This is a genomic window from Nodularia sp. UHCC 0506 (assembly GCF_034931045.1).
GTDB lineage: Bacteria > Cyanobacteriota > Cyanobacteriia > Cyanobacteriales > Nostocaceae > Nodularia.
Genome location: NZ_JAYGHH010000025.1, coordinates 9,028 through 66,698, shown reverse-complemented (window position 1 = coordinate 66,698; position 57,671 = coordinate 9,028). Strand labels below are relative to the sequence as shown.

Genomic DNA, 57,671 nt, shown 5'->3' with positions numbered 1-57,671 from the left:
ATAACCACCTCTATTCCAGCCTGATTTCTCAACTACACCGTCAGCAGCTGCGAAAATTGGCGTGCCAGTGGCGTTAGCAATGTCAATACCCCTGTGCATTCTTCCCCAGCGTCTACCATAGCCAGAGGTAAGTACACCTTTCGCCGGCCAGATAAAGGCTGTTGAACCTGTTGAGGGGGGAGCTGTAGTTGCATCAATTGGCTTGGGCAAGTACCGATCCACTGCTGCTAAAGGCGGTAACTGTGGCCGTAATTGTGGAGTCACACGGCTGCCGCGCAAGTTTCCTAGAGTATCGGAGATATTAGCACCACTGGGAGATGCTGCTATTCTCTGGTTAGATCCATTGATACTGGAGAAAAACTCTGGATTGACTGGCTCGTTAGCACGACGAGTCCGAGTTTGAGATTTAGCAGATTGACTACCATAGTTGGGTAAACTCAGCTGAGGAACATGAATGGGAATAGCAGCATTCCTTTGTCCCGCAGCAGATTGAGTAGCCGTGGTGTTGTTCAGTTTAACAACAGGAATTGGAATAGGAGCTTGTTCACGTTCAGTAGTGGAGGGGCTGCTGATATTCCTAGACTGTTGCTGGCGATATTGCTGGCGTAATCTCTGAATTTCTGCTTCTGGGCTGTCTGTTTGAGCAATGACAGTCGGTATGACAGCTTGTTTACGTTCAATAGTGGCTGGGCTATTTGCATTCCCAGACTGTTGGCTGCGGTATTGCTCACGTAATCTCTGAATTTCCGCTTCTGGGCTATTTGTTTGAGCCACAAGAATCGGCACAGCAGTTTGCTCTGGTTCAGTAGCAGCTGAACTGGTAGCATTTCCAGACTGTGGGCTGCGGTATTTCTCCTGTAACCTTTGAATTTCTTTGTGTAGACTGCTGGTTTGAGCAACGGGAATCGGCACGGCAGCTTTTTCTAGTTCAATAGCGGCTGGCCTGATTGCATTCCCAGACTGCTGTTTGTTGTGTTCTTCCCGTAATTTCTGGATGTCCCCACGTAAGTCGCGCAGACCTTGATGATCTTTTGTGCTTGCCGCTTGCCCAGCCAATTTTTGAGCTTGCTGTATTTCGGCAAAGATTGTTGGTACTGGTGTATCACCACCTAGACCTTGAGCATTAAGACTAGTAGGTTCTGTCTCTGTGGCTTCAAGTGTATTTACCTGTATCTGGTTATTTGTAGATACTGGTAACTGTGATGATGCTACAGGTAGATTGGGGTTGATATTAGCAGGCGTAGTATTAGCATAGGTGCTATGAGAATTCACAACCACTGGGACCTGAATAGCTCTAGAACGGTTAACCTGATTAACAGGAATAATCAGTCTTTGGCTAATCCTGAGTTGATCTGGATTGCTAAGATTATTGGCCTTAACTAATTCTGTAACTGATGTATTGTATCTATTTGCGATCGCGGCTAGTGTGTCTCCAGGCTTAACCTCATAACCTGTATGACCCGATAATGCCACAATTTGCCGTCTAGCTGGTACGGGTATTGTTACGGCTTGCGGGTTCGACTCACTGGCTGGTTTTGTTGCTCTTAATCTCGATACTAAACTTTCGGTGTTTTCATTGGTGAAAGTTGACGACTTTTCTACTGCCGTTTCACTGGCGCTGTTTTCTAGCGCTTTTTCTATAGTTTTCGGCTGTGTTAAAGCTATGCCATTTTTTGATAAAGTTTGGGTCTCCTCAGACCGCGACTCCGCCAGACTGTTTCTTAAACGGTTCGATTTTGCTTGTAAGCGATTGAGAGCAAATTCTTGCTGCGCCTTCAGTTGAGCATCAATTTCACCACTGGCATCCGTGTTTTCTGTTGCCTGTGGTTGTGACTCGCTTGTGAGGTATGCAGTTAGCTCTCCAGTTTCGTTAATAGCACTATCAGCACTGGACAGTTCTTGTACTGTCTCATTTGCCTGGATGGGAATTGACAATCCCTGTGATACTAGGGGTTGTAAATTGAAGGAAGTTTTGTTAGTTGCTATTTTGTGGGATTCTGATGTTAGCAGAGGAACTTGTTGCACAGAGATTCCACTTGCCGCAACTTGCCATTTAGCTTCAAGCCCCGGTAACTGAGAAATTGCTACTGGTTCCACAATGACAGCATTTTCTGTCACGTTGGCTGGTAAGACTGTTTGAGTCTTCAGCATTGTGGGAGCAAATCTCATTGTAGTGTCAGCAGCAGGAATTGTTGAAGCGGCCTTTTGGCTACCAACAGGGGCTGCTGCTTGGGCTTGATCGCTTTGTCGAGTCACCAAAAGGCTGGTTGCTCCCATTGAGATAGCCAAACCAATCATGGCGGCTTGCGTCCGCACCCGGCGGTTAACCTTGGGATTTACTACAATGTTTAGGTGTTCTAGGTGTTCCACTAGGGCATTATCACTGCTGGGGGTATTTTTCAGCACAGCCTGTTCTCTTTTTTTCAATGCTCGTTTCAAAGACGACCTCCTATGATCACTAGCGCTTAACTGATCTCGATTTTTCAGTCGGATACTAGTCAATGATTTAGATCACATCGAATGATAGATCAAGATCACTTTCACCAGAGATACTTACGCAAGATTAACTTGCTTCTCTGATTTAGACAAGTTCACACATGGAACGCAAAAATTAAAAATTGCTGTGCTTACTTGTCCACTTCACTCCTACACACCGTAGAACTTTTGCTTTTGACTGTTGTCTTTACCTCTGGTGCAAAGCTTGCTAGGACTGAAGAATAATTATTATATATTCACCAAGTCCATTGTGCTTGTCAGCCATATAGTTAATCCAACTTTAAAAAAAGCAATGCCCTCTGTTGTAGATATCTTCAAGGTTTTTCTACTCGATCCGCCTTCTCAAGACGAGACTTTACGTTGATTCATCCTTAAAAATCAACCGTACAAACTTCTAACTACTTTTGTCCTCCTGGAAATTACTTATTAAAGGAAAATAGCTCAAATATATGATGATCAAAGGTTTTAGGATTTTTATGCTTTGAACCATGCTGATTTAAGTTCATCAAAATTTATCATGCAAATTCGGTGTAGTCTCAAATTTTATATACAAATTTCTTATATCACCATGCTGGTTGTCATGAGTATTTATAACTAAAAGTAAGATTACTCTGATTTTTTGATAAGTTAGAACTATAATTTTGTGGAGCCAGAGTGCATTTTTACGGAATAAATCCACACTCTGGGATTGGTATTTAGAATAATCAAGTATATATACTTAATTGTTCCAGGTTTACAGTAAATAACCCAATTGACGACGGGCTTCAAACAAACTGATGGCGACACTTACGGAAAGATTCAAGCTGCGAACATGAGGTTCTGCCATTGGAATATAGAGAGTAGCATCACAATTTGAGAGAACTGTTGATGGTAAGCCGGTGGTTTCACTACCAAACAGCAACCAATCATCAGCTTGAAATTGAAAGCTGGCGTAATTAAAATTTCCCCTGACTGTAAAGCCTAAGCTTCTACCGCCACGTTCTTGATATGTGGCTTGAAAGGCTGCTAAGGATTCGTGATGGTGCAGTTTAACATAAGGCCAGTAATCTAAACCTGCTCTTTTGAGGTAGCGATCGCTGATTTCAAAACCCAAAGGTGCTACTAAATGTAATTCTGTACCTGTAGCTGCACAAGTACGGGCGATATTGCCTGTATTTGGGGGGATTTGTGGATAAACTAAAACAACCTGGGGCATTGTGCGTGGATTTACTTACTTTGTATTACTATATACTAAAATATTTTCAACTCTATCATTAGATAGAGTCCATTGATAGGTTTTATTAATAAATAGCAAATCATACCTAAAGATTAATTTTTTTAAACAAAAGATAGATTGGACTCAAACTCAAAGTGCTGAGTTTTGGGTAAGTTTCTTTGCCGCCTGTTGTTCAAGGCTTTGAAGCATCGGCATAGTCTTCGCTAACATGACTGCGACGAGATTGTAAAATTTTATGAATGACATGAAACACAAAGAAGTTTTGAGAGAGAAAAGATTTTTTGGGTTTCTCTCGCAAAATCTATCTTAAGGATGAAGACAGAAAATTTAAGCTACCAGAGGGGAACACAATTTCTTTTCTAGTTCAATTTCCCGTTCTTCAGTAGTCACAATAGCCTGAGTGATCACCGGCTGGGAGTCAAAACCAACTGAGTGGAGTTGCAACCATTGTTGGGCTTCATTCCCTTCACGGAGAATTTTCTGCAAAGGAGAAAGGAAACAGCTAAAACCATGTTGTTTAGCGATCGCCCAAATTTCTTGATATAGTTCAGCAATCCAATCTCTCGCCAAGATAGTTCTACCATCTTGCCAATGGGTCAATTGGGCATCGAGACTAGCAGTAGCTGCGGCGGCTTCGTTTCTAGAGGTGAGAGAAAGCAGTTCTTCAGGAGAAAACGTACTTTGAGTTAAAGGATCAAGGTGAGGATTTTCGATTAACTGCAACAAACGGGCTTCGAGGAAAGCTGCAATTGATAGTAAAGCAATCGGATCGGAAACCAAGTCACAAATGCGTAGTTCCAGGCGATTCAGGTCATGAGGACGGCGATCGCCATTTGGTCTGACTGAAGTCCACAAATGCCGGACATTTTGCATAGTTCCAGCTGCTATTTGTGCTTCCACCCATTGAATATGATGGGCGTGGCTGGTAAATAAAGGTACATGGGCGGGAGTCTGCGGAAACACAGCCCAACGGCTGGAATGATTACCGGTAGCATTGCCATCAAGGAAAGGAGAAGAAGCACTCAAAGCTAGGAATAAAGGGGCTTCTAAACGAATTAACCGACAAGCCCGCATTAATATTTCTGGGTCACTAATGCCGACATTAATATGAACACTGGCAGTAACGACTTTTGTCCCGTAGGTATGTTCAATGTAGTCATGATAAGGGTTATCGGGGTTAGAACGAAAAAAGCGATCGCTGCCACCCAAAGACAAAGTACTCCCAGGAATCAGAGTATAATTTCCCAAACTCTGGAGGTAAGTGCGTAACTTGCGCCGGGGACGCAACAAAGCACACAATAAATTTTCATAACTACTCAATGGCTGGGTGATGTATTCCACATTGCGGCTATCTGGTTCCCGTACAAACCCATCCAAAGAAGCCACAATTTTGTCAGAGAGACCGACTATTTCACCTTGAGGCGTACCTGTATACATCTCAATCTCGAAGCCTTTTAATAGGACCACTTTGTTCTCCTCGCCTCTCCTAATCTAAGAATTGTATCGAATTAGACGAATTTCTGCATCTACATTTAAATTAACTTAAAATTTACAATTATTTAAGAATTAACGAACCACAGAGGCACAGAGAACACAGAGTTTAATTCTTCTCCTCTGCGCCTCTACGTGACACTAATCCATATTTAACTTTTCCTCTTCCTTAAAGGTTTACTTTGTGGTAAAATAAACTTATCGCGCGAATCATGCTCCTGAGCGATATTGAGACGGAGAAAATCTGCCCACACTTGCTCATTAAGTAAGCTTAAAGCAAATTCACGTTGAACAGATGCGATCGCTTTGATAACTTTCTGCCATCCTTGCTGTAACTCATCAATAAAAACTTCCTCACCAGAAAGCTGATTCAGCAGAGAAAGTGCAGTTGTGAAATTTATGGCATCATCGAGAATTTTTTGTAAATTTAAATCGTGAAATACGATATTCAGCCACACCGGGAGAAGTTCCAACCAGTTACTTGCTTCTATCTCCTGAAGTGCGACATTTTGCATACCCAAAGCCCCCCAAATGCACAAAGCTTCTACAGCTAATGGAAAATCGCGTTTTTCTAAAGCCAGCTTCCATTGTTTTTGGGCATGATTTTGGCAACCATCAGCCAGAAGTTGAGATGATTCTGCTACTTGCTGGGGAACAGTAACTTGATAAACAGATTCACCATTTGGTAAATATTCACCACCACATTTTACCCAATCAAAAAACCCATAAAAATGATTTTTTTTGTCAACTATAACTTCTTTAACATGAGAATTTCCTAATTTAAACACCTGTACAGAAGGTAAACCATCAGGCGTTTTCATAGCGTGGAGTTTTTTTTCTACTGCAACATTTTCTGGAGAAATTCCATATCCAATTAAAATCCAAACTCCGCCATTGGCTAACTTCTGTAATAAGGTCAAAAATTCTTTATTGAAAACAACCGTACTTAAATAAGGAGAGTAGATAATAATTTGGCGTTTTGCAGATTTTAAAACCTTTTGAAAAGCGGGAATAACTTCAGCATCACCTAACTTTAAAGCGTCTTGTCCAAGTTTTTGGAGTCTAGATTCTATTTCGTCATTTTTATAATTAAGAGTAGCTTCACGCTCTAACTTGATGGCTTCATGGGATAATTTGCATAAAGCTTGCCAAGGAATTTTACCTTTATCTTGCAGCACTTCCATCCGTTGGGAGGCTGATTCTAAAATTTGTTTACCGTTTCTAATTTGGATACTTAATTTCTCTTCCACAGCATCATAAATCACAAACAAATATATATTTTTCCAAATTATCTGCGCCGGGGCTATAACTTTACAGCTAGTAACTATTTTCCCGATTTCGGGAACATGAAAATCTAAACCTGACAACTGAATACATTTTTGCAACTTTTCAATTGATAAAGCAGATATATCATTAATCTTGCGGGCAATCTTGATAAATTCGGCTAAATCAGGTAAATTTAAAGGAGCATCATTGCATGGATCAGCATGAAATATCAGCTTTCCGTCTAAAGCATCGGAAACGGCATAGATTTGGATAGGGTAGGGAAGCTGTGGTACAGAACCTTGGGCGTAAAAATCACGTCCTTCATCTGTGACTGTAATTGGAGATGTTGCGGATAAAGTTTGTAAAGCTTGCAAATTTGCGGTGGTACTGCGAACAAATATAGAATCAAGTCCTAATATAGATGCTAATTCATCTTCTGTGGGTGGAGGTGAAAATTCAATTCCAGCCCGGATAATAAATTCTTCGAGGACGTTAAATTCGCGCGGTTCTTTAATAGATAATTCTACAGGAGTTTGATGTAAAGCATAACGAAATTCCCTAGCGGCTAAAACTGATAAATTTGGATTTTGGGCGGTAATTTCTTCTGCTAAATTTATGAGTTTGTCGTCAATAGGTTTAGCCGCAGCAGCGAGAAACATCAACGAAACCTCCTTGACTATTAACAGTATGAGAAATCTCTAAATACATACCTCCAACTTTCCCCCCTTGGCGGGTAAATAAATCGTGACACCCCACAATTACGAGTAATTCTTGGGCGCGAGAAAACGCCACATTTACTCGTTCTGGCTTTTTGGCAAAACCAACATCGCCTTGATGATTATTCCGTACCATACTTACTATTACTACAGGGCGTTCCATTCCCTGAAATCTATCAACAGTACCCGTGCGAATTTCCAAGGAAGGAAAAAGTTCAGGTTGTAAACGTTCTTCAATTCTTTTCAATTGTGCGCCATAGAATGTAATTACTGCAATTTCTTTTTTGGGTTCCCCTTGAGCAATTTTAGCAGCCCAAGTCTGCTCGAATTGCTGACAGAGGCGTTCAATTATATCAATTTCACGAATGTTAAAATAGGAAGTATTTTCCCGTTCTTCTTGGAATTCATCTTCTCTAGGAATTTTTACCCAAACAAGATGATGATTTTTTTGGATAATTTCCCCAGTTAAATTATGGGCGCGTTGGGTGTCAGGTTCTAAAAGTCCACATTCTAGTTTACCTTGATAGAATTGATTAATCGCTCCCATAATAAAGGGGTGCATTCTATATTGTGTATTCAGCATTTGTTTGATGCTTTTATCAGCAGCTTCAAACTGAATTTTAAATAATGATTCTTCTAAAAATTCCAGTTCTGATTTTGTACTTCCCAGAGATTGGGCAACTTCTTCAATTGTGCTAGTATCAAGCATGGGTGGTAATTGTCGATGGTCGCCTACTAAGACTAACTTTTTGCCTTTTAAAGCGGGGATGAGTAACTCTGGTGGAGTACATTTACTAACTTCATCGATGATGACGACATCAAAGGCTTTAAATTCTTGGGAAAAGTTGTAATTTGCAGCTTGTACGCAAGTAATACCGACGACGTTGGCGTTATCTAAATAAATGCGTCTTAAATCGTTGCGATCGCGCTCTGAGGGATTTTTCACTTTTGCAATCCAATCTTTGGTAAAATCTTGGTATCGGCTGAGATAAGTTTCTTCTTCAGTGAGTTGATTTTGCCAAGCATCAAACTGGTTTTTTATACTGCGTAGAAATTCCAGATTAAATACATCTGTATTGATATCTGCTGGGTGGAATTTATCAGGGATAGTTTGCCAGAAATTTTCCCACCAATTTCTTGATAAAATTAAATTTTCGGTTGGCTGTATCTGTGGTTGTTTATCTAATTTCTTGATTTGGGATTGGATTTTTTTGAGTTCTTTTTGAATTAGGGTATTTTCTTGCTCTATAATTGTGACTTGCTCATCTAAGGAATTTTTGATGTTTTCTAAGACTGGGAAAGGTGTAATTGAGGAAATTAAACTTTCCAAATTGCTGAGATGAGATACCCCAGCCTTTACCTGAGTTGCAAATTCCGAAGAATGTTCCCAAATTTTTGATTGGGTTGTCAGATATTCTGTAACTAAAGCCCGTAATTTATCCGGGACATTTTGTTGCTGCTTGAGTAATTGTAAAATCTGGATAACTTGTTCTAGTTTAATATTAGCCGCTTCAATTTGAGAAGACGTAGCAGATATTTGTGCTTGAGTAGTTCTCTGTTTCTCAAGTTCAATCAATTGCTGTTGAAAAGACTTAAGCTGTTGTTCAGTTTCCGCTTTAACTCGTGCGATACATTGACGCGCATTGGCGAGGATGTTGGCGAGTAAATCTTCACTTACTTGTTTGAGAGTAGAGTCAAGATTATTTAACTCCCAGGCTTTACCATAGGTTTTGTGCATCCTGATTAAAAATAACTGTGTATTTTCCACCAGTAATTTACGCTGATTTGGGTTGAGGAGTTGATAATTTTTGAACTCTTCATAGATTTTACGCCATTGAGTGCGATCGCTTGCAGATAGCACAATGGGAATTTGACTAAAATTTTGCTCTAAAAAGTAACTAAAATTATATTGTTTACCAATTCTATCAACAAACCCCCCTTCTGTTTCATATATCAAAGCCTTGTCTAAAGCTTTCCAGTCTGGTAAATGTATTTGATATTTTTTAGGTAATATAGTCAACTTTAATTGATTAGCAAACATCAACAAACCCAGTGGCAATTGTACCAACTCTTCTGTTAATACTTGTCCTGATTGCTGGCATTCCTTAACTAGCTGATACAATACCATAGATGCAGTAGACTTCCATTCTTTAATAGCCGCAATTACATAATCAATTTCTCTTTTTCGATTTTGCCAACCTTGAATTGTCTGTTGTAAAATTTGCCGTGTAGTGATAAATTCCTGTTCATCTATTTCTGGCTGATTCAAATCATGAGAATTTTTGGGGATAGCCGATACCGCTTCTGCAACTTCCGACATTACCAAAATGGCATCTTGGGCATAATCGAATGCTATTTTAAAATCAGCAATTTTATCAGCTACACTTTCACGCAACCAAACAGCCAACCCAAAAGCACCATAAGTAGGACGAATTAAACCTAATTCATCAGTCCATTTGATAGCTTCCCGAACATGGGTTAAAAGTTCTTGGACGACAATACTATTTTCTGTATAAGGCTGAAGATAGGGGAGACAATTTGTGACTTCTGGCGCTTCCCAATTAATATGCGGTGCATTTTGCAGGAGATAATCTAAACCTAACTGAATTGATGCAACTTGATTTTTCTGAATTAAACCTTCCTGATAAATTGCTGCTTTAATTTTACAGTCTGCTGCTAAAATTTCCTTTTCTTGATTTAATTGAATTTGTTGCTGATTTAGCTCTGCTTCTAAGTTAAAATAATCTGTAAAACGTGGTAAAGCTGCCAATAATTCTCCCAAAAATCTTACATTTTCCAGGCGTTTATCCAAACTACTTTCACAGTCAGTCGCCGTATTTTCCAACCAAGTCCCAATAACTTGGTCTTCTAAAAATGGTTGTCCTTCCTCCCCGACTCTTTCAGCACGTCCTTTGCGAACAGCCCGAATAACAGGGTTGTGAACTAACCGACTCAAAGCATTATCCACAGCTAAATTAGCTTGAGAAGCAATGAGAGTCCGTCCACCCCGCATGGCTATTTGATAACAAATTTCAGCAATTACTGTAGTTTTACCAGTTCCTGGCGGTCCTTGAATCAGAACTAAATCCTCTGAAGATAAAACCTTTTCCACTGCTGTTTTTTGTCCAGCATTAGCAGCAGATAATAATAAATCATCCGCTTTAAGTTCCACAGTTTTTTTCATCCGTCTAGCTTGGGAAGGGTCGAATAAAAAGTTGCCCAAATAAGGATTTTGAGTTTGTCCGTGTTTTAATTGTTCTAAAGCTTCCTTCTTCCGCCGAACTTGTTGAATATCCCCTGCTGCATCAAAAAATAAAAATCCCTTCACTGGTGGCTGATAACGTTGTGTAGCGATATATTCAGCCAATTCTCGTTCTACTTTCACTTTAATTAAACAATTTTTCGGGTCAACTTTCTCAATTGAACCAAACTTAGGAATTTTATGAGTAAATTTTCCCATTGGAACAGTTTCCGAAAGTTTCACTTCTTGATTCTTAGAACGTTTCACCCGTTCCCAAAAACTAGAGACATTTAAATAATTTTGTTCAGAACCATCTAAAGTAGCTGAATTTACATCTATCTCAAAAGTAATTTGTCTGGTATGATTTCCATGATCATGACCCACAAAAGCCACACAAAACTGACGTGCCTTGGCGATATTTTCCTCAACTTGTAAAAATGCCTTCCAAGCTTGCAATTGTGCCTCAGTCGGTATATGATCACCACAAACTGGCATCTTTTCCACACGTGCCAATGCTGCCTTCGGAATACCTAAACGATGTTTATCATGAGGTAAGAGACGCAAAGCAAAAGGCACAGAATAACCATCAGCGTGTCCCTGTGAAACTTGTAATAAACGAGTAGATAAAACCTTTAAACCGCCACGTCCATCTTCTTGAATAGCTGCGATTAACCCTAAAGTCTTACCTTGCTTTGCCAAAGTCACAGGTAAAGGAAAATCATCTCTATCCGTAGCAATTGTTAACTGCCAAATTTCCTCATTTTGATGTTTACCCGCACCTTGACGACGCACATAAAACAGATAAACATGATCACCCAATAAATCTATTATCTCATCCTGCGCCACTGCTCCAACACATTTATAGCTCCAGTCTTGGAAATTACGATTGTGAGAAAAAGTGGGCATAGATACTCTTAAAATTACTGATATGGGGTGAGACAATAAACTTTAGCTATTGAGGAAGAAGTAAAGAACCGCAGATAAACACAGATAAAGATATATAATATTTCATCATAAAACCACGTTAAATTTATTCTTGCTTCCTTCTTTCCTTATTTCTTTGTGTACTACAGCCCTTGCGGGCATCGCTGCGCGCGTGCGTCCTTTGCGGTTAGTTACTCATATATAGTGTAGCCATTAAAGAAGAAATAAAAAACTACAGAATAAAACCGCGCTGAAATCTCTTCTTCCCTCTTCCTCTGCGCCTCTGCGTGAAAATCACTTATAACCCATACTGATGATAAACCTGACTAGCCGCCCGATGCAGCAAAGAATGTCGCCAAACCAGAGACTTCATATCATCAGCGTACCCCCCACCAATCACACAAGCCACAGGATAACCAGCAGCCACACAGGTACTTAAAACCTGCATTTCCCGGCGAAAAATCCCCGTATCACTCAAAGCCAACTTTCCCAAGCGATCGCCTATGTGAACATCTACCCCAGCATCGTATAATACTAAATCAGGCTGGACAGCCCCTAACAAATCTGGTAAATAATTCGCCAAAGTTTGTAAATAAGCATCATCCTCCATACCCACCATCAGAGGAACATCCAAATCACTAACTTGTTTAGTACCCGGAAAATTCACCTCACAGTGCATCGAAAAAGTAAAAACACTCTCATCACCTTGAAAAATGAAAGCCGTACCATCACCTTGATGCACATCCAAATCCACAATCAGAATTTTTTGTACAAGCCCCAATTTTTGTAACACTCGACAAGCGATCGCTAAATCGTTGAAAATACAAAAACCAGAACCATAACTAGGAAAAGCATGATGAGTACCACCCGCAGTATTACAAGCTAACCCTTGACTGAGTGCCATCTGAGCCGTAAGTATTGTACCACCAACCGCTACACAGGTACGATTTACCAAACCTGGACTCCAAGGTAAGCCAATTCGACGCTGTGCTTTAGATTCTAGACTTCCCTCACAGTAAGCTTTAACGTACTCTGGAGTATGCACCAACTCAATTAATTCCAGGGGTGGGCGTTTGGGGGTGTGAAATTGTTCTGTTTGCGCTACACCCTCAGCTAAAAGTAATTCATAGAGTTGTCTGAATTTGGACATCGGGAAACGATGCCCGACTGGTAATGGTGCAATATAATCTGGATGGTAAATAATTGGTAATTCCATAATATTTATTGTTAACCATAATCTGATTCCACAATTACTAGGCAGAGTAAAGCGTGGGGAAACAAGGTAAAATCTAGCAATAATGGCAATGATTCAAATAAATGCCTGAAATTTTGCACTCAAAATCTAAAACCGAAAATTAATGATACAGCAATGGATTGTACCAATAGCATTTATTTTAATTGGCTTGCTATCTGGGCTAATTGGTGAAAAAATTATCTTTAAAAAACTGAGGAAATTTGTTAATCAACAAGAAATTCCAGGGGGTGAAATAATATTTCAAGCCTTACACCGCATGACATTTCTGTGGTTTTTGCTAGGAGGTTTTTCCGGTGCAATTGTTTATTCATCCCTTAAGATTAATGATGACCTTAAAATCCTCCTACAGAAAATAATTACCGCCATATTTCTTTACTCAGTCACCTTAGTCTTAGCAAGATTAACTGCTGGTTTTCTAAATTTATTTATCCATAGAACAAAAGGAGTACCCGCATCATTAATTTCTAACTTAGCGAAGATAGCTGTTTTAATTTTAGGAACACTGGCACTATTACAAACAGTAGGTGTAGAAGTTACACCCATAGTCACAACTTTAGGAGTTGGTGGTTTAGCCGTTGGCTTGGCGCTTCAAGATACACTAGCAAATTTATTTTCTGGTTTTTATCTCCTAATTTCTCAACAAGTCAGAACTGGAGATTATGTTAAATTAGATAATGGATATGAAGGTTACGTCACAGATATTACTTGGCGAAATACAACTATTCAAGAACTTAAAAATAATATCATCATTGTACCTAATTCTCGCCTGGCATCGGCGATTTTTACCAACTATCACCTACCAGCCAAAGCCATTACTTTAACAATGGATGTAGGTGTCGGTTACGATAGTGATTTAGAACAAGTTGAAAGAGTGACTGTAGAAGTTGCCAAAGATGTTATGCAAGAAATTGCCCCAGAATTGATGGAATTTGAACCTAATATTAGATTTCATACTTTTAATGATTCTAGTATAGATTTTAAATTATATATGCGAGTAAATGAATATTTTGACCAGCGCATTGCTAGGCATTTGTTTATCAAGAAATTACATAAACGCTATCAACAAGAAGGCATTCAAATTCCCTTTCCTGTCAGAGATGTTTATGTGCAGAATAATGGGGCCGAAAGTTCAAATCTTGATTTAACTTAATAGTCAACTAGATACCCGACTTCTTCAATAAATCGGGTACCTGAATCAATAATACTTCTGTCGTTGCCGGAAATTTGCTACTGATTCGACTAAGCCTAAACCAATGAAATTGGTCAGCATGGCTGAACGACCGTAACTCATCCAAGGTAAGGGAATTCCCGCTACAGGAGCTAAACCAACAGTCATACTCACGTTAATCATTAACTGAAACACAATCATTGATAAAACACCAATAGCTAACAATGAGCCAAAATTATCTTTGGCAGTTTGAGCTATACGCAATAGGCGAAAGCAAATTAAGCAGAAGATAAACAGCACAACTAAACAACCAACAAAACCAAATTCTTCACCCACGGCGGAGAAAATAAAGTCTGTATGTTGTTCAGGGACAAAATTTAATTGGGTCATTGGGCCTTTAAACAAACCCCATCCCCAAACTTCACCAGCACCTATAGCAATGCGAGATTGGTGTTGGTGATACCCAACGCCTAAAATGTCGTATCCAGGTTTGAGAAAGACAGTCAAGCGGTCTTTTTGATAATCCCTTAATATATGGTTCCAGGCAAAAACTCCTAATTCACCACATAAGAAATTCAGCGCTGATGCACCAATACCACTGAGGCCAAATCTACGCCAAGGGAGAGTTTGCCAACCCAAAATGCCCATAGCGATTACCCAAATTAATCCTAAAAGTCCGAAAGATATTTCATGAAATGAAAATATCGGTGCTGACAAAGGCCAACTGATACTAAAAAGAATGGCAGAAATGATCGGTGAAATCATCAGTATCAACCAGCCAGGATGAGCATTTGCCCAGTACAACATTCCTAAGACGACTGCACCAAATACCAAGGATGTTGCCAAATCTGGCTGCAAAAATACCAATGCCCAAGGAATAGCCGTTATTCCTAAAGCCCGAAATACACTTTCGAGAGTGGAAGCTGTACGTTTGTGTAAAATAGCCGCTAAGGTAATAATGATTCCGATTTTGGCAAATTCCGAAGGCTGCACGTTGAAACCACCAATAGTAATCCATCGCTGCGCCCCATTTGCGGTAGTGCCAATAATCATCACACCAATCAGGCTGATATTCGTTAAGGCGTATGTTATCCAATGCCACTGAATCAGATTTTCATAGTGGGTACGAGCTAACAACAACGCTATCAAAGCGCCGATTCCAGCCACCAGCCAGTGCGCCCACCAGTCAGACACTGGTTGTGTTAGTTCTGTACTCATAATCATCAGTCCACCAAATGCACTCAGACCAATTGTCAGAAACAATAGTAGCCAATCCATTTGTTGCCAAGGCTTAAACCAATATTTCCAGTGAGCTTTGGGGCGCGAACGTTTTAATAACATTGTGCGATTGCAGATTTTAAATTTATTTACCACCACATATCTGTATTCCCAGGCTATCACCCAGGAATCAGACGGAAACTACAAATTGATTATGTTAGGGCTGCAACTGATATTTTACCTGCAATATTGAGTGCGATCGCTTTTAATGCTTTGGCTGAAGCTGAATCAGGGTCAGCAACCACTATTGGCACACCGCTATCACCACCAACTCTCGCAGAAATCTCTAATGGAATGCACCCCAGTAAAGGCACACCCAACTCAGCTGCCGTTTTGGAACCACCACCAGAACCAAAGATGTCATACTGCTTATCTGGCATATCTGGGGGAATAAAGTAGCTCATATTTTCCACTATTCCCAAAACTGGGACATTCATTTGCTGGAACATCCGCAAACCTTTACGTGAATCTAACAGGGCAACATTTTGAGGTGTAGTAACAATTACTGCCCCTGACATTGGTACTGCTTGGGTTAAAGTTAATTGAGCGTCACCAGTTCCCGGTGGCATATCCACAATTAAATAATCCAGTTCTCCCCACTCCACTTGATAGAGAAACTGCCGAATTACACCATTTAACATTGGCCCTCGCCAAATTACCGGTTGATCTCGGTCAATCAAAAAGCCCATTGAAACTAATTTGACACCGTGATTAAACGCAGGTTCAAGAATATCACCTTTGTCTGTAGAACGGACAACAATTTCCGCATCAGCCAGCCCCAGCATAGTGGGGTCGTTGGGGCCGTAAATATCAGCATCCAGTAAACCCACCTTAGCCCCTGTTTGTGCTAAAGCCACAGCTACATTAACTGCAACTGTGCTTTTACCAACACCACCTTTACCACTGGAAACAGCTAAAATATTTTTCACCCCAGTAATTCCAGTCCGGTCAGGTAAACTTTTCTGTTGGGGTGTTTCTGCTGTCACATCTACCTTTACCTCTGTAACGCCGGGTAGCTTGTTTACAGCTTTTTTACAATCTTCAACAATAAATTCCCGTAAGGGGCAAGCGGGTGTCGTTAACACCAAAGTGAAGCTAACCTTGCCAGCTTCAATTTTGACGTTACGAATCATATTCAGTTCCACTAAACTCTTGCGGAGTTCTGGGTCTTCTACTGGTCGCAAAATATCTAAGACTGAGCCGGAATCGAGAACATCGTACATACTTTTTTCACTGTTACTGCCGTAACAAAATTTAAGAAAGTTTTATTATCATCTACCATGATCTTAACTTTCTTTGGAACTCAGTAGTCATTGGTCATTAGTCATTGGGAAGTTAGCCTCTTCTCCCCCCTGCACCCTGCCCCCTGCCTCTTCTCCCCCCTGCACCCTGCACCCTGCCCCCCTGCCTCTTCTCCCCCCACTCCCCACTACCTAAAAAAGTGCTTTCTTCTTTCCTGGCACTGTTTGCAATGCGGTGTTTTCTACATACTCTACTAAAGAACGTGCCACACGGTCTGCATAAGGGCGGGATAATGACCAAATCAGGGGCGATAGCCAACCCCGGAGGGTGACTGAATAAGATAAACAAGTTCCACACACTGTGGACTCGACTCGGTAAGTCACCCGTTCTTCTATTCCAGGAATCGCCATGACCCGAATACTTAACATTTCGTTAGGTTTCACACGTTCTACAAAAATTCTGATGGGAATGGGTGAAAACCTTGTTACCGCTTGGTAAATCAATCCGGGTTTGGGTACTAATCCATAGGGAACATTGGTACTTTTGAGCAGTGGATGCCAGGAAACGTCTGTTAAGTCAACTACCTTTAGCCACATTTCATCGACTGAAGCCGAACTAATTTCTCGATAGGTATTGACCAAAGAAGCGCAAAACCGACGATGTTTGCGGTGGATGTATTTGGATAACCAACTTCGCATCTGCCTAATCCTCCTCGCTATGCACTTGCCGATAACTCTGGTATGGTGAGTACCCTGGATTACAATACCTGATCAATGTCTCAAAGTAGAGACTTGCTAACTCTACGGTGTACACGATAGCTTGCTAACTAGACTAATTAGCCAGAGTTTGGTATTGATACCAGAATGTTTACATCAAGAAGTACAAATAAAATTCAGTCAATATACAAGCCTATACGCATTTGAGGGAAAATAACTTTAGTCATACCCATTCATGACGGAAATGCTCACAACTAAGAAAAAAGTAAATTAGGCAAATTCAGCCTGATTATTCGTTTTTATCACCCACAAATGTTTAAATTAATTAATTTGTGGCTTTTTGAAAAATTGTAATTTAGGTTCGGGAATCTATGTTGACCAACTCGCAAACGCCAACTGTAGAAACAACACCATCCAAGTTTTTACCTGGAACTGACTCTCAGCCCAGAGTCAGTCAGTTTATGAAACAGCTACAAGACGAAATTACCGATAAATTGGCAGCACTAGATGGTGTAGGTAAGTTTCACGAAGATAGTTGGGAACGTCCAGAAGGAGGTGGCGGGCGATCGCGTGTGCTGCGTGATGGGGCAGTATTTGAACAAGCTGGTGTAAATTTTTCTGAAGTTTGGGGTTCTCAGTTACCCCCCTCAATTTTAGCCCAACGTCCAGAAGCCGCAGGACATGGGTTTTATGCTACGGGTACTTCTTTGGTGCTACATCCACGCAATCCTTATGTCCCTACAGTTCACCTGAATTACCGCTATTTTGAAGCGGGGCCAGTCTGGTGGTTTGGTGGTGGTGCTGATTTGACACCTTATTATCCCTTTGCTGAGGATGCCAAGCATTTTCACAACACACTTAAGCAGGCTTGCGACCAACATCACCCAGAGTATTACCCAGTGTTTAAGCGCTGGTGTGATGAATATTTTTACTTGAAGCATCGGGACGAAAACCGGGGTGTTGGTGGTCTATTTTTGGATTACCAAGATGGCCAGGGTCAGTTATATCGCGGTTCTGATTCCAAGGGAGAGGCAGCTATTTATAGTCACGAAGTGGGCGTACCAGCACCCCGCACTTGGGAAGATTTATTTGCTTTGGTGCAAGATTGTGGTAGAGCATTTTTGCCTGCATACACGCCCATTGTGGAACGGCGACGAGGAACTGAATATGGCGATCGCGAACGGAATTTCCAACTGTATCGTCGCGGTAGGTATGTAGAATTTAATTTGGTTTATGACCGAGGCACAATTTTTGGACTCCAAACCAACGGACGCACAGAATCTATTTTGATGTCTTTACCGCCTTTAGTGCGTTGGGAGTACGGTTATCAGCCAGAACCCAACACTCCAGAAGCCGAGTTGTATGAAACCTTTCTCAAACCTCAAGATTGGGTAAATTGGACACCAAGTGCTTAAAAGCTACTCATCAGTGTTGTGGTAAGTTAAACTACTAAATGTCACCGATGGGGCATCACTGGGACCTAAGGCCAAAACTCAGAAAATATCCACCGTGATCGGCAAAGCCGCGCCAGAGGCAATCGCAGGAGTTCTGAGTAATTCAATCCTTTGAGCGATTAGCATTGTCCTAAGCGATATGACTACGGCTATACATTTAAATTAGTGCCACGGGGAGGCTTAGTGATTCAAATAGAACAAACCACCTATACAACCCAAGACGACAATACCGTTATTGTCTTAACACCATCAGGACGCTTAGACATTACCACGGCTTGGCAATTTCGTCTAAAGTTACAGGAATGTATTTCCAAACTCAGTCGCCATGTTGTTGTGAATCTCGGTCAGGTAAATTTTATTGATAGTTCCGGTCTTACGTCTTTGGTGGCGGGGATGCGTGATGCTGATAAAGTTAAGGGCAGTTTCCGCATTTGCAATGTACATCCAGAAGCAAAACTTGTATTTGAGGTGACAATGATGGATACAGTCTTTGAAATCTTTGAAACCCAAGAGGAAGCTTTAGAAGGTGTACCCCGTAGTATAGCCAGCTGAGTGCTGAATGGGTAAGGGCGGGTTGAAGCAGTGAATCTGTGGTTTGTCGAAATCTTTAGTAAACCCGCCCGGACACCGAGTGCTGAGTTTTGAGTTTTAATGATTCGTCCGACTACCATGGCGTTAAAAGATCGGCCATACAGGCATATACGTAAAGTTATCCACCTGTGGGATGTGGGTGTCAGCATCTTCGCTCTCCCCGCTCCCTGCCCCCTTCTCTTCTGCCTCTTCAGTGGACTTCAATATTGTTCTCGCCTGGTGTAGCGATAAGGCCCTAAAATTGCTCCCCAGGTTGCTTTCCCAGTATCCGAGTCAATTCCTTGGTCGTAGCTGTTAAATTCTGCGTCTGTGGCTTCAAATCCCAAGGAAACTTGGACAATTTTGTTGAGATAAGTAAAGCAGCAACGACTATTTGGTGGTTGAGTAGCAGTAAACTTATATTTGTTTGCAGCTAGTGTTTGTTGGCTAACTGTGAGAATGCAGCCTGGTAGTAAATCTAATTGATCTGCGGTCAATGTTTTAAGCAAAGCCGGATTGTCTCCTGCACCACTGAAGGCACTGGGATCTTTAAACATATAATATTGTACCTGCAAGGGTGTATCAGAGCCGCTCCCTGGCATTAATCGCATAATTCGCTGGCGATAGGGATGGTCTAAATTGACAATATTAGCTTGCTCGGCAAACAAGGTGATACTGTCTTCTGTAAACAGATTTACTGGTCTTTGCCAAAGATGGAGATGGACAAACCAAACGGAATCTGCCAAAGCTTGTTCTCGATTATCAAACTTACCGGCTAAATACTTACCCAGAGTAATTAAATTTGGCGCAAAACTCATAGATGACACTGATCGGAAACCTGAACTTGGCAAACTAGCCTTTAAGCGACAAAATATAATAACGTCGCCCTTAACATTCTTAACATTTTATTTGTGAATAACGTCCGTACTGTTTCAGATACAAAACGAGCTTTTTACTCCCTGCACACCCGGCCAATTAACACAATTTATCGTCGGGTAGTAGAAGAGTTGATGGTAGAAATGCATCTACTATCAGTCAATAGCGGTTTTACCTACAATCCAATTTATGCCTTGGGTGTCGTCACAAGTTTTGACCGCTTTATGGAAGGCTACCTGCCAGAACAGGATCAGGAATCAATTTTCCAGTCCTTATGTCAGGCTTTAGAGCAAGATCCGCAACGCTACCGCCAGGATGCTGAACGGCTACAAACTTTGGCTCAACACCTACCAGTAAGTGATTTAATTGACTGGTTAAGCCAAACCACTCATTTAGATCGCGATCCTGATTTGCAGGTACAATTGCAAGCGATCGCTAACAATCCTGAGTTTAAATACAGCCGCTTATTTGCTGTTGGTTTATTCACGTTGTTAGAACAGTCTGATCCAGAATTAGTCAAGGATGACAAGCGACGGACTGAGGCATTCAAAGCTATTGCGACTGGCTTACATCTATCTGACGAAAAACTCAGCAAGGATTTAGAACTATACAGTTCTAACCTAGAAAAGATGGCTCAAGCGCTCATAGTTATGGCAGATATGCTCTCGGCTGACCGCAAAAAACGTGAACAGCGTCAACAACAAACAAGTAATACAGTTGCTCCCCCAACTGAATAATGCGTAATTGATAACTCGTAATTCGTAATTGTTATCGACGGAAGAAATTTAATTTTTTCCATAAATAGATTGAGGAGTTGTCACCTGAATTAATTACGAATTACGAACTACGAATTAGCAATTATTTACACACCTAGTAATTTGTAAATCAGGCTGTTGATAATAGTTAGGGCAAAAGCTCCTAGTACAGCACTCCAGATCCCAAAACGTAGGCGGAACCCCTCCACTAACCAAGCTGCAAGACTAAAACACACAACAGCAATCATAAATGTGAAAATGCTGGATAGCAAATCAAAGGTCAGCAAGTTTGGTAATGTAAATATGAGGCTTAAAACTGGTCTCACTATTGCTGTGATAATACCGAGAACTGCCGCCGATAAAAAGGCTTTTTGTGGAGAGTCAACTTCAACTCCAAAGGGCAGCTTACTAATAATTAACAAGCTGATAGATGTTACTACCCAAACAATTAAAAGCGTCACAATATTCATGCCACAAACCTTGAAACGCGAACGGTGATTGGCGCTAAATTACTAAGTCCGGCTATCAAGAAATTTTTGAAGCTTAACCAATTATTTATAAAATTAACAGATATTTTTATCTAAACAGAATTTATTCGGGATATCTTTAGCTTTAGCTTAAATCAGTTATAGCAAAGTGCTGAGTGCTGAGTGCTGAGTTCTGAGTAGAAACCAAGTTAGCTCAAGGCTTTTAGCAATCAACAATGTCCTAACTTATATGCGTAGTGCTATATCAGTTATCAGTTGTCAGTTGTCAGTAGAAGATGAAACAAGGGAAGATAAAAATTCCCCTTGCTCATCTATCCTCAACGTTAAGGCGCAGGAGTTGTTTCAGGTGTTACAGGCACTTGAGGTGCTAGTTCGTTGGGTAACGCTGGTGGAGACATGAAATCAGGATTCACCCCAGGAACTGATGTAGGTAATCCTCCTGGACTCATGGGAAAATTAGGTGGATTAAATGAGTCGTTGGGTAGTTGAGATGGGCCTGGTATAATTCCTAAAGATACGCGATCGCCACCTACTTGCCGCATCAAGTCTAATATTTCAATCACATCGTTGTAGGTTGCTGTTCGTGATGCGTTTAGCACCAGAGTTCCACCGGGGTTGGTTTGAAGATATTGACGTAAGCTTTGTGCTAATTGATCTCGTTGTACAGGCTGTTTCTCTACATAAAGATCACCTACATCATCAATAGTGACAATTTGAATAGCACTTTGTGACATGATACCAGAAACTGTACTGGTACTAGCTTTGGGCAAATCAATATTAATTGCCTGTTGTCGAGTAAATTGCAAAGCTGCTAACAAAAAAAACGTCAGAATACAAAAAACGACATCAATTAAGGGGAGGATTTGAATTTGTGTTTCTTCAACGGGAGTTTGCAGATTAACTTTCATTGTTTCACATTACGCCTGGTTCAAGTATGGAATTCTTAACTATTTCTCAGGATCTACAGGATCTAAGGAATCAGGTGTATTCATTGGTTCAGGAGGTTTAGGAAACAGTTTTTTCTCTCGCTTGCGGGGAGGATCAGTACTTTCTCGTGAAGCTTCCCCCACGATGACTGCGGCAATTTTGTCATAGTCAGGTGGAGACTGACGATATAACAATTCCATTTCGTTGCCCGCCTTGCGAAAAATTTTAACTTGGTCAACTACAAAACTTTGAAATAAGCGATAGAATACTAAACTGATAATTGCAACTATCAATCCAGTAGCGGTACTGATTAAAGATTCACCAATACCTGTCGTGACACCGGCTGTAGACTCAGTTCCCAAATCGCCAATCCGAATTGAACGCAAGGACTGGATTAAACCCAGAACCGTACCCAGCAATCCCAACAGAGGTGAGAGGGCAATGATGGCTTCTAAAAGCTTCTCACCCCGGCGCATTCCCGCTAATTCATCTTCGGCGGTGGATTCCAATGCTAGTCGAAAGGTTTCCGGATCACGTTTCGGGTAGCTTAAGGGTGCATAAAGAAACCGCCCCACAGGTTGATGGCTGGCACTTCTGGCAATATCCGCAGCTACTTCCCAACTCTCCTGGGCAGCTTTGAGGACACGATCTACTATTTCCTTTTCTTGAGTCATGATTCGCAACCAGAACCACAGACGCTCGAAAATCACACTTATAGACAGAACTGACAAAACAAGCAGGGGCCACATTGCAGGGCCGCCTTTTTCAAACAAATCTAAAATATCCACTGGTTAGGTTTCCTCCCTCCGTTTCTACAACAACAATCCCAAAACATTTTAATTCTAAAGATTAATGCATAATTACCATATTCTTATACAAAATCGTTCGCCAGATATTTAATGAGAAATAAACAGTGGTGTTTTCCATACTACTGAGGAAGTGTCAATTTAGACAGCAGCTAATGCCAGAACTCAATAGGATTCAGTTCAGGCTGAAAGTCTTGTAAATTAGACATTGTTACCAAGAATGAAAATTAAAGGTGGTGCATTTTTTGGCTTTCTGATTTGTGTCTCCTAATATACAAAGCTATGATTTGCCCAAAGCCAGGGCGATCGCTAACACCCAAACTCCATAAAAATACCAATCCTCATGGGTGCAAAGGTAAATAAATAGGATTGTTTACAGTCCTAAATAAATAATATGATTAATTTGACAATTGATTCCCCAAAACTAAAAATAAAACTAGCTCATAAATAATTATATTTAACACCTTTTTTTCAACAGATCAGCCATTCATATCATCAAAAATCATTATTTTTGTTAGCTAATTATATTAGCATATTTCACTGAATTTAAATAATAATTTAATAGTTGTATATATTTAAATATTCTAATCTTAAATTAAACATTTTACGAGAACTAAAAATGAGCGAACTCTTTAATCAACTAGTAAGAGTCTATGCAGAACAAACTGTTGAATTTCCTCAACTTAAAGAAATCACTCTTACTCAATGGCTTCTAGAATCTGCTAGAGGAACAAGTATTCTGGCTGTCGAGCATCTGAATTTTGGCGGTTTGAAATGGCGAGAGGAAATGAAATTATTTGCCACACCAGTAGAGTATAAAGCCCATGATGGTATAGAGAAGTATTGTAAATTTGAAAGTTTAGATAAATTTATTCAAGGTTACTGGCATTTTTTAGATCGTCCACCCTATAAAGGATGGCGTGACCATGTAGATTCGGCTGAAAAATTTATTGGCTTTATTGCTCCAATTTATGCAAATGACAGTAATTATATTTCCAAAATATTGAATTTACTGACTGAAGGAAAACAACTTTTAGCAGCTGCTGGACATATAAATCATCACCATCCAGGAACCGCAGAACCTGTTAGTAAACCAGCAATAAAAGCCTTTATCCAAAGCCCTAATTATAGCAGTCGCAATGGTGACAAAATTGATACAATTATCCTTCACTACACCACCGCAGGAACTTCACAAAGCACTATCAATCATTTTACAGATTCTACATCAAGAGTCTCTGCCCACTACCTCATTGATAAAAATGGCGACATTTATCAAATGGTCAAAGATGCAGATAAAGCTTGGCACGCTGTCCATGCCAATGGTAGCAGTATTGGGATTGAACACGTTGCTAAAATAGGAGAGCAATTAACAGCAGAACAAGAAAAATCATCAATTAATCTCATTCAGTGGTTGATGACGGAATATAAAATTCCCAAGGAAAATATTAAAGCGCATAAAGAAATTCTTGCAACTTCTTGTCCAGGCAATATTTTTGGTGATGATAGTAACGATGGCAATTTACCGAAATTTAAAGCATGGGTTGCCAAAAACTTTTCAATTGATGTCATACCGGACTCAGTACCATTAAGTCATAGTGAACCGGAAATTTATATTGTGCAACCTGGCGATACTCTTTCAGCTATAGCTACTCGCCATGATATATCTTTAGATCAGCTACTAAAGCTTAACCGTAACATTCAAAATCCTAATTTTATTTCCCCTGGGCAAAGAATTATTCTTACCTGGGTGAATGGAGATGCTGGTTTACTTAATCCCACTAGTCCGGCGTTAAATCTTCCTATTACTATTGCCGAGTATCAACTTAATCCCAGTAATTATCAAGTTTTCTCTCACCCGCTTTTGGGTAACATCACGATTACGGGCGGTTATATGGAACCTAAAGGTCATGCTCTCAAAGGAGAACTAAAAGCTGTTTTCTTAGATCATAAATTAAAAGTCCTTCCCCCATCCAATCGTAATATTGGGATTGATTATGTTGTGGCTGACCGAAAAGTGAAGGCTTGGTATGGGGGAACTGTCACAAAACAAGGTAGAGAAGGTGGTTATGGAAGGCGGGTTCACATTCAACTAGATGTTAGTTATGAGTTTGGTGGCAAAAAATATCAAGTTTATCAAGCATTCGCACACTTACAAGAAATTTTGGTTCGTGTTGGGCAAGTTGTCAAACAAGGTGATCAAATTGCCGTCATGGGAGGTTCAGGTGCTAATTCAAATAATGACTATCCGCTTCATGTGGACTTTAGTACTTACCTTTTTATTCATGGCAGGTTGGTGCAACTAAATCCCCAAGCTTTAGATAGGCAATTAGCTTAGGTTGCAATTTCGGTTGATGAAAAATTAGGGAATGCTTGATTTAGCAAAGCCGGATTTTTTGTCCCTTCGTTCACTAAAAAGGGCAATAAAGCACCACCTCCAATCACAGCAGTATCTACAATATTAATGGGGGTAATCTTTAAAAGATTTCTTAGTGGTGGCATAGCTACAGCTAAAAGTTGGATGGCAAAAGAACCTATAATGGCAGCATTTAAGTAAGAATTATTGGGTAGTTTTTCTTGACTAAATATGCTGTGATTTTCGGAACGACAGCTAATAGTGTGCAGTAGTTGTGCCGTTATTAGGGTCATACAAGCAACTGTGCTGGCGCGCGCCCCAATGCCATATCTGAGGAGGGCATAGCTATATGCTGCTAAGGTACTGACAGAGATTGTGGCTGACTCAAAAATAATTCTACCAAAGTCAGAATCTTTGATGATTGGTTCATGAGGATTGCGGGGTGGTTGACTTAATACGTCAGGTTCTGGTGCTTCCATAGCTAGGGATAAACCAGGGAAAATATCAGTAACTAAATTTAGCCACAGCAGTTGAATTGCATTTAAGGGTTCACCTAAACCAGCAGCTGTAGCGGTGGTCATCACCATGATTTCGCTGAGGTTGGTGGACAGGAGGAAATGCACAGATTTTCTAATGTTGTTATAGATAGTCCGCCCCCGACTGACAGCAATAATCATGGTTTCTAGTCGGTCATCTTCCAGAACAATATCTGCAACTTCACGCGCCACATCGGTTCCCCCTTTACCCATTGCAACACCCACTTGTGCAGCCTTCAGTGCTGGTGCATCATTAATTCCATCCCCGGTCATGGCCACGACTTTTCCGGCTGCTTGTAAAGCCTGGACTATTTGCAGTTTATTACTAGGACTGATGCGGGCAAAAACGTTCACTTTGTCGCTGACTGTTGTTAGTGCCTCTGGGGTGAGATGATCAAGGTTAGTAGCATCGAGAATTTCTAATTGGTCATTTCGACTCAATTCTAATTCTTGCGCGATCGCATAAGCAGTGGAACTTTGATCTCCGGTCATCATCACTGTATCAATTCCAGCTTGATGAAACTCCCCAATCAATTTTTTCGCCCCAATTCTGATCGGGTCTGTCATCGCCACTAAACCCAGCCAAATCAGGTTTGTTTCATGATTATTGCCGTTGTGATCATGATTAATCTGGCTGTAGGCTACCCCTAAGACTCGCAGTGCTTTTCCAGCCAAATTTTCGTTTTCTCTGGCGATCGCTTGCTTGTTTTCTGCTGTTAAAGGCACTATTTGTCCATTTTGCAGCCTCCATTGACATATTTGAATCATTTCGGCGGGATTACCTTTAACTGCAATCAATTTGTGGTGATTGTCAATCTCATGAATTGTACTCATGAGGTTACGGTTTTCACTTCGCAGGTTAGTTTCTATCAGTGCATACTTTTGTCTGAGTTGTATGACATCCACCCCAGCACTAATTGCCAAATTAATCAAAGCATTTTCCGTGGACGAACCTGTAACCACATACTCACCATTCTGCTGTTGACTGACTTCACTTTCGTTGCAAAGAACCGATATATGAATCAGCTTTAACAGTTCATTATTGGCGTAAGGGTTAATATTTTCTGACCCGACTGTGATTTGTTGGGTGATTGTCCAGATTTCCACCACTAACATTTTATTTTCGGTAATTGTCCCAGTTTTATCCAAGCAAATTGTCTGTACAGAACCCAAAGCTTCTACCGCACTGAGACTGCGAACGAGGACATTATTTTTCCTCATCTCACGGATACCTAAAGCTAGAGTTGTAGTCGCAATTGTGGGTAAACCTTCGGGAACCGCAGCTACTGCGAGGGAGATAGATGATTGCATCATTGTCAATAAACCATATCCCCGCAGCACTCCTAAACCAAAGACAAAACCGCAAATTCCCATACCGACTAAAACTAGTTGACTTCCCACTTGATCTAGTTGTCTTTCTAAGGGAGTTTCTATAGAGGTGGATTCATTCACCAGTTGTTGGATTTTGCCCATTTCTGTAAATTTACCTGTGGCTACAACCACAGCCAATCCTTGACCGCTAGTAACAAAAGTCCCTTTATAAACCATATTCAAACGGTCAGCTAAGGGGATATTTTCACCAGACACAGGCGCAGTAGTTTTTGTAGTCGGAATACTTTCGCCAGTTAAAGGAGATTCGTCTACACTCAAGTTATCCGTTTCAATGAGTCTGGCATCTGCTGCTATATAACTACCAGGTTTGAGAAATAAAACGTCTCCTACAACCACATTTTCTGTAGGAATTTCCACCTGCTGATTTTCTCTAACTACCCAAGTTAATATTTGTTCCCGATTTTGGAGAGATTGAATTATTCTTGCTGATTGGCTTTCTGTGATGTATCCAATAGCTGCATTTAAACCAACAACACCCATAATTACCACAGCATCGACCACACCACCAGTAATAATGGCAATTCCTGCCGCCGCCCCCAGTAAAGCCACTGGCAGAGATTTAAATTGGTCAATTAAAATATTTCCAGGGGAACGGGTTGGTATTGTCGATAAAACGTTAGAACCGTACTTAGTCAGATTTATTGTGGCAAACTCACTAGATAATCCTGATATTTTGGAAGTATTAAATGTATCTATAACTCTATCTGCTGTCATTGAATGCCAATTAGCTATTTTTTGGTCTTGGGCATTGTTAACAGCTAATTTCTGAGGTTTTAAAGATTTCGATGGTTTTTGTGTTGGAGATAAACTAGAAATTTTCTGATAATCTTTTACAGCTTGGTCAATAAGTAAGCCGATGTGATACCAGCTATTTTCAGGTTTAAAATAAACTAGAATATTACTCGTTAATGAATTAGCAGAAACAGACAATATTTCTGGGTAACTTGCAAGCGATCGCTCCAAATATCTTTCTAAGGATAGTGAACGAAAAAGTCGATGAACTTTGTATCTAGCTCTCCCTTTAACTCTCATGTGTATTGCTTGAATCACAGCAATTTTTGCTCCTGTAATGCCCCTAATTATAATTTATACGCTCAACTATTATTATAGTTACCAGATTCTATCAGATGAATAAGTCTACCATTAAGACTTGCAAAGCCCCACTATTACTATAGGATATTTACCTAATATTTGGGTAAGCCTACTAACTTTAATTCTTCCTCATTATTAAGTTTTGCGAAGCACTCAAAAGCAAGCCATGCTAATATATACTAAGTAATTTCTTTAAATCGCATCTCCTGATTTAACAATTTTCAGATAGCAAATAAACTCAATTTTATAGGCACTAAAATTAAAAGTTTGTAGTGAAGACTTTAGTCCTCTCTTTTATCTTCATTCCTAGTACCTCTATAGGTATACGTCAACAAAAAAAATCAAGTAAAATTCCATCTAGAGACGCAGGTAATTAGTCATAAAAATAATTAACACTGAAAACAAGCTTGACTATAACCATCCTAAACAAAAAGATTAAAGTAAATGACAACCTCTACACACCACGAACAACAAATCCAAAAGCTGCGCGAACTAATTGCAGATATTAACTGTGGGATGTTAACCACAATTGATCAAAATGGTTCATTGCACAGTTGTCCCATGTACAAAAGTGGCGACATTAACTCCGAAAATGCTATCTGGTTCTTTACCTCAGCCAATACTCAAAAAGTGAATGATATTAAACGCAATCACCAGGTAAATGTTAGTTTCACTTCACCTAATCAGCAGCAATATATTTCCGTATCAGGTACAGCAGAACTAATTAAAGACCGTAACAAAATGCAAGCACAATGGCAACCAGAACTTCAAACTTGGCTACCCAAAGGACTAGAAGAACCCGACTTAGTTTTACTCAAAGTGAATATTCACAAAGTTGATTATTGGGATAGTCCATCAAGTATTCACCCCCAAACCATATAAATCCATATTCACCACAACGGCGGCTGAAAAATACTATTTATGCCTTTGTTGTGGCAATATACTCTTGTGCAGCAGCCATTGGTGTTGTTTGTTTACCAACGAGCTTTGTATCATTGGGCTGTACTTGCAGTTGCTTTTAGCCCTAATGGAAAGATCATAGTCAGTGGTGGTCAGGATAAAACTATTAAGGTTTGGAAATTTGACTAAATTCCCTGGCATAGCGTCCCATCAGTTCTACAGCTTCTAAGACGTGACCTTTCATAGCTGCTAGTACTTCAGTTTTACTCGCCCTTGGTGGCAATCCTAGTAATTGATCAAGGGCGTAAAGTTTAAAAAAGTAGCGATGAGTTCCATTAGGTGGACAGGGGCCACCATAACCCAATTCATTAAAGTCATTTACCCCTTGCACACCACCATGAGGTAAATGAGGTTCTTTTGTGATTCCTTCTGGTAGGTGGCGTAGATTTGCGGGTAAGTCGTAAACTACCCAGTGCGTGAAAGTTTCTTTGGGAGCATCAGGGTCTTCCATTAGCAATGTAAAACTCACTGTACCTGCGGGTGGACTATCCCAAGCTAGGGGAGGGGCAATATTTTCGCCATCGCAGGTGTATTTGAAGGGAATTGTACTGCAGATAAAAAAAGCTAGGCTTTGAAGTTCCATAAGGGATGAATAATTCAGTTTTTTTGGTTGCGTTGGGCTGCACCTTGGGGATGAGGATTTTCTATGTGTTGGTTTAAACTTTGGGCCATCTCCACGGCGACAATAATTAATTGCTGTTCCATGCCCCCACTACTGCCCTCATCACTGATTTTTGGGTAAATATGGGGGTTGGATAGCATGGCGGCTAACAGTTGCGATGCAGTTTGTTTGAGTTCATTAACTTGTGAGTTCACAGGCTTATTCTCTCCAGCCTAATGGGGGTTCAATCATGGTCTGTTCAGATTTACCAGCCCGAACACCTGGCTTATCAACAATTTTGACGGTGCTGGCTTGGGGGCCTTCTTCGCCTTCTACAAAGGAAAAATGCACGGCTGTTCCAATTTCTAAGCGGTCAAAGTTATGATGTAACACGCTATTACGGTGGAAGTAGATTTCATGACCGTCCAAAGTTTTTAAGAAGCCATAGCCCCTATCTTTAAACAGTTTGGTGACAAGTGCTTTTGTTTCTTCGGCTTCTTCTTGATGTTGAGGGCGCTGGCTTTCATGTTGTCGTTCGTTGAGTTTGACTAGTTGCTGACGAGCTGCATTAAAAGCTTCCCGAATTACTGCATCTAAAGGGTCGTATTGGTTACTTTCAGCCGGATTTCTTTCTGCCACCAGTTCGTGACCGGGGGGTACAGTCATATCAATCCGCACACGGTAAGGTGAACCACTGCGGGGGCGATCATGTACCTTTTCAATGGATATATGGCAGCTATTTATGCGATCGCAAACATTCTCTAGTTTGGCGATTTTCTCATGAATTAGGTGATCAATCGCATTTGTTTTCTCGACATTGCGATAAGTAATTTCTGGTGGTACTTTCATATTTTTGTCAAATTTCAACTAGCCTACGTGAAAAAATTACGCCAAAGCTTGTCTAGGTAAGAGATAATGGTTGATAATTGTTTTGAGCTTTTGCCAGCAGATCACGAACTTGATCATCTGTAGTTTGGGGAAAGTCTTCGTACCATAAACCAACACTATAAAAGGGGTCGGGTGTGGCAGCGCAGACAATTTCATTCACGGCAACTTGCAACTCTTGACAAGTGGCGCTTGTAGCTACGGGTACACCAATGACAATTTTCGCGGGGTGTTGTCGCCGCACAGATGCTACAGCCGCCCACATAGTTGCACCTGTGGCTAAACCATCATCTACCAAGATGACTATGCGTTCTTCTAAATCAGGGAATGGGCGATCGCCTCGATAAAGAAGTTCCCGACGTTCTAATTCTCGTTCTTCTTGCGCCGCTACTCTGGCAATTGTTTCCTCGGAAATATTCACTAAGTTGACAATATGTTCATTAATAATCCGGACTCCGCCGGAAGCGATCGCACCCATTGCCAATTCTTCTTGCTCAGGCACACCTAGTTTACGCACTACAAGCACATCTAAGGGAACATTTAAGGCTTTAGCCACTTCAAAGGCGACGGGTACACCACCCCTGGGTAGACCTAATACAATGACATCTGAACGATTAGTATAATCTGCTAATTCCCCGGCTAAAATTTGACCTGCTATTGTGCGATTTTTGAATAGCATGGTATCACTCTCCTGGTATTTTTCTGCTGAAATGAGGTTTTATCGATTAACACGCAACTGAGATGGACGTGATTCTGCACCTGTCTTATAAATTCATCATGGGGCATTTTCTTCCAGATATATTTTCAGTGCCTAACTGGTGATGGTGACTAATACCAGTCATCAAGTCTTGCTACTGTTTCTAAATTGATCATAGAAAGCTATACATTGCCTGACCTCTGACTAACGAGGCGACATCATCAATGCACTGATCTATCTAATGGAGGAAAAGCGACAAAGGGCAGGGTTATAAAAAAATTAATAACCCCCGACCGGAAAAATTTAGCTACGCTGATTTTCACAATCGGGGGAGTTCCTATTTTAAAATTTTGTGGGAAAATGGGAGCGAGGAAATTTGCGATTTTTAACTCCTAACTCCCATAATTCTACGGACGCTCTTCAATTACACGGTCGATTAAACCGTATTCTTTGGCTTCAGCAGCAGACATGAAAAAGTCACGATCCATATCTTTTTCAATCTTAGATATGTCCTGACCAGTCTTTTCAGCATAAATACCGTTAAGCTGATGACGAATCCGCAGAATTTCTCTGGCTTCAATTTCGATATCGCTGGCTTGTCCACGAGTACCGCCAGAGGGCTGGTGAATCATAATCCGAGAATGGGGCAGTGCCATTCTTTTACCCTTGCTGCCGGCTGCTAACAGGAATGAACCCATTGAGGCGGCTAAACCGACGCAAATTGTCACCACATCTGATTTGATGTGTTGCATGGTGTCAAAAATCGCCATGCCGGATGTCACCATCCCACCGGGGGAATTTATGTATAAATAAATATCCTTACCTGGATCATCTGAATCCAGATACAGCATGACAGCAATAATTTGGTTAGCAATTTCATCATCAACATCTCGCCCCAGGAAAATAATCCGTTCCCGGTAAAGGCGATCGTAGATACTAATCCAATCTGTATATTGTCCTCCGGGCATCCGGTAAGGAACTTTAGGAACACCTATAGGCATCTTTGTTACTCCGCTTGTAATTAATTGGGGATATAAGCAAGTTCTTTACTCAGAACTCAGCACTCAGCACTCAGCACTCAGAACTCAGAACTCAGAACTCAGCACTCAGCACTCACTAGAGAACACTGGCAGGTAATGGGGGATTGGCGAGTTCTTCTTTCTCAAAAACTCGGTCAATCAAACCGTAGTCCCTGGCTTCATAAGGAGTCATGTATAACAAACGATCCATGTCTTTGGTAATTTTTTCTGGTGCTTGTCCTGTGGTATGACCCAGAATATCTACCAAGGAAGTTTTGTTGATCAGAACTTCCCTAGCCCGAATTTGAATATCCGTTGCTTGACCTTGGGCGTAGCTCTTCGGTTGATGCAGGATAATAGAGGAGTGGGGCAAACTGGCGCGACAACCTTTTGTACCAGCACTGAGTAGCATCGCGGCCATACCCATTGCCGAACCAATACAAATAGTGTGGATGGGAGGCTTGATGTATTTCATCGTGTCATAGATGGCGAAGGCTTCGGTTTCAAAGCCAATGGGTTCACCACTGTAGCCAGAAGTCCCCGTTGAGTTAATGTAGATTTTGATGGGTTTTTCGGGGTCGTCGGACTGTAAATAAAGCAATTCGGCGATAATTAATTCTGTCACTGCCGGCACTAATGGCATTCCCAGATAGACAATTCGTTCCTTCATTAATAAGGAAGGTAAATCTGGCGGCGGTGTCCGGTAAAAACTATCACCTTGGTAGGGGGCTTGCACAGCCTTGATGGGGGAATTGTCCATAGCAACTGATCGCCTGAAAGTATGCCGTTAACTGTAATACATCCTAACGCGATGCTAACCTACATCAAGTGTGGATTTCTCGCTAATTGGTCATTAGTCATTGGTCATTGGGAAGTTACCGTCTTCTCCCCCCTGCACCCTGCACCCTGCCCCCCTGCCTCTTCTCCCTTCCTCTCTAATTTTTCCGTAGTGCTGACGTGGCGTTTTGAAGTTATTTATATAAATATGCTCAATAGGAATTTTCGGTTATGAAGGTCAATTTGCAGCCTACCTTGAATGATGGTAATTTGGACGCGCATCAATCGAGCAGTCAACGTCAGTTGGCAATATCAATTTCGGCGATCGCGGAAATTCAAGACCGCAATATTCCCCTGAATTTATGTTTAATTCTCGATCATAGTGGTTCGATGCACGGGCGGCCTTTAGAAACTGTGAAGCAAGCCGCTATTGGTCTGGTAGATAAACTTAAGCCTGGCGATCGCCTCAGTGTTGTAGCTTTTGATCACCGTGCCAAAGTCTTAGTCCCTAATCAAAGCATCGCCAACCCAGAAAGAATTAAAAAACAAATTAACAGCCTCACCGCCGACGGTGGGACAGCAATTGATGAAGGTTTACGTTTGGGAATTGAGGAATTAGCCAAGGGAAAAAAAGAAACTGTTTCTCAAGCCTTTTTATTAACTGATGGCGAAAATGAACACGGTGATAATCAACGTTGTTTGAAGTTTGCTCAACTGGCCACTGGCTATAATTTGACGTTGAACACGTTAGGATTTGGTGACAAATGGAATCAGGATGTTTTAGAAAAAATCGCTGATGCTGGCTTAGGTAGTCTGTCCCACATTCAAAAACCGGAACAAGCAGCAGACGAGTTTAATCGCCTGTTCAGCCGCATCCAAACGGTGGCATTAACCAATGCCTATTTACTCATGTCTTTAAAACCTCATATCCGCCTGGCAGAACTCAAACCCATTGCCCAGGTTGCCCCAGACACCATTGAGTTACCCATACAGCAAGAAGCAGATGGACGCTTCGCGGTGCGTTTAGGAGATTTAATGAAAGATTCAGAACGAGTGATATTGGCTAATATTTATCTGGGACAGTTGCCAGAAGGTAAACAGGCGATCGCTAATGTCCAAATTCGCTACGATGACCCGGCTCAAAATCAAATGGGTTTATTTACAGAAAATATCCCAGTCTATGCCAATGTGAGTGGGGTTTACCAACCACAGATAGATACTCGTGTGCAGAAGTCTATTTTGGCCTTAGCCAAGTACCGCCAAACCCAGTTAGCTGAAGCAAAATTGCAACAAGGCGATCGCGCCGGTGCAGCAACAATGCTCCAAACTGCGGCAAAAACTGCTTTGCAAATGGGGGATCAAGGTGCGGCGACGGTGTTACAAACTTCCGCCACGCAACTCCAATCTGGTGGTGACTTATCTGATAGCGATCGCAAGAAAACCAGAATTGTCTCAAAAACCGTGTTGCAAGATACTCCTCACCAATGAAAGTTCAACTGCTCTGTGCCTTAAATGATACTAATGTTGATGCGGCTCAATCGAGCAACCAACGTCAACTATCTATTTCCATTTCTGCACTCGCTGGTGAATTTGATCAACATTTGCCACTCAATTTATGCTTAATTTTAGATAAGAGTGGTTCCATGCATGGTCAACCTATCACCACAGTCATTCAGGCTGTAGAGCAAGTATTAGATCGGCTACAGCCAAGTGATGGCGAAACACCCACCTCCGGCGACCGCATTTCGGTTGTAGCCTTTGCCGGGGAAGCAGAAGTGATTATCCCTAACCAGAAAGTCCAAGACCTCGAAGGTATTAAAGCCCAGATTAAAAAGAAACTCAAGGCTAGTGGTGGGACGGCAATTGCTGAAGGTTTACAACTAGGAATCACAGAACTGATGAAAGGGACAAAAGGTGCAGTTTCCCAAGCCTTTTTACTCACAGATGGTCATGGTGAAAGCAGTTTACGGATTTGGAAATTTGAAATTGGCAAAGATGACAATAAGCGCTGTCTAGAATTTGCCCACAAAGCAACTAAAATCAACCTGACGATCAATACTTTGGGTTTTGGTAATGATTGGAACCAGAATCTATTAGAAAAAATTGCTGATGCCGGTGGTGGCACTCTAGCCCACATTGAGCGTCCTGAACAAGCATTAGACCAGTTTCGCCATTTATTGCGGCGCATCCAGTCTGTGAGGCTCACCAATGCCTACCTGTTGCTATCTTTTATTCCTGATGTCCGTCTAGCAGAATTTAAACCCATTGCCCAAGTTGCCCCAGACACCATTGAGTTACCAGTGGAAACAGAAATTCACGGAGGCTTTGCCGTGCGTTTGGGTGATTTAATGCAAGATATGGAACGAGTGGTTCTGGCTAATATTTATCTGGGACAATTACCAGAAGGTAAACAGGTAATTGGACATTTACAAATTCGCTACGATGATCCATCCGTGAATCAACAAGGATTAGTTTCACCAATGGTAGCGATATACGCAGATGTGGTCAAGCCCTATCGACCTGCACCCAATCCCTCAGTGCAGCAGTCTATTTTGACATTAGCTAAGTATCGACAAACTCAGTTAGCCGAAACAAAATTACAACAAGGCGATCGCGCCGGTGCAGCGACAATGTTACAAACAGCTGCTAAAACCGCCTTACAAATAGGAGATCAAGGTGCAGCCACAGTGTTGCAAACTTCCGCTACACGTCTGCAAGCTGGGGAACAACTTTCGGAAGCAGACCTCAAAAAAACGAGGATGGTATCAAAGACTGTTTTACAAGATTCCTAAGCGTAGGGTGGGCATACTTCGGCAAGCTCAGTACAAGTCTTGCCTGCCCTTTAAATGAAAAATCATCCAAATCTTTTGGATTCATCATCTAGTTATTATTTATTCTGACTACACCAGTTACCATTTTTTTCCAACTTCACCCTAAACAAAATCGGTGCAGATTGACTACACCGATTGCACAATTTAACTCTAATTGCACCTGACATTTACCTCACGCTAATGCCGAAGCTTGAGGTTTAGCAAAAATCATTCGTCCGGCGGATGTTTGCAAAGCACTCGTAACTACTACTCTGAGTTCACCACCGACATAATTACTACCTTCCTCGACCACAACCATTGTGCCATCGTCTAGGTAGCCCACTCCTTGACTGGGTTCTTTACCTTCTTTGAGAATTTTTAGGTCAAGATTATCACCAGGCAAGTAAGTAGAACGCACAGCATTAACTAAGTCATTGACATTCAAAACGGGTACTTTCTGCACACTGGCTACTTTCGATAAATTGTAATCATTAGTCAGCAGTGTCCCGTTGATTTCTTGGGCAAACCGGACTAATTTGGCATCGACCGTGGCAGTATCTTCGTAATCAACGGGGTTAATCAAGATGCGGTCTGGATAATCTTTTTTTATCCGGTTGAGAATCTCTAATCCCCGCCGTCCCCGTACTCGCTTTTGGTCTTTACTGGCATCGGCTACTTGCTGCAATTCCTGCAAGACAAACTGTGGGACTAAAATTTGTCCTTCTAGAAATCCGGTTTCTAGTAAGGCTTCAATGCGACCATCAATAATGCAACTGGTATCTAAAACTTTGGTATTGGCAGGTTTTAGTGTTCCTTCCACTACCATTGTCTCTACAGTGTTGGGATTAATGAACCGCAATAAACCCCGTCCGTGGGTATCGGCCAAATTCATCCCTGTAACCGCCAGTAAAATACTGCCGACAACTGCCACCAGTGGCTTAATAAAGCCAAAATCTGTTGGGATAGGTAGCAAGAATAATGGGGCCAGCATTAAGTTAGCTAACAGTAGCCCAATTACCAAGCCAATGGCACGAGTTAAAATCATTTCTAGAGGCATTTCTCGGACTTGTGCTTCTAAGCGTCGATATGACGTTTGGAAACTCAGCCCGACTGCACCGCCAAGAATAGCGGCAAAGACGGCAACAACTAAGCGTAAAGCTTCTAAATTTGTTACCGTGTCTAGGGAACCATCGGGTAGTAGTTCAATGCTATAGAACCCTATTCCCGCAGCAGCTAGGATGAATGAGATAATGATAATGGCATCAAGCATAGTTTTGTTGTTTTCCTGCGATTGTTTGACCCTATAAAGTCAAGTATTTTTCATCGGTAAGAGAGATTAATCAATATTGACTTACACTAGGCGTTGAAGCAGGGAATATCTGCAAATATTATAACTAAAGTGTTTTCTCTTAATATTTTTCATTATTTTGTTGTAAAACGATAAATTTTTGGCAAAAAACTGCTTGTTTTCGCTGTTTTGAATTTTTAGTTAAATTAATTAATTCTTTCTCATAATGAGTCAAAAAGTTAATATTTCGGGTGTTCCCAGTTCTGCATATGTCCATATTCCCTTTTGCAGACGGCGGTGTTTTTATTGTGATTTCCCGGTTTCTGTGGTGGGCGATCGCCTGCGGGGTGAAACATCTGGTACTATCTCTCAATATGTAGAGGTGCTATGCCAAGAAATTACCATGACGGCTGCATCTGGTGAACCTCTGAAAACAATTTTTTTTGGTGGTGGGACTCCTTCTTTACTATCTATAGAACAGTTACAACGGATATTGGCAACCCTAGAAAAACATTTTGGGATTGCTGCTGGTGCAGAAATTTCTATGGAAGTAGACCCAGGTACGTTTGATTTAGCACATTTATCTGGCTATGGTAGCGTTGGCGTAAATCGGGTAAGTTTGGGTGTACAAGCGTTTCAACAGGAATTATTGCAGCTTGCGGGGCGATCGCACTCTGTTGTAGATATTCTCACATCTGTGGACTTAATTCACCAAGTAGAAATAGCCGAATTTAGCTTAGACCTCATCTCAGGTTTGCCGCATCAGTCTTTGGAACAATGGCAGGATTCTTTAAAGCAGGCAGTAACGTTAATGCCTACTCACATATCTATCTATGACCTTACCATAGAAGCTGGGACGGCTTTTGGTCGTTACTACAAACCAGGGGATCAGCCTTTACCCACGGATGAAACCACGGTCAAAATGTACGAAACAGCACAGCAAGTTTTGACAAGTGCTGGTTATGAACATTACGAAATTTCTAATTATGCTCGTCCTGGGCATCAATGTCAGCATAATCGAGTCTATTGGGAAAACCGCCCTTATTATGCTTTTGGCATGGGTGCTGCGAGTTATATCAAGGGCAAGCGCTTTACTCGTCCACGCAAAACTCAGGAGTATTACCAGTGGGTGAAAGCTGGGGGTGTAATTGATTGCGAAGTGACTCCACCAGAAGAGGTATTATTAGAAACTTTAATGTTGGGGTTGCGGTTGGCTGAGGGTGTGAGTTTGGCAATGTTGGCACAGAAGTTTGGGGAAGGGAAGGTAAAAGAGATTCACCAATGTTTACAGCCTTATTTAGAAAAGGGTTGGGCGGAAGTGGTTGGGGAAAGGTTGCGTTTATCTGATCCCCAAGGGTTTTTGTTTTCTAATGTGGTTTTGGCTGATTTGTTTGAAAAGTTGGGATAACTAACGACCTTTCCTCGCTAAGGATCAGATCCCCGACTTCTTCAAGAAGTCGGGGATCTATATAATACTGATATGCTGATATTTTTCAATTATTTGATTCTGGAAAAAAATCGGCTGATAAAATTTCTGTTAAGCTGTAACAACAAGTTTGCGGAAATAAAGATAAACCTGTTGCTTTTTCGGCGCTGATGGTAGCCAACGGATAAACTTTGTCTATAATTTCGGTAAGATGGGATTGAAGACTAGGATTTTCTTGCAGCAGTTGTTCTAAACGTAGACGTTGTTCTTTGATGGTTAATTGCCAACTGCGGGAACGGAGATTAGGCTGAAATTGCCATTTAAGTAAGTGCATAATTAGTATTTCTAATCTACTGGCTAATTGTCGTTTTTCAGACCGTCCCATATCTTCGATTTCTTCAGCAATTTTTAGCCAATCTAATTGATGTATTTGTCTTTGTCTCAACAGATGCGCTTGTTGTTGTGTCCAAGCATAAAAATCATTTTCATGGCTGGTTGGGTTCATAGTTTTTCACTGAATTTTATGGCGTTTCCTCCTCTGTTTGGGTACAAATATATATATCTGACTTGGGAGGACTTAACTTTTTAGCCATTGTTTACAAATACAAATAAGTAGGTCAACCTAATTAAACATAAAACCTTGACGATATAGATCCCCGACTTCTTCAAGAAGTCGGGGATCTGGGTATTACGTTTTTTAAGTTTGAGGTACTTACCACTTGATTAAATGACTAGGATTATGTATTATGTTAATTACTCATCCAAAAATAAAAAAAATATTTGATCGCGCCAAGCGCGAGACGGTAAGAAGGGAAAAGAAAATAGTGTAGAGGGCAAGAGGGAAAGAGTCTAAAGGGCTACTGAGTCCATGCAGCAGCACACGCAACCCGAAAACCGACATTGAAGTTGCTGTTGCCCGCAAGACCGTAGTCGCGACACGCCGAACGGCAAATAGCAGGATTGTTGAACCAAGAACCACCGCGCAGCATACGTTTTTGATTATCAATTAACCAAGCGCTTCCGTCTGCGGGTGCATTATTATAATTTTTGTGCCACTCATCCTGACACCATTCCCATATATTACCACACATATCATATAAACCAAAGGGGTTGGCAGGAAATTTTCCCACATCGGTTGTTTGCCCTCGATATTCACCTTTTGGTGCAGAACCATAAGTGGATTTTCCGTCGTAATTAGCCAAGTCTGTGGTAATTGTCTCACCAAAATAAAACGGCGTAGTTGTTCCCGCCCGACAAGCATATTCCCATTCAGCTTCACTGGGTAAGCGATAGGTTTTTCCAGTCTTTTGAGATAGTCGGGCGCAAAACTCAACTGCATCATTCCAAGAAACATATTCAACAGGTCGATTAGCACCTTTAAAACAAGATGGGTCGGATTTTAAATCAATCTTCACTTTATCAAAAGCGGCAACTGCTGCCCATTGCGCTTGAGTAACAGGAAATTTCCCCATAAAAAAGGGTTGAATGGTGACGCTGTGCTGGGGACTTTCAGAGTCACGTCGTTTTGGCTCATTTTCTGGCGAACCCATGAGAAATGTACCCCCAGGAATTGCCACCATATCTATAACTACACCATTACCCAAGTCTTCTGTAAAAAACTCGGCGCGTCCCCGACGGCGGTTGATATCATAGCTTTTCCCTATCCCTAAAAAACCTTGACTTGTTACCGTTATGGTAGCCGTTTCAAATTCAAAAGGCTGAGTTTGAATACTTGCGGGAGAAGGAGGTTTAGATGATTCTCTTTCTCGTTGTTTTTGAAGTAATCTTTCCGCTTGTTGTCGGCGTAATTTTTCCTCTTGTTGTCTTTGATATTCAATTCTTTCCTGTTGTTCTTTTTCTCTTAATCTTTGCTCTTCCTGTTGCTGGCGTTCATATTCTACTTGCTTTGGCGCAAATATTCGTTGTTCAATTGATGCTACATCTTCATTCTTTAGTCCTAAATCTTGCTGAAACTTTTTCAACCCATTACGGACAAACTCATCTGGAGGATACCCAACTTTAACTGCCTGAGATAATTCCTGTTCATAACGGTAGAGTTTAGCCTCATATTCAGTTCTTTCTTGTTTTTCTTGGCGTAATCTTTGGGCTTCCTTTTGCTGGATCTGATATTTCGCTTCTTTTGGGGCTAAAACGCGTTGTTCAATTGTCTTTATATCTTGATCTCGCAGATTCAAGATATTTTGTAAGCGTTTTAAACTCTTGCGGTGTTTGTTGCTGAGTGGATATTCTGTAATCTGCTGTAACGCTTGCTCATAACGTTGCAATTTTTCCTGGCGTTTACGATAAGGTTCCAGCACCTCAAACTCAATTCCATTAGCCTCGTCAAGAGTTAATCCCAACTGATTCCACAACTCATCAAGATAAAAGCGATTAATTTCAGAAATTTCTCCTTCATCTTCAAAGGCAATAATATCAAATTCCTGGCGATACTTCAGCTTGGGGTCATCTTTGGGCGACTTCGCCAGAAAAATCCGATAACCGTCTTTATGGGGATACAATTCTGGTGTCATAGCGGGGGATGCTTCTTGCACCTTGCTTTTCGCATACTGATGCAACTCATCTACTGCAATCAAACCATCCCCATCTTGATCTGCTGCACCTGTCGATATCCCTTCTACCAGATAATGGGTATAAATCGAAAGGTCTAAACCATCAGACTCAAACGCGTATTGTGTGGAGGTGGAAGCTGTGAGAATTGCCCTTCCTTCACCTCCTAAGTACTGTTGCAGGTCAATAGCACCACTATCTTTAGCTGTCAAACCCTTGGCAAAAGCACCACTAAAGCAGCAATCTAAAATGACTACTAGTCGCTTAGACTTGCTTTGGTTCATCCAATCATGTACACTTTTGGCTGCTACGGCTGTGGGGAGGACTAATTTTCCTTGATTTTTCTGGGTTATGGAAGTAGAGAAGTAAAAATCACCATTTTCGACTGTCACGCCATGACCGGAAAAGTAAAAAAGCACCAAGTCATCTTTTTGACGATTGGCGTACAAATGATAAATAGCATTTTCCATGTCTTGCCGTTGGGGATTTTTCAGCACTGTGACATCCCCTTCTGCAAAACCACCTCTTTCTGAATCTACCAAAACTCGCTGCATTGCCTCAACATCATTCACAGCGTTGGGTAGCCGTGCTAATCCTGGCTGATATTCACTAATTCCTATCAGTAGTGCTATTTTCTTCGCCATCTTAGCTGTTTGATGTATTGTTCAAAAAATCCTGTGCTTTTTGGATAGCAAATTCAAATTCTTCTCGACTGCTGGCTTCTAGGTTGAGTTCTCTGCCATCAGGGGCTTTCAGCACCATTCTAATGGGTTTGTTGCCGAGGCGATCGCTCAAAAAAACAAACACAGTTTTGATATTAGCAACGTTAACTTGTGCATTTAACAACCCCAACAAAAAGCCGCCTAAAGCTTTCGTATCCTTGGGTGCGTTTTCCACTGCGACTAAATCGGCATCTTCTACCCCGTCCACATCTCTTAACTGCGGGAGCAAATTTTGGACTTCTGCTTGCAAATCCTCATCGTCTAAACCCAGTTCAGTTAGAGAAATTATCACCTGAACGTTAGATGTATTTACCATATTAATCGCTTAAATATAACTTATAGTCATTTCAAACGATTGTATCAGTTATTCTGGGTATTTTACGCAATATTCAGGGATAAAACGCTCATTTTGCACCGTAAATAGCCTGGCGATTGGAATATTGCTATCGCAACGCCAAGGGCGAACGCGGCTATACAAACAAAGAAATTTGGCAAGGTGGTTACGCCTATGTCCCAGTTTCAAAAACTGATTCTCTCATTGATGAAAATACCTCAACCTCTTTATCTGCTGGACTCCAAGCTGTGCAAGACATAATTACCTCTCACCCTTGCAAAATCAGCGATCGCACAGTATATGTCAAGATGAAAATATAAGAAAATATAAAATCGCCAGAATCTCACGGCAAAACATGGGTAGTATTTGGGAAATTGATTTTTACTCTCGTCCAATTTTGGACGAAAAACAGAAAAAAGTTTGGGAAGTCTTAGTTTGTGAAAGTCCCTCGGATATCAGCACAAAACCGGACTCTTTGTTCCGTTATGCCCAGTATTGCCCCAGTACTGAGGTAAATTCGGGTTGGTTGCGTCGGGCTTTACAAGAAGCAATTGAGAAGGCAGGGGAAGCACCAATCAGAATCCGCTTTTTCCGCCGTCAAATGAGCAATATGATTACTAAAGCTTGCCAGGATGTGGGTATCCCTGCCCAACCTAGCCGCCGGATTTTAGTTCTGAATCAATGGTTAAAGCAACGAATGAAGGAAGTTTATCCTCAAGAACCAGGGTATCAAGGCGGAACTAATCTTTCGGTGCGCTTAGATAGCCCCTTACCCCAACGTTTACCAGATGCTTTGGAAGGTAAGCAGTGGGCATTTGTCAGCCTACAAGCAGCTGAATTTGCTGATATGTCAGAGTGGGAAATTGGCTTTGGTGAAGCTTTTCCTCTAGAATTGGCAAACGTATCTCCTGAAACTCGCATTCCTGGTGTTTTAATTTTCTCACCTAGAGCTTTACCGATAGCGGGGTGGCTATCAGGTTTAGAGTTGGCTTGCTTGAACTTTGATACTAAACAAGGGGAGAGATTGGTTTTAGAAACTGGTGCTACTGAAAGTTGGATTTTGGCTAATATCAAAAATCCCCAAACTTTAGCTGAAGCTAAAGGTTTTGAGACAGCCAAAGAAAAAGCTAATGGCGTGCATTTTATTGGTGTCCAGTCTGACCCTCAAGCCGAATCTTTTACCGGATTTTGGCTACTACAAAATTTAAATCTGGCGTAATTAGAGAGGACTAATCATTGAGTCAAAGGTCTAATACTGGTACAGACTAATACACGCGGATGATTTTCGGAGAATTTTTTTGGTGAATAAAACGCAGATAGATACCAATGATTTGGGATAATTGTCTGCGTTCATTCATTTGCAGACCAAAATTCAAAATCCACAATTCACCGAGGGTCATGGGTCCGGAAAACTTGTCACAAGATACACTGGCAGAACAGCTGCTGGAACTAGCTATCAAGTCGGGAGCAGAAGCTGCGGAGGTCTATCAGTCGCGATCGCTTTCTCGCCCCATCTTTTTTGAGGCTAACCGTCTCAAACAGCTAGAAACTAGCCAATCTGAAGGTACAGCTCTACGACTGTGGCGCAATGGGCGACCAGGACTGACTGTAGCTTATGGTTCTGTCCCCGCACAAACAATGGTGGAACGAGCTTTGGCGTTGAGTTACCTGAACCAGCCAGAAGCTGTGGAGTTAGTCAAAAATTCTCAGCCATCTTATCCAGATATCGGGTCAGATGTACCATTAGAAGTATTGGTCAATTGGGGCAAAGAAGCGATCGCGCTGATTCGTGATGTCTATCCAGATGTGCTTTGCAACAGTGACTGGGAATGTGATGTTGAAACTACTAGACTTTCCAATACTCAAGGTTTAAATTGTTACTACACTGACACAACTCTCAGTTGCTATATGGCCGCCGAATGGGTCCGGGGCGATGATTTTTTAAGTGTTGCTGATGGTCAAACCCAACGGGATATTCTCCACCCTGAAAAATTAGCGCATCAAATTTTACAAAGATTAGATTGGTCTAGAGAAAATGTCCCCACCCCCATTGGTCGCGTTCCGGTGTTATTTACCTCTAAAGCTGCTGATATGCTTTGGGGAACTGCACAAGCCGCTTTAAATGGCAAGCGGATTCTAGAAGTCGCTTCTCCTTGGGTAGAACGCCTGGGTAAACAAGTCATGTCACCTGGACTCACCCTCTACCAAGACCCACAGGCTGGCCCTTATAGTTGTCCCTTTGATGATGAAGGTACTCCCACAACGCCTTTAGTATTTATTCAAGATGGTATTTTACAAAATTTTTATTGCGATCGCACCACAGGAAAACAATTAGGTATTAACACTACTGGTAATGGTTTTCGCTCTAGTTTTGGCAGTTATCCTAGCCCTGGTTTATTTAACTTCTTGATCCAGCCCGGTTCGGCATCACTACAAGAATTAATACATCAAATGGATGATGGCTTAATTGTGGATCAAATGCTAGGTGGTGGTAACGGCATTTCTGGAGACTTTTCTATCAATATTGATTTGGGTTATCGTGTCAAAAACGGCCAGATAATTGGGCGTGTTAAAGATACAATGGTCGCAGGTAACGTCTACACAGTTCTCAAACAATTAGTTGCATTAGGTAATGATGCTGATTGGAATGGGTCTTGTTATACCCCATCCTTGGTAGTAGAAGGATTATCGACAACTGGTAGAATTTATTAAAAATTCCAGATAGGATCACAGCATTAGGACTCTATTTATCTGAGTCTTTGCTAGTGAATGGCAATAAAATGATTAACTTTTCATGATTATGGCGCTTTCTGGTCTAACTCAGCGCTTTCGCCTCTGGTTGCAACCGCGAAAAGGTTTAGCGATCGCCGAAGCTTGTATTATTGGTCTTGTAGCTGCCCTTTCTGCGGTATTCCTGAAAATAGGATCAGGATGGTTAGGGACATGGCGAGTCCAAACTAGCCAAATTTTACCTGCCTGGTTAGTCTTGCCTGGTATTGGTTTAAGCTTTGGGTTTATAGCTGGCTGGTTAGTGAATAGATTTGCGCCAGAAGCTTCTGGTAGCGGTATCCCTCAAGTTAAAGCCACTCTTGCTAATGTGCCAATTACATTATCCTGGCGAGTGGCAATTGTCAAATTAATTAGTGCTATTATCACCCTGGGGTCAGGGATGGCTTTGGGACGACAAGGCCCCACCGTTCATGTTGGGGCGGGTTTAGCAGCCGGAATGAGTAGCTGGGTTCCCACCTCCCCAGATCATCGCCGACAGATGATTGCGGCGGGTGCGGGTGCGGGTTTAGCAGCTGCTTTCAATGCCCCAATCACAGGTGTACTATTTATCATTGAGGAGTTACTCCATGATGTATCAGGTTTAACTTTAGGTACTGCCATTATCGCTTCGTTTATTGGTGGTGTCGTCTCCCGACTGTTAGGTGGTGGCAGTTTAGAACTAAATCTGGAATTGATCCAATACTCTAGTAACTTCACTTTGCCGGAAATTCCCTTTTTCCTGTTGTTGGGGATTTTAGCAGGGTTTCTCGGTGCATTATTTAATCATGGTGTAATTAATAGTATAAAAATTTATCAGACTTTACACCTCAGCTTGCCGCTAAAGATGGCTTTAGCTGGATGTATTTCCGGTTTAGTCGTGGCAATGCTTCCTGAATCTTTCCGTGATTATGCGGGTTTACGAGAGTATATGATTATCAGTGAAGCTAATGTACCTTTCGCTGCGATCGCCTTTTTATCTCAATTCACTTTGACCATGATTGCCTTTGGTTCAGGTGCGCCTGGGGGGTTGTTTGCACCTAGTCTGATTTTGGGTTCTTGTTTAGGACACCTGATTGGTGTATCGTCCTCTTATTTCTTAGCCGTAGATTCTCCTACAACTTACGCCTTAGCGGGTATGGGGGGGTTTTTTAGTGCCGTTTCTAAAGTCCCAATTACAGCCATTGTGATTGTGTTTGAAATGACTACAGATTTCAATCTGGTACTACCTTTGATGATTGTATCTGTAGCTGCTTACTTAGTTTCCGACAAAGTAATGCCAGGATCACTATATGACAAACTCTTACAGCTAAAAGGGATCACAATTACTCAAGCCGTTTCCCACGAAGGTATATTAACCAAGTTAACAGCCAACGATGTTATGCAGCATCGAGTCGAAACTCTGGATGCAGATATAACATTAGAAGAAGCAATGCAAATATTTTCCCGTTCCCATCATCGTGGCTTTCCGGTGGTAGAGAACGGCAAGCTAGTGGGAATTATTACACAATCGGATTTTGTCACCAAACGCGATAGTGACTCATATATCCTGGGTAATAGCCAGTCACCAAAGGATGTGTCGTTAAGGGAGATTATGAGCAAGTCTCCCATGACAGTCAGACCCAAGCATAACCTCAATCATGTCCTCTATTTGCTAGATCGTTATCAAATCAGCCGCTTACCAGTTGTAGAAGGACGGAAATTAATTGGCATTATTACCCGTGCAGACATCATCCGCGCCCAAGCTGAACATCTCAATTATGGCAACGTTACCCCAGAATCACAGGCGGAACCTTCTTATGTAGTTTATCAAACGCGATCGCCTAATATTGGCAGAGGCCGATTATTAGTACCAGTGGCGAATCCCGAAACCGCAGCCATCCTCCTGCAAATGGCCGCCGCTATTGCCCGCGATCGCCATTATGAAATCGAGTGTGTGCAAATCATCTTAGTATCACCTCACAATTCGCCATCGGAAACACCAGTCAGAACCGCCAAAAGTCGCCGCTTACTACGACAAGCCGAAGTTTTAGCTAAAAAGTGGAAAATTCCCTTACACACCCAAATTAGAGTCGCCCACGACCCAGCCCAGGCAATTTTAGAAACCATTGAAGAACGACACATCAACCTCATCTTAATGGGGTGGAAAGGTGAAACTTCTACCCCTGGGCGAATTTTTGGCAATGTTGTCGATACCATCATTCGTCAAGCCACCTGCGACGTAATGCTAGTAAAACTGGGGCAAAAAGAACGCATAGTATTTGCTTCTCCATTTCCCCAATCCCTTGTAGAGATGCAACACCAGTCTCTACAACGAGGAGAATTCCCACAACCTGCTGGCGCATCAATCGCATCTCTACCCACTCCCCAATTCAATCGCTGGCTAGTCACAATGGCTGGCGGCCCTAATGTCAGGGTAGCGATAAAATTATTACCTGCTTTAGCAACATTGGGGAATGATCCATACATTCGGCTGACCCAGGTATTTAAACCATCTCAATCAAAACCAGACATGACCGTTTTAGAACAAGCCATCCGCATATTAATGCGTCGCCGTAAATTATCCAGCAATGTAGTTGCTATCCCAGTCCAAGCTGATTCGGTTGCCGAAGGAGTGATTGACCTAGTGAAAACCGAAGGTTATGATGTTGTGGTTTTAGGGGCTTCTCGTGAGGGATTATTACAGCAAGCAGTTCAAGGTAATATTCCCGAAGCGATCGCCTCTGGTGTAGACTGCACAGTCATATTAGTCAGAGGCGCAGTTAGTAGTTAAGATTTGATACTTTTTGGCAATGTCAATTAACTTTTGACTTGCCGAATCATTTGCCGTCTGGTTGGAATACGCTCCCAGGTTAAGGGTAGAGAGTTACTTATGTGTTCGGATTTCATTTGTTTTTTTGAACAGGTTATTACTGATTTAAAAGAGTGTTTATAACAATACGCTCTTTTGTATTCTTTCGTGACGAGACTGATAATACTTCCGAAGGTTTTGATGCTTCAACAAGTTGATAAAGTTTTTCCTCTAACTTTTCCATACATCTCGACCAATCAAACTCTAGAATTGACTTACGACTACGTAAAGACATTTCTTCTTTGAGGTCAGGGTTTGACAAAATTGTGATCACCTTTTCGGCAAAATCCTTGGGATTATTGGGTTCAGCTAAAAAGCCATTAACACTAGGAAATATCTGCTCTAAGCTTGACGGGACACCCGCAGCTACAACAGGAGTCCCAGAAGCGAGTGCTTCAATATTAGTTGTGCAGAAATTTTCGGTGGCTGAAGGGTTGACAAATACATCTGCACGAGCAAACCAACCCAAAAGTTCTGTTCCATGAGACTCACCCCAAATAGTAATACCAGATGCAAACTTTTGGGAGCGCCGACGGATTTCTGTATCCTGAGAACCACTACCAACAATTATCAAATGGACATCAGGAATTTTGGCAGCAACGATGGAATATATGTCAAAGAGTTGAGCGACATTCTTTTCCGGTGAAATTCGTCCCACAAAGAGCATCGTTGGTCTGTTATTATCAGGAATAGGATTGTGAATCATATTTCGTGGGTGAAATTTTTGGCAATCAACCCCTTGATAAGATAGATAGACACCACGTTGAACTTTCATATTTTTATACTTAGCAAGCTGTTCTTTAGAACAAAAGAAATTTATGTCATAAGCTTCACTAAACCGTTTGATTATCAGGGGAATGATAGAACGAATCAAACTGGACAATGAATTTCCGAAGAAATATTGGATATAAGCAACAGCATCAGTATGGAAAAGTGATACTGTTGGCGTACCCGTTTGATGTGCATATTCGGTTCCAATAGGGCGGCCATAACCTCCCCAAAAAAGTGAATAAAAACCTCTCATTTGCAGTGCTTCTTCAACTAGCACAACATCGGGCTGGAAGTTTTCGAGCAACTTGGTATCACTCCAATGACTGTGGTGTAATGGTTCGGGCGCAGACTTGTAGTAGATCAGGGGTTTTGTTGGGTATGCATAAGCAGAAAATTTATGAAAAGATTGCAGTTCATCCAGTCCCAGCATGGGGCGTGAGCAAATTTCTTTGGGGTACTGGTCGTTGATTTGAGGGTGGATTAAAAAGACCTCATGGCCTTGCTGTAGTAACCAACGAACCCGTTGATGTACTGCAACGGAAATCCCCGACAAAAACGGAGCATATACTGCTGTAAAAATAGCAATACGGAGAGGTTGCTTGTCCATGATTATTTATGTAGTTTGATACCTTCTGAATTTTTATGGTATACACAAAGGCTATTTGTCTAAAACTAATAAAACCTGGCAAAAATCCTTACCAATAACCAATGACAAATGACGACCCCACCAGTGAACTTTATTTACGCCCACTTACTTAAATGCACATTATTGGATGTGTTGCAATTTATGACTTTGCAATGATGGATAAATTACAGGTATTTTCAGGTAAATAGAATATGTGGTAGGGGCGCAAGGCCTTGCGCCCTGACGACAAATGTGGTTCAAGTACATGAAAACTGATGTAAGCACTGGAGACTAACATCGCCGATTGTTTTCAAGACTTTGCTATCTCATTGGTGTTGGTCTTGGAACTTATATTATGTAAATGAGATACTCAATTGCAAGCTATATGCAACAAGCATTATTGAGGTACGCGCCAAATCATTATAGTATTATCCTCACTACCACTAACCAGGGTTTGACCATCCGGGCTAATGGCAACTGAAGTGACAGTATCGGCGTGTCCCAATAGTGTACGCATCTCCTTTCCTGTGGCTAAATTCCACAGTTTAATCGTGCGATCGCGACCACCACTCACCAAGGTGGTATTATCTGGACTAAAAGCAATCGATGTCACCGTTTCGGCATTTTCTGCCAGTGTCTGAGTTTTCTGTTTTGTGGCTAAGTTCCACAGTTTAATGGTGCGATCGCGGCTGGCACTAGCCAGAGTCAAACCATCGGCACTAAAAGCCACATCTGTCACCGTTTCCGTATCTTCCCCAAGTGTGCGGAGAAAAACAGCATTATTCAGATCCCAAATTTTAATAGTCTTGTCAAAACTACCACTAGCAAGAGTTACACCATCCGGGCTGATAGCCAGCGATCGCACCCAAGATGTATGCCCTCTCAGTGTGCGTCTTAACCTTCCCGTTGCTAAATTCCACAATCTAATCGTGTGATCATCGCTACCACTAACCAAAGTTTTACCATCTGGGCTAATCGCGATCGCCTGAATTGAATCGGAATGCCCCCTCAGCGTGCGAATTAACTCACCAGTTGGCAAATCCCAGATTTTAATAGTTTTATCATCACTACCACTCACCACAGTCCGGCCATCTGGGCTGATAGCTACTACATTTACCCTCTGGAAATGGCTTTTGAGGATAGCAATTTCCTTTCCTGTGACAAGATTCCAAACTTTAATATTGCGATCTCCACTGCTAACCAAAATCTGGCTATCAGGACTAATCGCCACAGATAAAACCAAATGTTCATGACCTGGCAGAACTTTAGCTAAGGAAATATCCTTTAAAATCAAATTTGGCGATTCAGCAGCAACTAAATCCCTTGAACTACTATTATTTTGACTTAACCGAGACAATAAAACAGTATGAAGGCGGCGATATTGCTGATACCAAGAATCTTCAATCCCAAATAAAAGAACTAAAGCACTTACCAAAACTATATTTTTCAGTAAGGTATATTTAACTGGTAAAGATGAAATCTGAGTTGCTGGTAATTTTCTAGAAGACTTACCTGCTGGTGGTAGTAATAGGGATTGTTTTGGAGTCAAATCTTTAATGACTTCATCCACTGATTGGTAACGTTGTTCAATATCTTTTTTGAGTAATTTATCAAGAACATAATCTAATTCATTACTCAACGGACTTCGCAAATATTGTCGCCAATTAGTCACCCACCCATAGCCATATTCCATCCACAACTGAAACGGGGAAATTCCCGTGAGTAAATGAAAGCAAGTAGCCCCCAAACCAAACAAATCACTAGCTGGATAAGCCTTACCATCTCGAATTTGTTCTAATGGCGAATAACCATGAGAACCAATGGATGTACCGACTTTCTTCTGTACCCTCGCCGTTAATTGTTTCGAGGAACCAAAATCTATTAGGCTTAATCTTCCATCACCATGTCTTCGGATAATATTTTCGGGTTTGATGTCGCGGTGAATCACACCACGGTCATGAATAAACTTGATTACAGGCAATAAATGCAGCAGAATTGCTTGAATTTCCCCAGGTTTATACAGTTTTCGCCGTTGTAACTCGTTTAACAAATTCTGCCCATTGACAAACTGTTGTACCAAATACAGACAGTTGTCCTGCTCAAAATAAGCTAACAAAGTTGGTATTTGTGGATGTTCTCCCAGTTCTTGTAGACGCTTTGCTTCTTGGGCAAATAATTCTACAGCTTTCTTTTGCGACCAAGTTCCTTGAAACTTCGGCGCTAATTGCTTGACAACACAACGCTCATTTAGTTTATCTGTATCTTCAGATAAATAGGTTCTGCCAAATCCCCCCTCGTCGGAAAGCACCCGAATAACACGGAAGCGATTTCGCAACAGTGGCACCAAGGGAGTGCTACAAGCCTGGCATAACTTCTTTTTGTCAGGATTTAGGGGATTTGGGCAATCAGGATTTAAGCAGCAGATCATTATCTGACAGGCGAGACTGCACAACAAATTATGTTAAGTTGACCCCGAAATTTCCCTTAACTAAGATTGGCCCTTGCGTCATGATGGTAGAAAACACTGCTGTAGGGGATTGGGGAGTTACTTAAATATAGTAAATTCTGGTAAATGCTCACCCATGTTTCTGTTTTTAGGAAAACGACAAGAGCCACGAAATCCCTAATTCTATAGATTATACTACATTATTTGACACTCTCACCAGTTAACTTGATTTACACACACCTATTGAGTAATTTTTATAGAACCAGCCCAGAACCCCGATAACTTTGAGAAACCGGGGTTTTGAATCTTAATAATATCTCTAGTATAGGTAAATGGAAATAACACAACTATTTTAAATCAATTAGGACTTACGCAAGAACTCTCTGAAACCCTCTTAACTTCTCCCCTGGGGAGACGCTACGCGAACGTTTTTTCATGATTTTGCGTAATTCCTGCCAATAAAAGGCTAATAAAATAGGCTTTTGAATTTTGAATTTTGAGTTTCTAATTCTGCCTGGCAGTAATAGTTGCCTCTCCTCTTATTTTATTTTTTTCCTGTCACTTTTTCCAGGAAATTTTGCACATTTTCTTCCACTGAAGTTGAACTTTGGGAATTTTCAGGACGCTTCATATTTTCAATGTCAGCATTTCCCTGAACTTCATTAAGCCCTTGATTTGAATTTTCTTGAACCTCTTTCAATGTAGAGGGATTTGATTTAGCCATTTCGTCAGTTTTTCGTTGAATTTCTAGAAGTTGTGTAGTGCCTTCCTGTGGTTCACTTTGATAGCTACTGATTGCAAACACAGGTGATATGCTAGATAAAAATAGTAGGGTACAAGCAGAAGCCACAATTATGAACCTTGCTGGTCTGAGAATGGATAACACAAAATCAAAAACCTTCATTTTTTCTCCTCGATAACAGTTTCAACAACGCCAGATTTACACATTCGATAATAAGTCAATGCCTTTATGTACAAAAAAAGTAGGCATTAAAATATTAATGATTGCTTAGTTATTTTTTGAAAATTTTCTGCTTTGAATAATCAAATTGTAAATACCTGATTAATTGATGTGTTTTACACAAATATTTTTCCAGCAAATTTCAATTTTCATCTTGCACAATTCTACTGGTCAATAGTTCACACTTGTATCGACCTATAGAATGAAATTTATTTGATTTATCTTTACAGCAACATCAACCTTTAGATGGGGTAGTTCCAAATTCCCTCTACACCCTGCTCCCCTACCTCTTTTGTCATGACGAGTTCACGAATCATACCACTCGCTCACCACAGAATTAGCCGCTTGTGCTTCTTGCCAAAGTTGATGCAAAAATACCTCAATCGGTGAAACTGGCGCATCGCTGATAGTGGTAACAAATAAACCCACAGCATCACGAGAACCATTTGATAGCCAAAAACCCCTCAAAGTGACTTCCATATACTGACTATCACAGGCGCACAAGGTAATAATTTCACTTTTATATTGGTTAATTTCCGCCTTGAGTATCTCAATTCCTGGTAAATCAACAGGAAGCAGAAAGGAAGCCGTGCTGGGTTCAACATATAAATTTTCCCCAATACGCAGCGCAAAAACTGCTCGCTTTGCCACCCATGTCTCTAGTGACTGAGTTAGACACTCTAAATAAAAGCTCCTCTCGGTGTAAGTTAATTTCAACATTCCTGATGCTCTCCTGTTATTCCAGGTTTGCTTGCACATCTATTCCAGCTTGACTGCCGATCAAAAACCCCCGCTTCTCCTATGGGTGAGGCGGGGGTTCAAGTTTGACCACAAAATTTCTTGGTCTTACCTGGGTACAGTATTCCTGAATCTGTAGCCCCCACTGCTTTGATTTATTTCCCGTTTTAAACTCAGAACACTCATACTGATATATCTAAAATCATAATTATCCTCTGTGACTTGCCAACGCTTTCGGTTCCCATCGCCCATAAATAAATACTCCATTTCCACGGCGACTAATTCCCAACTGGCTCGGCAGATGGTAGCACACAAGGCGGTGGAGATAGTATGGACTGATTTCACAGCAAATTTCACATATTTGAAGATTTCTTTAAACATACTACACTTGTATTACTATACTGTCCATACCTTTTAGGAGCAAAAGTTATGCATACAATCGCTCGCACTCCCACCACTGACATGGAAGTTACCAGTATCCGCTTGGAACGGGAACTTAAAGATAAACTCAAAGACATAGCTGGTAATCAGGGATATCAAGCTTTAATTAGGGATATCCTCTGGAATTATGTACAACAAAAATCAGGTGAGTGGAAACCTCGATTTTCGCAAGCCGATATTCGAGCTAGTATAGCTGCGACAGCTCAACAAGAAGAACGTTGTGTACTTACAGGTCAATTAATTCCACCGCAACAACCGATGTTATTAGGACTAACGAAGAATGGCGATATGGTTCCTCTAAGTCTCGAAAGTTTAGCCTCTTAGTCTTTTATTCGTCTTTTATTCCCGTGAATGCAGCCCATAACTTACGAGTACAAATGGGCTGCATTAAGAATTGAGCTTGATTCTTGTTAGGGAGGAATTTTCTATCAACAAAATATTTGCTCTCTTAAATTTTATTTAAATTAAATTACATTAAAATTTAGATCAGGTATCTATTCTCAAAATGAGCAAAGTTGTGTTGCATTAGTTCTTCTAGATACATTACTGAGGATTATTAATACATAAGTAAGTTAGTGTAAATAAAGTTAACTGCTGGGGATCGTCATTTGTCCTTTGTCATTGTTCATTGGTAAGGGTTTCCGCCTTGTTTACCTTTCGTAATATAGTTGGGGTTTTTCCTGCATACCGACTTCAAAGCACCCACCCTATCCCTGAATCCTGCCTCTTAGTTGACTTATTGAGTACCTTTTCCCAAATTGGTTCACTACATTTGGCGCTGACGTGCTGCAATCATAATATTGGGCTTTTTGTCAAAAAAATAGTAAAGTTACCTAACTCCAAAAAGATTTTTAGGAAGAAATACATAAATTCATTAGTAAAAGCAGTATTAATACAGTTAAATTTATAGATTTCTTGTCTAAAATCAGGAGAAAATACGGTTTATGTATAGTTACACGGCAAGATATCCTAATCTAATGTTAGCTAATGAAATCTGCACAAATAGCTAAACAGTACTGAATGCAGCCTGATTGTGTATATTTTAAATATTTTTATGCTTATATAGACAAAAATTTAATAGATCAGTAACTTGGTCATCTGAAATAGAAAAGGGCTATAACAGGTGAAAGACTGTTTTTAAAGATTTGCAACTCGTCAGGGTGTAGCAACATCATCAACGGTGAAGGGATATGCCAAGAAATTGGATACACAAAAAATGGGGTAATTATCCAAGAGCGTGCCAGGAATGAACAATTATTTATCATTGCCATTACAATACCCGGACAACCTAGAACGGACACAATCATACCCAGTGAAGCTGATGCAGCATCAGGAAGAACTAGTCCATTATCTGGCACAAAGAATCAACCACATTATTGCCAACAGTTCGGTAACGGCATTAATGCTGCAAGAGATTGCTAAATTGCTAGGAATTACTTTCAATGTAGACTGTTGCTGCTTGGTTACAGTGACTCATGAAGTCTCAGATCATGCGACTGCGGCTAATTGGTGTTCTGATGAGTATCTGCGAATGCCGCACCCCAGCGAGATGTTCTCTATGGAACAGTTAATGATGGACTTACCAGTAGTACAATGTGCTGCTGAACCATTAACCATAGAGAATATTTCTACGATTCAAAACAGTTTGGTCGTTGGATGTCAATACCTGCCATTACCGATTAAAGCTGTTTTGGCACTGCCTACGCGGTTGGGAGGCAAAAATAACGGGGTAATTTGTTTGATAAAATTTGAGAATTACAATTGGCACGAGTCAGAAAAACAACTGCTCAAAGATATAGAATCGTCCTGCGCGATCGCCTTTTCTCAAGTTATACAAGCCCAGTTGATTGCCAGTCAATGTCAATATCTCCAAAAAACTAACCATCATCAAAGCTTAATTAAGCAATTAACTGTACTAAGCAGGAGTAACTTGGAGTTGAATCAAATGCTCCAATTAGCGATCGCCTCAACTGCCGAATCACTACAAGCAGATCGGGGTTTGTTGATCTTACTCAAATACACAGATCCATTATTCAGAACTAAACCTAAAAAACAAATTCCCAAGGCCAAAGCTACCGTGATCGGTGAATGGAACCGGGAAAGACCAAATTCCCAGACAGTTAAGCCGGATACTTTGGCTCAGACGTTTTGCCTTGCCGATTGTAGTTTGTGTCAACGGGTGTTTACAGACTTTGGCAACCCAGTGATCATCAGTGATTATCTAGACATACCAGAAACTAGCACAGTAGCCCCATTATTTAAAATTGAGACTTTACCGACAGTGCTGTTAATGTCCTTAGAAAATCAAGGGAAAGTTCTAGGATTCCTCGTTTTACAACAGGCAGCACCACGCCATTGGCAATCGGCAGAATTAAATCTGGTAGAAATGGTCTGCGCCCAAGTGAGTAATGCCATAATTCAGTCACAAACATTAAGGCAAGTACAGACAGTAGTCGATGAACGGACGGCGAAATTAAAAAGCAGTCTGGAACTCCAAGCCAAACTGCACGAGAAAACACGGCAATATGTGGGACAACTGCGAGAAATTAATGAACTCAAAGATGAATTTTTGAGCAACATGAGCGATCGCTTGCGTTATCCCCTGACAAATATGCTGATGTCAATTAAGAATTTACGTCTGCCGGGAATAGCACCAGAGCGTCAAGCTAAATATTTAGACATTTTAGAACAAGAATGTACCAAAGAAATTAACTTAATCAATGACTTGCTCACCTTGCAGAAACTGGAATCTGATCAAGAACCCTTGCAATTTGAGACTATTAATTTAAATAGCAAAATTCAGGAATTAGGTACAGCTTTCGAGCGCAGGATAGGAGATAAAGGTTTAAGTATTACCGTAGATTTACCCCCTAAACCCTTAACACTCCAAACCGAACTAGAAAGTTTTGACCGTATCCTGCAAGAGTTGTTAAATAATGCTTATAACTATTCTGAGCATGATACTGTTGTTCGTTTGCAAGCATTTCATCAAGTTGAAGCCGAAAACAATCAAGTTATTATTAAAGTGACGAATACAGGGCGTGCCATTTCTGAAGAGGAAGCGACCTATATTTTCGACAAATTCCGTCGTGGTAAAGGACGTTGGCATCCTGGTACTGGACTGGGACTTGCCCTAGTCAAATCTTTAGTACAGCACTTGAATGGGGCGATCGCTGTTGAGAGTATGCAAATCTCAGATTCTTCCCTGAGTGAAGTTTGTTTCACCCTGACTTTGCCCCAATTTTCCGATGAAAGCAAACCATATTCCGAAAGTGACTAAACAATCCCACATCGCAGAACATCTTGATCCCAGCACGGCTAGTGATCAAATACAGCTAGAAAACACCTTGACTGTTGATACAGTTGGCTCACCAAATGTGACTGTTCAAGTTGAAAAAATAGCCGAAAGACAGCGCCAAATTACGGCGAAAATCCGCATTCCTCAACCTGTTGAACGCATCTGGAAAGTCCTTACAGATTATGAGGCCTTACCAGAATTCATTCCTAATCTGGCTAAAAGCTCTATATTAGAACATCCTCTGGGTGGTATTCGACTAGAACAAATTGGCTCTCAGCGCTTACTCAAGTTTAACTTTTGTGCGCGTGTAGTTTTGGACTTAGAAGAATGCTTCCCTAAAGCAATTAATTTCTCAATGGTGGAAGGAGATTTCAAAGGCTTTTCTGGTAGCTGGTGTTTAGAGCCTTATTCCCACGGTGAGGATAGTGG

At 41.2% G+C, this 57,671-nt stretch carries 47 protein-coding genes (1 of these 47 running past the window's edge); 17 read left to right on the top strand and 30 right to left on the bottom strand.

What is annotated here, in order from left to right:
- From VB654_RS14940 to VB654_RS14915, 6 genes are all read right to left on the bottom strand, one after another.
- Positions 1-2,439 carry the 5' portion of a LysM peptidoglycan-binding domain-containing M23 family metallopeptidase gene (locus tag VB654_RS14940; protein ID WP_323214567.1) on the bottom strand. 222 nt of this gene lie to the left of the window's left edge, so only the first 2,439 of its 2,661 coding nucleotides appear in the window; it begins with the start codon at positions 2,437-2,439; the stop codon falls past the left edge of the window.
- Positions 2,440-3,229: 790 nt separating this feature from the next.
- Positions 3,230-3,691, bottom strand: a complete 462-nt coding sequence (locus VB654_RS14935) for a tRNA (cytidine(34)-2'-O)-methyltransferase (RefSeq protein WP_323214566.1) — start codon at positions 3,689-3,691, stop codon at positions 3,230-3,232.
- Positions 3,692-4,039: 348 nt separating this feature from the next.
- Entirely contained in the window at positions 4,040-5,179 is a 1,140-nt protein-coding gene (gene gshA, locus VB654_RS14930; RefSeq protein WP_323214565.1) for a glutamate--cysteine ligase, read from the bottom strand.
- Between the two features lie 176 nt (positions 5,180-5,355).
- Positions 5,356-7,128, bottom strand: a complete 1,773-nt coding sequence (locus VB654_RS14925) for a hypothetical protein (RefSeq protein WP_323214564.1) — start codon at positions 7,126-7,128, stop codon at positions 5,356-5,358.
- Positions 7,106-11,332 (bottom strand): DEAD/DEAH box helicase, encoded by a 4,227-nt coding sequence (locus tag VB654_RS14920; RefSeq protein ID WP_323214563.1) that lies wholly within the window; start codon positions 11,330-11,332, stop codon positions 7,106-7,108. The genes VB654_RS14925 and VB654_RS14920 overlap by 23 nt, the downstream gene beginning before the upstream one ends.
- Before the next feature lie 316 nt (positions 11,333-11,648).
- Complete coding sequence (locus VB654_RS14915) at positions 11,649-12,566, bottom strand: histone deacetylase (protein WP_323214562.1); 918 nt, start codon at positions 12,564-12,566, stop codon at positions 11,649-11,651.
- A 145-nt stretch (positions 12,567-12,711) separates the two neighbouring features.
- On the opposite strand from VB654_RS14915, the gene VB654_RS14910 reads away from it, so the two are divergent.
- Positions 12,712-13,755 carry a mechanosensitive ion channel family protein gene (locus VB654_RS14910; RefSeq protein WP_323214575.1) on the top strand — a complete coding sequence of 348 codons (1,044 nt, stop codon included), beginning with the start codon at positions 12,712-12,714 and terminating at the stop codon, positions 13,753-13,755.
- 45 nt (positions 13,756-13,800) lie between these two features.
- On the opposite strand, the gene rodA is transcribed toward VB654_RS14910, so the two are convergent.
- The 3 genes from rodA to VB654_RS14895 form a co-directional block, all read right to left on the bottom strand.
- On the bottom strand, positions 13,801-15,114 hold the full coding sequence (gene rodA / locus VB654_RS14905) for a rod shape-determining protein RodA (RefSeq protein WP_323214561.1): 1,314 nt from the start codon (positions 15,112-15,114) through the stop codon (positions 13,801-13,803).
- Between the two features lie 89 nt (positions 15,115-15,203).
- The gene (locus tag VB654_RS14900) at positions 15,204-16,274 is read right to left on the bottom strand and encodes an Mrp/NBP35 family ATP-binding protein (protein ID WP_323214560.1); all 1,071 of its coding nucleotides are present in this window, start codon (positions 16,272-16,274) and stop codon (positions 15,204-15,206) included.
- 210 nt (positions 16,275-16,484) lie between these two features.
- Positions 16,485-16,991, bottom strand: coding sequence for an SRPBCC family protein (locus tag VB654_RS14895; protein ID WP_323214559.1), 507 nt, complete (start codon positions 16,989-16,991; stop codon positions 16,485-16,487).
- A 389-nt stretch (positions 16,992-17,380) separates the two neighbouring features.
- On the opposite strand from VB654_RS14895, the gene hemF reads away from it, so the two are divergent.
- Both hemF and VB654_RS14885 read left to right on the top strand, forming a co-directional pair.
- Positions 17,381-18,424, top strand: a complete 1,044-nt coding sequence (hemF, locus tag VB654_RS14890; RefSeq protein WP_323214558.1) for an oxygen-dependent coproporphyrinogen oxidase — start codon at positions 17,381-17,383, stop codon at positions 18,422-18,424.
- A gap of 222 nt (positions 18,425-18,646) precedes the next feature.
- Complete coding sequence (locus VB654_RS14885; RefSeq protein WP_323214557.1) at positions 18,647-19,015, top strand: STAS domain-containing protein; 369 nt, start codon at positions 18,647-18,649, stop codon at positions 19,013-19,015.
- Between the two features lie 239 nt (positions 19,016-19,254).
- Here VB654_RS14885 and VB654_RS14880 read toward each other — a convergent pair whose 3' ends face one another.
- Positions 19,255-19,851 carry a chromophore lyase CpcT/CpeT gene (locus tag VB654_RS14880; RefSeq protein WP_323214556.1) on the bottom strand — a complete coding sequence of 199 codons (597 nt, stop codon included), beginning with the start codon at positions 19,849-19,851 and terminating at the stop codon, positions 19,255-19,257.
- A 93-nt stretch (positions 19,852-19,944) separates the two neighbouring features.
- Here VB654_RS14880 and psb29 point away from each other — a divergent pair, with 93 nt between their 5' ends.
- Entirely contained in the window at positions 19,945-20,646 is a 702-nt protein-coding gene (psb29, locus tag VB654_RS14875) for a photosystem II biogenesis protein Psp29 (RefSeq protein WP_323214555.1), read from the top strand.
- 125 nt (positions 20,647-20,771) lie between these two features.
- Here psb29 and VB654_RS14870 read toward each other — a convergent pair whose 3' ends face one another.
- The 3 genes from VB654_RS14870 to VB654_RS14860 form a co-directional block, all read right to left on the bottom strand.
- Complete coding sequence (locus tag VB654_RS14870) at positions 20,772-21,134, bottom strand: phage holin family protein (RefSeq protein ID WP_323214554.1); 363 nt, start codon at positions 21,132-21,134, stop codon at positions 20,772-20,774.
- A gap of 341 nt (positions 21,135-21,475) precedes the next feature.
- Positions 21,476-22,060 (bottom strand): biopolymer transporter ExbD, encoded by a 585-nt coding sequence (locus VB654_RS14865; RefSeq protein WP_323214553.1) that lies wholly within the window; start codon positions 22,058-22,060, stop codon positions 21,476-21,478.
- 39 nt (positions 22,061-22,099) lie between these two features.
- Positions 22,100-22,867, bottom strand: coding sequence for a MotA/TolQ/ExbB proton channel family protein (locus tag VB654_RS14860; RefSeq protein ID WP_323214552.1), 768 nt, complete (start codon positions 22,865-22,867; stop codon positions 22,100-22,102).
- A gap of 637 nt (positions 22,868-23,504) precedes the next feature.
- On the opposite strand from VB654_RS14860, the gene VB654_RS14855 reads away from it, so the two are divergent.
- Positions 23,505-25,220: an N-acetylmuramoyl-L-alanine amidase gene (locus tag VB654_RS14855; protein WP_323214551.1), complete on the top strand. Its 1,716-nt coding sequence runs from the start codon at positions 23,505-23,507 to the stop codon at positions 25,218-25,220.
- Here VB654_RS14855 and VB654_RS14850 read toward each other — a convergent pair.
- Complete coding sequence (locus VB654_RS14850; RefSeq protein ID WP_323214550.1) at positions 25,217-28,216, bottom strand: HAD-IC family P-type ATPase; 3,000 nt, start codon at positions 28,214-28,216, stop codon at positions 25,217-25,219. The two genes, VB654_RS14855 and VB654_RS14850, sit on opposite strands and share 4 nt — an antisense overlap.
- A gap of 486 nt (positions 28,217-28,702) precedes the next feature.
- Here VB654_RS14850 and VB654_RS14845 point away from each other — a divergent pair, with 486 nt between their 5' ends.
- Positions 28,703-29,140: a pyridoxamine 5'-phosphate oxidase family protein gene (locus tag VB654_RS14845; protein WP_323214549.1), complete on the top strand. Its 438-nt coding sequence runs from the start codon at positions 28,703-28,705 to the stop codon at positions 29,138-29,140.
- A 39-nt stretch (positions 29,141-29,179) separates the two neighbouring features.
- Positions 29,180-29,347 carry a WD40 repeat domain-containing protein gene (locus VB654_RS14840; RefSeq protein WP_323214547.1) on the top strand — a complete coding sequence of 56 codons (168 nt, stop codon included), beginning with the start codon at positions 29,180-29,182 and terminating at the stop codon, positions 29,345-29,347.
- On the opposite strand, the gene VB654_RS14835 is transcribed toward VB654_RS14840, so the two are convergent.
- The 6 genes from VB654_RS14835 to VB654_RS14810 form a co-directional block, all read right to left on the bottom strand.
- Positions 29,325-29,801: a YbhB/YbcL family Raf kinase inhibitor-like protein gene (locus VB654_RS14835; protein ID WP_323214546.1), complete on the bottom strand. Its 477-nt coding sequence runs from the start codon at positions 29,799-29,801 to the stop codon at positions 29,325-29,327. The two genes, VB654_RS14840 and VB654_RS14835, sit on opposite strands and share 23 nt — an antisense overlap.
- Positions 29,802-29,815: 14 nt before the next feature.
- Positions 29,816-30,034 carry a hypothetical protein gene (locus tag VB654_RS14830; protein WP_323214545.1) on the bottom strand — a complete coding sequence of 73 codons (219 nt, stop codon included), beginning with the start codon at positions 30,032-30,034 and terminating at the stop codon, positions 29,816-29,818.
- A 4-nt stretch (positions 30,035-30,038) separates the two neighbouring features.
- Positions 30,039-30,668: an HPF/RaiA family ribosome-associated protein gene (locus tag VB654_RS14825; RefSeq protein WP_323214544.1), complete on the bottom strand. Its 630-nt coding sequence runs from the start codon at positions 30,666-30,668 to the stop codon at positions 30,039-30,041.
- Positions 30,669-30,720: 52 nt separating this feature from the next.
- Positions 30,721-31,416, bottom strand: coding sequence for a phosphoribosyltransferase (locus VB654_RS14820; RefSeq protein WP_323214574.1), 696 nt, complete (start codon positions 31,414-31,416; stop codon positions 30,721-30,723).
- Positions 31,417-31,808: 392 nt separating this feature from the next.
- The gene (locus VB654_RS14815) at positions 31,809-32,402 is read right to left on the bottom strand and encodes an ATP-dependent Clp protease proteolytic subunit (RefSeq protein ID WP_323214543.1); all 594 of its coding nucleotides are present in this window, start codon (positions 32,400-32,402) and stop codon (positions 31,809-31,811) included.
- A gap of 115 nt (positions 32,403-32,517) precedes the next feature.
- On the bottom strand, positions 32,518-33,180 hold the full coding sequence (locus tag VB654_RS14810) for an ATP-dependent Clp protease proteolytic subunit (RefSeq protein WP_323214542.1): 663 nt from the start codon (positions 33,178-33,180) through the stop codon (positions 32,518-32,520).
- A 248-nt stretch (positions 33,181-33,428) separates the two neighbouring features.
- On the opposite strand from VB654_RS14810, the gene VB654_RS14805 reads away from it, so the two are divergent.
- Both VB654_RS14805 and VB654_RS14800 read left to right on the top strand, forming a co-directional pair.
- Positions 33,429-34,685 carry a VWA domain-containing protein gene (locus VB654_RS14805; protein WP_323214540.1) on the top strand — a complete coding sequence of 419 codons (1,257 nt, stop codon included), beginning with the start codon at positions 33,429-33,431 and terminating at the stop codon, positions 34,683-34,685.
- Positions 34,682-35,989: a VWA domain-containing protein gene (locus VB654_RS14800; protein ID WP_323214539.1), complete on the top strand. Its 1,308-nt coding sequence runs from the start codon at positions 34,682-34,684 to the stop codon at positions 35,987-35,989. Before VB654_RS14805 ends, VB654_RS14800 begins: the two co-directional genes overlap by 4 nt.
- Before the next feature lie 211 nt (positions 35,990-36,200).
- On the opposite strand, the gene VB654_RS14795 is transcribed toward VB654_RS14800, so the two are convergent.
- Complete coding sequence (locus tag VB654_RS14795; RefSeq protein WP_323214538.1) at positions 36,201-37,277, bottom strand: PIN/TRAM domain-containing protein; 1,077 nt, start codon at positions 37,275-37,277, stop codon at positions 36,201-36,203.
- Positions 37,278-37,521: 244 nt separating this feature from the next.
- Between VB654_RS14795 and hemW the strand changes: the two genes are divergently transcribed.
- On the top strand, positions 37,522-38,703 hold the full coding sequence (gene hemW / locus VB654_RS14790) for a radical SAM family heme chaperone HemW (protein WP_323214537.1): 1,182 nt from the start codon (positions 37,522-37,524) through the stop codon (positions 38,701-38,703).
- 85 nt (positions 38,704-38,788) lie between these two features.
- On the opposite strand, the gene VB654_RS14785 is transcribed toward hemW, so the two are convergent.
- From VB654_RS14785 to VB654_RS14775, 3 genes are all read right to left on the bottom strand, one after another.
- Positions 38,789-39,226: a DUF29 domain-containing protein gene (locus VB654_RS14785; RefSeq protein ID WP_323214536.1), complete on the bottom strand. Its 438-nt coding sequence runs from the start codon at positions 39,224-39,226 to the stop codon at positions 38,789-38,791.
- A 352-nt stretch (positions 39,227-39,578) separates the two neighbouring features.
- Entirely contained in the window at positions 39,579-41,933 is a 2,355-nt protein-coding gene (locus VB654_RS14780) for a caspase, EACC1-associated type (protein WP_323214535.1), read from the bottom strand.
- Position 41,934: 1 nt separating this feature from the next.
- Positions 41,935-42,327, bottom strand: a complete 393-nt coding sequence (locus tag VB654_RS14775) for a sugar ABC transporter permease (protein ID WP_323214534.1) — start codon at positions 42,325-42,327, stop codon at positions 41,935-41,937.
- 116 nt (positions 42,328-42,443) lie between these two features.
- On the opposite strand from VB654_RS14775, the gene VB654_RS14770 reads away from it, so the two are divergent.
- Together VB654_RS14770 and VB654_RS14765 are read left to right on the top strand one after the other, a co-directional pair.
- Positions 42,444-42,665 carry a hypothetical protein gene (locus tag VB654_RS14770; protein ID WP_323214533.1) on the top strand — a complete coding sequence of 74 codons (222 nt, stop codon included), beginning with the start codon at positions 42,444-42,446 and terminating at the stop codon, positions 42,663-42,665.
- A gap of 35 nt (positions 42,666-42,700) precedes the next feature.
- Positions 42,701-43,564 carry a Tab2/Atab2 family RNA-binding protein gene (locus tag VB654_RS14765; RefSeq protein WP_323214532.1) on the top strand — a complete coding sequence of 288 codons (864 nt, stop codon included), beginning with the start codon at positions 42,701-42,703 and terminating at the stop codon, positions 43,562-43,564.
- Between the two features lie 46 nt (positions 43,565-43,610).
- On the opposite strand, the gene VB654_RS14760 is transcribed toward VB654_RS14765, so the two are convergent.
- The gene (locus VB654_RS14760; protein ID WP_323214530.1) at positions 43,611-43,745 is read right to left on the bottom strand and encodes a hypothetical protein; all 135 of its coding nucleotides are present in this window, start codon (positions 43,743-43,745) and stop codon (positions 43,611-43,613) included.
- Between VB654_RS14760 and VB654_RS14755 the strand changes: the two genes are divergently transcribed.
- Together VB654_RS14755 and VB654_RS14750 are read left to right on the top strand one after the other, a co-directional pair.
- Positions 43,744-45,057, top strand: a complete 1,314-nt coding sequence (locus VB654_RS14755; RefSeq protein WP_323214529.1) for a TldD/PmbA family protein — start codon at positions 43,744-43,746, stop codon at positions 45,055-45,057. The two genes, VB654_RS14760 and VB654_RS14755, sit on opposite strands and share 2 nt — an antisense overlap.
- An 88-nt stretch (positions 45,058-45,145) precedes the next feature.
- Positions 45,146-47,884 carry a chloride channel protein gene (locus VB654_RS14750; protein WP_323214528.1) on the top strand — a complete coding sequence of 913 codons (2,739 nt, stop codon included), beginning with the start codon at positions 45,146-45,148 and terminating at the stop codon, positions 47,882-47,884.
- A 136-nt stretch (positions 47,885-48,020) separates the two neighbouring features.
- On the opposite strand, the gene VB654_RS14745 is transcribed toward VB654_RS14750, so the two are convergent.
- From VB654_RS14745 to VB654_RS14725, 5 genes are all read right to left on the bottom strand, one after another.
- Complete coding sequence (locus VB654_RS14745) at positions 48,021-49,340, bottom strand: glycosyltransferase (protein WP_323214527.1); 1,320 nt, start codon at positions 49,338-49,340, stop codon at positions 48,021-48,023.
- 415 nt (positions 49,341-49,755) lie between these two features.
- Positions 49,756-51,786, bottom strand: a complete 2,031-nt coding sequence (locus tag VB654_RS14740) for a serine/threonine-protein kinase (RefSeq protein WP_323214526.1) — start codon at positions 51,784-51,786, stop codon at positions 49,756-49,758.
- Positions 51,787-52,348: 562 nt separating this feature from the next.
- A complete protein-coding gene (locus VB654_RS14735; protein WP_323214525.1) occupies positions 52,349-52,708 on the bottom strand; it encodes a hypothetical protein in 360 nt (119 codons plus the stop codon).
- Between the two features lie 363 nt (positions 52,709-53,071).
- Positions 53,072-53,485 carry an alr0857 family protein gene (locus VB654_RS14730; protein WP_323214524.1) on the bottom strand — a complete coding sequence of 138 codons (414 nt, stop codon included), beginning with the start codon at positions 53,483-53,485 and terminating at the stop codon, positions 53,072-53,074.
- Between the two features lie 126 nt (positions 53,486-53,611).
- A complete protein-coding gene (locus VB654_RS14725; protein ID WP_323214523.1) occupies positions 53,612-53,884 on the bottom strand; it encodes a hypothetical protein in 273 nt (90 codons plus the stop codon).
- Positions 53,885-53,932: 48 nt separating this feature from the next.
- Here VB654_RS14725 and VB654_RS14720 point away from each other — a divergent pair, with 48 nt between their 5' ends.
- The 3 genes from VB654_RS14720 to VB654_RS14710 form a co-directional block, all read left to right on the top strand.
- Positions 53,933-54,268 carry a hypothetical protein gene (locus tag VB654_RS14720; RefSeq protein ID WP_323214522.1) on the top strand — a complete coding sequence of 112 codons (336 nt, stop codon included), beginning with the start codon at positions 53,933-53,935 and terminating at the stop codon, positions 54,266-54,268.
- A 922-nt stretch (positions 54,269-55,190) separates the two neighbouring features.
- Positions 55,191-57,224 carry a GAF domain-containing protein gene (locus tag VB654_RS14715; RefSeq protein ID WP_323214521.1) on the top strand — a complete coding sequence of 678 codons (2,034 nt, stop codon included), beginning with the start codon at positions 55,191-55,193 and terminating at the stop codon, positions 57,222-57,224.
- Positions 57,217-57,671: SRPBCC family protein (locus tag VB654_RS14710; RefSeq protein WP_416235687.1), on the top strand; the 455-nt coding region annotated here is incomplete at its 3' end. The genes VB654_RS14715 and VB654_RS14710, both read left to right, overlap by 8 nt.

Coding starts and splice junctions, on each gene's coding strand:
- VB654_RS14935 (WP_323214566.1), bottom strand. CDS start 3,691: ATGCCCCAGGTTGTTTTAGTTTATCCACAAATCCCCCCAAATACAGGC.
- VB654_RS14925 (WP_323214564.1), bottom strand. CDS start 7,128: ATGTTTCTCGCTGCTGCGGCTAAACCTATTGACGACAAACTCATAAAT.
- VB654_RS14920 (WP_323214563.1), bottom strand. CDS start 11,332: ATGCCCACTTTTTCTCACAATCGTAATTTCCAAGACTGGAGCTATAAA.
- VB654_RS14915 (WP_323214562.1), bottom strand. CDS start 12,566: ATGGAATTACCAATTATTTACCATCCAGATTATATTGCACCATTACCA.
- rodA (WP_323214561.1), bottom strand. CDS start 15,114: ATGTTATTAAAACGTTCGCGCCCCAAAGCTCACTGGAAATATTGGTTT.
- VB654_RS14900 (WP_323214560.1), bottom strand. CDS start 16,274: ATGTACGATGTTCTCGATTCCGGCTCAGTCTTAGATATTTTGCGACCA.
- VB654_RS14895 (WP_323214559.1), bottom strand. CDS start 16,991: ATGCGAAGTTGGTTATCCAAATACATCCACCGCAAACATCGTCGGTTT.
- hemF (WP_323214558.1), top strand. CDS start 17,381: ATGTTGACCAACTCGCAAACGCCAACTGTAGAAACAACACCATCCAAG.
- VB654_RS14880 (WP_323214556.1), bottom strand. CDS start 19,851: ATGAGTTTTGCGCCAAATTTAATTACTCTGGGTAAGTATTTAGCCGGT.
- VB654_RS14870 (WP_323214554.1), bottom strand. CDS start 21,134: ATGAATATTGTGACGCTTTTAATTGTTTGGGTAGTAACATCTATCAGC.
- VB654_RS14865 (WP_323214553.1), bottom strand. CDS start 22,060: ATGAAAGTTAATCTGCAAACTCCCGTTGAAGAAACACAAATTCAAATC.
- VB654_RS14855 (WP_323214551.1), top strand. CDS start 23,505: ATGAGCGAACTCTTTAATCAACTAGTAAGAGTCTATGCAGAACAAACT.
- VB654_RS14845 (WP_323214549.1), top strand. CDS start 28,703: ATGACAACCTCTACACACCACGAACAACAAATCCAAAAGCTGCGCGAA.
- VB654_RS14840 (WP_323214547.1), top strand. CDS start 29,180: ATGCCTTTGTTGTGGCAATATACTCTTGTGCAGCAGCCATTGGTGTTG.
- VB654_RS14835 (WP_323214546.1), bottom strand. CDS start 29,801: ATGGAACTTCAAAGCCTAGCTTTTTTTATCTGCAGTACAATTCCCTTC.
- VB654_RS14825 (WP_323214544.1), bottom strand. CDS start 30,668: ATGAAAGTACCACCAGAAATTACTTATCGCAATGTCGAGAAAACAAAT.
- VB654_RS14815 (WP_323214543.1), bottom strand. CDS start 32,402: ATGCCTATAGGTGTTCCTAAAGTTCCTTACCGGATGCCCGGAGGACAA.
- VB654_RS14810 (WP_323214542.1), bottom strand. CDS start 33,180: ATGGACAATTCCCCCATCAAGGCTGTGCAAGCCCCCTACCAAGGTGAT.
- VB654_RS14805 (WP_323214540.1), top strand. CDS start 33,429: ATGAAGGTCAATTTGCAGCCTACCTTGAATGATGGTAATTTGGACGCG.
- VB654_RS14800 (WP_323214539.1), top strand. CDS start 34,682: ATGAAAGTTCAACTGCTCTGTGCCTTAAATGATACTAATGTTGATGCG.
- VB654_RS14795 (WP_323214538.1), bottom strand. CDS start 37,277: ATGCTTGATGCCATTATCATTATCTCATTCATCCTAGCTGCTGCGGGA.
- hemW (WP_323214537.1), top strand. CDS start 37,522: ATGAGTCAAAAAGTTAATATTTCGGGTGTTCCCAGTTCTGCATATGTC.
- VB654_RS14785 (WP_323214536.1), bottom strand. CDS start 39,226: ATGAACCCAACCAGCCATGAAAATGATTTTTATGCTTGGACACAACAA.
- VB654_RS14780 (WP_323214535.1), bottom strand. CDS start 41,933: ATGGCGAAGAAAATAGCACTACTGATAGGAATTAGTGAATATCAGCCA.
- VB654_RS14775 (WP_323214534.1), bottom strand. CDS start 42,327: ATGGTAAATACATCTAACGTTCAGGTGATAATTTCTCTAACTGAACTG.
- VB654_RS14765 (WP_323214532.1), top strand. CDS start 42,701: ATGGGTAGTATTTGGGAAATTGATTTTTACTCTCGTCCAATTTTGGAC.
- VB654_RS14755 (WP_323214529.1), top strand. CDS start 43,744: ATGGGTCCGGAAAACTTGTCACAAGATACACTGGCAGAACAGCTGCTG.
- VB654_RS14760 (WP_323214530.1), bottom strand. CDS start 43,745: ATGACCCTCGGTGAATTGTGGATTTTGAATTTTGGTCTGCAAATGAAT.
- VB654_RS14750 (WP_323214528.1), top strand. CDS start 45,146: ATGGCGCTTTCTGGTCTAACTCAGCGCTTTCGCCTCTGGTTGCAACCG.
- VB654_RS14745 (WP_323214527.1), bottom strand. CDS start 49,340: ATGGACAAGCAACCTCTCCGTATTGCTATTTTTACAGCAGTATATGCT.
- VB654_RS14740 (WP_323214526.1), bottom strand. CDS start 51,786: ATGATCTGCTGCTTAAATCCTGATTGCCCAAATCCCCTAAATCCTGAC.
- VB654_RS14735 (WP_323214525.1), bottom strand. CDS start 52,708: ATGAAGGTTTTTGATTTTGTGTTATCCATTCTCAGACCAGCAAGGTTC.
- VB654_RS14730 (WP_323214524.1), bottom strand. CDS start 53,485: ATGTTGAAATTAACTTACACCGAGAGGAGCTTTTATTTAGAGTGTCTA.
- VB654_RS14725 (WP_323214523.1), bottom strand. CDS start 53,884: ATGTTTAAAGAAATCTTCAAATATGTGAAATTTGCTGTGAAATCAGTC.
- VB654_RS14720 (WP_323214522.1), top strand. CDS start 53,933: ATGCATACAATCGCTCGCACTCCCACCACTGACATGGAAGTTACCAGT.
- VB654_RS14715 (WP_323214521.1), top strand. CDS start 55,191: ATGAACAATTATTTATCATTGCCATTACAATACCCGGACAACCTAGAA.